This is a genomic window from Paenibacillus oenotherae (assembly GCF_019443105.1).
In the GTDB taxonomy this organism is placed as follows: domain Bacteria; phylum Bacillota; class Bacilli; order Paenibacillales; family Paenibacillaceae; genus Paenibacillus_Z; species Paenibacillus_Z oenotherae.
This window is the reverse complement of sequence record NZ_JAHZIJ010000002.1, coordinates 346,027-403,697: the sequence shown is the minus strand read 5'-3', so window position 1 is coordinate 403,697 and position 57,671 is coordinate 346,027. Positions and strand designations below refer to the sequence as shown.

49 protein-coding genes (1 of these 49 running past the window's edge) are annotated in these 57,671 nt (G+C 52.0%); 37 read left to right on the top strand and 12 right to left on the bottom strand.

Annotated elements, in window-relative coordinates; all coding sequences use genetic code 11:
- The 8 genes from K0T92_RS06010 to K0T92_RS05975 form a co-directional block, all read left to right on the top strand.
- Positions 1–430 carry the final stretch of a methyl-accepting chemotaxis protein gene (locus K0T92_RS06010; RefSeq protein WP_219871514.1) on the top strand. It extends 1,169 nt beyond the left edge of the window, so 430 of the gene's 1,599 nt are visible here — the last part of the coding sequence; its start codon lies off the left edge, out of view; it ends in the stop codon at positions 428–430.
- Positions 431–487: 57 nt separating this feature from the next.
- Entirely contained in the window at positions 488–931 is a 444-nt protein-coding gene (locus K0T92_RS06005; protein ID WP_343223634.1) for a chemotaxis protein CheW, read from the top strand.
- Between the two features lie 8 nt (positions 932–939).
- The gene (locus K0T92_RS06000; protein ID WP_219871513.1) at positions 940–2,958 is read left to right on the top strand and encodes a chemotaxis protein CheA; all 2,019 of its coding nucleotides are present in this window, start codon (positions 940–942) and stop codon (positions 2,956–2,958) included.
- Positions 2,955–3,746 carry a CheR family methyltransferase gene (locus K0T92_RS05995; RefSeq protein WP_246627903.1) on the top strand — a complete coding sequence of 264 codons (792 nt, stop codon included), beginning with the start codon at positions 2,955–2,957 and terminating at the stop codon, positions 3,744–3,746. Before K0T92_RS06000 ends, K0T92_RS05995 begins: the two co-directional genes overlap by 4 nt.
- A gap of 13 nt (positions 3,747–3,759) precedes the next feature.
- Positions 3,760–4,824 carry a protein-glutamate methylesterase/protein-glutamine glutaminase gene (locus K0T92_RS05990; protein WP_219871512.1) on the top strand — a complete coding sequence of 355 codons (1,065 nt, stop codon included), beginning with the start codon at positions 3,760–3,762 and terminating at the stop codon, positions 4,822–4,824.
- A gap of 130 nt (positions 4,825–4,954) precedes the next feature.
- A complete protein-coding gene (locus K0T92_RS05985; RefSeq protein WP_219871511.1) occupies positions 4,955–5,695 on the top strand; it encodes a Bax inhibitor-1/YccA family protein in 741 nt (246 codons plus the stop codon).
- A gap of 740 nt (positions 5,696–6,435) precedes the next feature.
- On the top strand, positions 6,436–6,582 hold the full coding sequence (locus K0T92_RS05980) for a hypothetical protein (RefSeq protein ID WP_219871510.1): 147 nt from the start codon (positions 6,436–6,438) through the stop codon (positions 6,580–6,582).
- Between the two features lie 430 nt (positions 6,583–7,012).
- Entirely contained in the window at positions 7,013–8,119 is a 1,107-nt protein-coding gene (locus K0T92_RS05975; protein ID WP_219871509.1) for a hypothetical protein, read from the top strand.
- Between the two features lie 22 nt (positions 8,120–8,141).
- Here K0T92_RS05975 and K0T92_RS05970 read toward each other — a convergent pair whose 3' ends face one another.
- The 4 genes from K0T92_RS05970 to K0T92_RS05955 form a co-directional block, all read right to left on the bottom strand.
- Positions 8,142–9,269, bottom strand: coding sequence for a Ger(x)C family spore germination protein (locus K0T92_RS05970; protein ID WP_219871508.1), 1,128 nt, complete (start codon positions 9,267–9,269; stop codon positions 8,142–8,144).
- Positions 9,270–9,274: 5 nt separating this feature from the next.
- The gene (locus K0T92_RS05965; RefSeq protein ID WP_219871507.1) at positions 9,275–10,369 is read right to left on the bottom strand and encodes a GerAB/ArcD/ProY family transporter; all 1,095 of its coding nucleotides are present in this window, start codon (positions 10,367–10,369) and stop codon (positions 9,275–9,277) included.
- Complete coding sequence (locus tag K0T92_RS05960) at positions 10,366–11,883, bottom strand: spore germination protein (protein ID WP_246627902.1); 1,518 nt, start codon at positions 11,881–11,883, stop codon at positions 10,366–10,368. The genes K0T92_RS05965 and K0T92_RS05960 overlap by 4 nt, the downstream gene beginning before the upstream one ends.
- A 121-nt stretch (positions 11,884–12,004) precedes the next feature.
- Positions 12,005–12,616: a LysE/ArgO family amino acid transporter gene (locus K0T92_RS05955; protein ID WP_219871506.1), complete on the bottom strand. Its 612-nt coding sequence runs from the start codon at positions 12,614–12,616 to the stop codon at positions 12,005–12,007.
- A 157-nt stretch (positions 12,617–12,773) separates the two neighbouring features.
- Between K0T92_RS05955 and K0T92_RS05950 the strand changes: the two genes are divergently transcribed.
- Positions 12,774–14,135, top strand: a complete 1,362-nt coding sequence (locus K0T92_RS05950) for an outer membrane protein assembly factor BamB (RefSeq protein ID WP_219871505.1) — start codon at positions 12,774–12,776, stop codon at positions 14,133–14,135.
- A gap of 31 nt (positions 14,136–14,166) precedes the next feature.
- Here the strand turns inward: K0T92_RS05950 and K0T92_RS05945 are convergent, their stop codons facing one another.
- Positions 14,167–14,385, bottom strand: coding sequence for a hypothetical protein (locus tag K0T92_RS05945; RefSeq protein WP_219871504.1), 219 nt, complete (start codon positions 14,383–14,385; stop codon positions 14,167–14,169).
- 176 nt (positions 14,386–14,561) lie between these two features.
- On the opposite strand from K0T92_RS05945, the gene lplT reads away from it, so the two are divergent.
- From lplT to K0T92_RS05930, 3 genes are all read left to right on the top strand, one after another.
- Complete coding sequence (gene lplT / locus K0T92_RS05940; RefSeq protein WP_219871503.1) at positions 14,562–15,779, top strand: lysophospholipid transporter LplT; 1,218 nt, start codon at positions 14,562–14,564, stop codon at positions 15,777–15,779.
- A gap of 30 nt (positions 15,780–15,809) precedes the next feature.
- Positions 15,810–16,349, top strand: a complete 540-nt coding sequence (locus tag K0T92_RS05935) for a DUF2569 family protein (protein ID WP_219871502.1) — start codon at positions 15,810–15,812, stop codon at positions 16,347–16,349.
- A gap of 99 nt (positions 16,350–16,448) precedes the next feature.
- Positions 16,449–17,309, top strand: a complete 861-nt coding sequence (locus tag K0T92_RS05930; RefSeq protein WP_219871501.1) for a metallophosphoesterase — start codon at positions 16,449–16,451, stop codon at positions 17,307–17,309.
- Positions 17,310–17,313: 4 nt separating this feature from the next.
- Here K0T92_RS05930 and K0T92_RS05925 read toward each other — a convergent pair whose 3' ends face one another.
- The gene (locus K0T92_RS05925) at positions 17,314–18,237 is read right to left on the bottom strand and encodes an AEC family transporter (RefSeq protein ID WP_219871500.1); all 924 of its coding nucleotides are present in this window, start codon (positions 18,235–18,237) and stop codon (positions 17,314–17,316) included.
- A 634-nt stretch (positions 18,238–18,871) separates the two neighbouring features.
- Between K0T92_RS05925 and K0T92_RS05920 the strand changes: the two genes are divergently transcribed.
- The 18 genes from K0T92_RS05920 (at position 18,872) to K0T92_RS05835 (ending at position 39,982) form a co-directional block, all read left to right on the top strand.
- On the top strand, positions 18,872–19,654 hold the full coding sequence (locus tag K0T92_RS05920; protein ID WP_219871499.1) for a tyrosine-protein phosphatase: 783 nt from the start codon (positions 18,872–18,874) through the stop codon (positions 19,652–19,654).
- A 37-nt stretch (positions 19,655–19,691) separates the two neighbouring features.
- Positions 19,692–20,450: a YveK family protein gene (locus K0T92_RS05915; RefSeq protein WP_219871498.1), complete on the top strand. Its 759-nt coding sequence runs from the start codon at positions 19,692–19,694 to the stop codon at positions 20,448–20,450.
- Positions 20,437–21,117, top strand: a complete 681-nt coding sequence (locus tag K0T92_RS05910; RefSeq protein WP_219871497.1) for a CpsD/CapB family tyrosine-protein kinase — start codon at positions 20,437–20,439, stop codon at positions 21,115–21,117. Before K0T92_RS05915 ends, K0T92_RS05910 begins: the two co-directional genes overlap by 14 nt.
- A gap of 656 nt (positions 21,118–21,773) precedes the next feature.
- The gene (locus K0T92_RS05905) at positions 21,774–23,597 is read left to right on the top strand and encodes a polysaccharide biosynthesis protein (protein WP_219871496.1); all 1,824 of its coding nucleotides are present in this window, start codon (positions 21,774–21,776) and stop codon (positions 23,595–23,597) included.
- A 36-nt stretch (positions 23,598–23,633) separates the two neighbouring features.
- Positions 23,634–25,019, top strand: a complete 1,386-nt coding sequence (locus K0T92_RS05900; protein WP_219871495.1) for an oligosaccharide flippase family protein — start codon at positions 23,634–23,636, stop codon at positions 25,017–25,019.
- Between the two features lie 40 nt (positions 25,020–25,059).
- A complete protein-coding gene (locus tag K0T92_RS05895) occupies positions 25,060–26,385 on the top strand; it encodes a polysaccharide pyruvyl transferase family protein (protein ID WP_219871494.1) in 1,326 nt (441 codons plus the stop codon).
- Positions 26,382–27,509 (top strand): glycosyltransferase, encoded by a 1,128-nt coding sequence (locus K0T92_RS05890; RefSeq protein ID WP_219871493.1) that lies wholly within the window; start codon positions 26,382–26,384, stop codon positions 27,507–27,509. Before K0T92_RS05895 ends, K0T92_RS05890 begins: the two co-directional genes overlap by 4 nt.
- Entirely contained in the window at positions 27,499–28,743 is a 1,245-nt protein-coding gene (locus tag K0T92_RS05885) for a hypothetical protein (RefSeq protein WP_219871492.1), read from the top strand. The genes K0T92_RS05890 and K0T92_RS05885 overlap by 11 nt, the downstream gene beginning before the upstream one ends.
- Positions 28,730–29,353, top strand: coding sequence for an acyltransferase (locus K0T92_RS05880; protein WP_219871491.1), 624 nt, complete (start codon positions 28,730–28,732; stop codon positions 29,351–29,353). Before K0T92_RS05885 ends, K0T92_RS05880 begins: the two co-directional genes overlap by 14 nt.
- Before the next feature lie 2 nt (positions 29,354–29,355).
- A complete protein-coding gene (locus K0T92_RS05875) occupies positions 29,356–30,639 on the top strand; it encodes a glycosyltransferase (RefSeq protein ID WP_219871490.1) in 1,284 nt (427 codons plus the stop codon).
- Positions 30,636–31,682: an NAD-dependent epimerase gene (locus K0T92_RS05870; protein ID WP_219871489.1), complete on the top strand. Its 1,047-nt coding sequence runs from the start codon at positions 30,636–30,638 to the stop codon at positions 31,680–31,682. The genes K0T92_RS05875 and K0T92_RS05870 overlap by 4 nt, the downstream gene beginning before the upstream one ends.
- A 46-nt stretch (positions 31,683–31,728) precedes the next feature.
- On the top strand, positions 31,729–33,573 hold the full coding sequence (locus K0T92_RS25465; RefSeq protein ID WP_219871488.1) for a sugar transferase: 1,845 nt from the start codon (positions 31,729–31,731) through the stop codon (positions 33,571–33,573).
- Positions 33,570–34,334: an acetyltransferase gene (locus K0T92_RS05860; protein WP_246627901.1), complete on the top strand. Its 765-nt coding sequence runs from the start codon at positions 33,570–33,572 to the stop codon at positions 34,332–34,334. The genes K0T92_RS25465 and K0T92_RS05860 overlap by 4 nt, the downstream gene beginning before the upstream one ends.
- A 679-nt stretch (positions 34,335–35,013) precedes the next feature.
- Positions 35,014–36,186 (top strand): DegT/DnrJ/EryC1/StrS family aminotransferase, encoded by a 1,173-nt coding sequence (locus tag K0T92_RS05855; RefSeq protein WP_219871487.1) that lies wholly within the window; start codon positions 35,014–35,016, stop codon positions 36,184–36,186.
- A complete protein-coding gene (gene galU, locus K0T92_RS05850; protein WP_219871486.1) occupies positions 36,173–37,075 on the top strand; it encodes a UTP--glucose-1-phosphate uridylyltransferase GalU in 903 nt (300 codons plus the stop codon). The genes K0T92_RS05855 and galU overlap by 14 nt, the downstream gene beginning before the upstream one ends.
- Positions 37,076–38,419: a UDP-glucose 6-dehydrogenase TuaD gene (gene tuaD / locus K0T92_RS05845; protein ID WP_219871485.1), complete on the top strand. Its 1,344-nt coding sequence runs from the start codon at positions 37,076–37,078 to the stop codon at positions 38,417–38,419. It begins immediately after the preceding gene.
- Between the two features lie 37 nt (positions 38,420–38,456).
- Complete coding sequence (locus tag K0T92_RS05840; RefSeq protein ID WP_219871484.1) at positions 38,457–39,185, top strand: hypothetical protein; 729 nt, start codon at positions 38,457–38,459, stop codon at positions 39,183–39,185.
- 74 nt (positions 39,186–39,259) lie between these two features.
- Positions 39,260–39,982: a hypothetical protein gene (locus tag K0T92_RS05835; RefSeq protein ID WP_219871483.1), complete on the top strand. Its 723-nt coding sequence runs from the start codon at positions 39,260–39,262 to the stop codon at positions 39,980–39,982.
- 1,014 nt (positions 39,983–40,996) lie between these two features.
- Here K0T92_RS05835 and K0T92_RS05830 read toward each other — a convergent pair.
- From K0T92_RS05830 to K0T92_RS05810, 5 genes are read right to left on the bottom strand one after another with little or no spacing between them, the layout of a single operon-like run.
- The gene (locus K0T92_RS05830) at positions 40,997–42,097 is read right to left on the bottom strand and encodes a GerAB/ArcD/ProY family transporter (RefSeq protein ID WP_219871482.1); all 1,101 of its coding nucleotides are present in this window, start codon (positions 42,095–42,097) and stop codon (positions 40,997–40,999) included.
- A 24-nt stretch (positions 42,098–42,121) separates the two neighbouring features.
- Entirely contained in the window at positions 42,122–43,243 is a 1,122-nt protein-coding gene (locus K0T92_RS05825) for a GerAB/ArcD/ProY family transporter (RefSeq protein WP_343223633.1), read from the bottom strand.
- A gap of 14 nt (positions 43,244–43,257) precedes the next feature.
- Positions 43,258–43,497 (bottom strand): hypothetical protein, encoded by a 240-nt coding sequence (locus K0T92_RS05820; RefSeq protein ID WP_343223632.1) that lies wholly within the window; start codon positions 43,495–43,497, stop codon positions 43,258–43,260.
- Between the two features lie 6 nt (positions 43,498–43,503).
- A complete protein-coding gene (locus K0T92_RS05815) occupies positions 43,504–44,745 on the bottom strand; it encodes a Ger(x)C family spore germination protein (protein ID WP_343223631.1) in 1,242 nt (413 codons plus the stop codon).
- A complete protein-coding gene (locus tag K0T92_RS05810; protein WP_219871481.1) occupies positions 44,742–46,334 on the bottom strand; it encodes a spore germination protein in 1,593 nt (530 codons plus the stop codon). The genes K0T92_RS05815 and K0T92_RS05810 overlap by 4 nt, the downstream gene beginning before the upstream one ends.
- A gap of 256 nt (positions 46,335–46,590) precedes the next feature.
- On the opposite strand from K0T92_RS05810, the gene K0T92_RS05805 reads away from it, so the two are divergent.
- The 6 genes from K0T92_RS05805 (at position 46,591) to K0T92_RS05780 (ending at position 55,713) form a co-directional block, all read left to right on the top strand.
- Positions 46,591–47,481: a helix-turn-helix domain-containing protein gene (locus tag K0T92_RS05805; RefSeq protein WP_219871480.1), complete on the top strand. Its 891-nt coding sequence runs from the start codon at positions 46,591–46,593 to the stop codon at positions 47,479–47,481.
- Positions 47,482–47,831: 350 nt separating this feature from the next.
- Complete coding sequence (glgB, locus tag K0T92_RS05800; RefSeq protein WP_219871479.1) at positions 47,832–49,754, top strand: 1,4-alpha-glucan branching protein GlgB; 1,923 nt, start codon at positions 47,832–47,834, stop codon at positions 49,752–49,754.
- 172 nt (positions 49,755–49,926) lie between these two features.
- On the top strand, positions 49,927–51,087 hold the full coding sequence (locus tag K0T92_RS05795) for a glucose-1-phosphate adenylyltransferase (protein ID WP_219871478.1): 1,161 nt from the start codon (positions 49,927–49,929) through the stop codon (positions 51,085–51,087).
- Between the two features lie 2 nt (positions 51,088–51,089).
- Positions 51,090–52,202: a glucose-1-phosphate adenylyltransferase subunit GlgD gene (gene glgD / locus K0T92_RS05790; RefSeq protein WP_219871477.1), complete on the top strand. Its 1,113-nt coding sequence runs from the start codon at positions 51,090–51,092 to the stop codon at positions 52,200–52,202.
- 86 nt (positions 52,203–52,288) lie between these two features.
- On the top strand, positions 52,289–53,749 hold the full coding sequence (glgA, locus tag K0T92_RS05785; protein WP_219871476.1) for a glycogen synthase GlgA: 1,461 nt from the start codon (positions 52,289–52,291) through the stop codon (positions 53,747–53,749).
- Entirely contained in the window at positions 53,734–55,713 is a 1,980-nt protein-coding gene (locus K0T92_RS05780) for a glycoside hydrolase family 15 protein (protein ID WP_219871475.1), read from the top strand. The genes glgA and K0T92_RS05780 overlap by 16 nt, the downstream gene beginning before the upstream one ends.
- 90 nt (positions 55,714–55,803) lie before the next feature.
- Here K0T92_RS05780 and K0T92_RS05775 read toward each other — a convergent pair whose 3' ends face one another.
- Positions 55,804–56,250, bottom strand: coding sequence for a DUF6526 family protein (locus tag K0T92_RS05775; RefSeq protein WP_219871474.1), 447 nt, complete (start codon positions 56,248–56,250; stop codon positions 55,804–55,806).
- 199 nt (positions 56,251–56,449) lie between these two features.
- Here K0T92_RS05775 and K0T92_RS05770 point away from each other — a divergent pair, with 199 nt between their 5' ends.
- A complete protein-coding gene (locus tag K0T92_RS05770) occupies positions 56,450–56,965 on the top strand; it encodes a DUF6886 family protein (protein ID WP_219871473.1) in 516 nt (171 codons plus the stop codon).
- The last annotated feature ends 706 nt before the right edge of the window (positions 56,966–57,671 follow it).

Genomic DNA, 57,671 nt, shown 5'->3' with positions numbered 1-57,671 from the left:
AATCGAGGCGGCACGCGCCGGAGATCAGGGCCGCGGGTTCGCGGTAGTTGCGGACGAAGTGAGAAAGTTGGCTGAGCGAAGCAGTGAGGCAACGAAGCAAATTACGAATATCATTAAAGGCATGCAGGACAATACGGGACAAAGTGTGAAGGCGGTTGCAGAAGGTGTGAGCGCCTCGCAGCGAACGGGCGAAGCCTTTGAGCATATCATCTCAATGGTTAACGAAACCGCCTACAAGGTTACGGAAATTGCTGCTGCGAGCGAAGAGCAAGCCGCCCAATCCTCTGAGGTGATGAGCTCGATAGAAAGCATATCTGCAGCTACGGAAGAGGCTGCGGCGAGCAGCGAGGAAACGGCATCAACCGCCCAATCCCTGGCCCAGCTCGCAGAGGAATTGAACAACTCCGTATCCATATTCAAAATTCGCTAGCAGGATGCGTGGAAGCTGGCGGGCCGCCACTTGCGGCGGCTACGAAGAGAGGCAGGGGTGGAGATCGTGCAGGCAGCCGGACAGGAGCAGTACATTGAGTTTGCGATTGAAAGGGAGCAATACGCCATTCGGATTCAGGATATTCACGAAATTATTAAAATACAGGACATAACAGAAATTCCTAACGTGACACCCTATGTGAAGGGGGTCATCAATCTCAGGGGCAAGATTGTGCCGGTTATTAGTCTGCGGAGACTATGCCAGCTGCCGGACAAAGACTATACCCGGACGACCCGAATTATCGTCGTTCACCATCAGGAGGATACAGTAGGCATCATTGTGGATCGGGTGAACAAGGTTGCAACCTATCCGGATATTCAGCCGCCTCCGGAGCGTGCCTTGGGCATCGACGGCAACTACTTCGCAGGAATCGGCATTACCGACAGCGGTCTTGTCGGCATATTAAAGCTGGATGAAGTCTTGCTTCGCGAACAGGAGTGAATCGACCGATGCTGTCAGAGTATAGAGAGGTGTTTCTGGAAGAGCTGGAAGAGCAGCTGCAGCTGATGGATGATGTTATTCTGCAGTTGGAGCAGGAGGATGAGACGGAGCGGGTTGTGCAAAGCTTGTTCCGTGCCGCCCACACCTTGAAGGGCTCCTCCGCAGCGATGGGCTATGAGGAAATGAAGCAATTAACCCATGAGATGGAGCATCTGCTTGATCAGGTGAGACGCAATGCGCTGGCTGTATCCAGTGCGCTGATCGATCTTCTTTTCAAATCGCTGGACTGTCTGAAGGAGCTGAAAAAAGATATCGTTCGCAGCGATGATTCAGTCACAGATATATCCGGATGCGTGGCAGAGCTGCAATCCTTCGCCGCTTCTTCCCAGGCAGCCGGAGCTGCTTCTCCTGCTTGCGAAGAACAGGAGGCTTTCTGTAGTCCGGAGCTTGGATCAGATACAATGATGAAAATACAGGAAGCGCATGACAGCGGTGCTGGCGTTTATTGGATTCATTTGACGCTGTCCAGCGAATGTGTCATTAGAGGGGCGCGGCTCTATGTGATTCACTCCAGCCTGTGCGGTCATGGTGAGGTTCTGCTGTCAGAGCCGGATATGGAGAGCCTGGCGGAGCGGGAGGATGTGCCGCTTGCAGTTGCCTTTCTATACACTGGCCACCAAAGCCGGGAGGAGCTGCGGGAGATGGTCGCTTCCTTGACGGAAGTAGCGGCTGTTGCCGTGGAGCCTCTTAGGAACGATCCCGATACGATTAGCCGTGGGGCTGTCGTTCAGGAGAAGGTGGTCAATGAGGATCAACCGCCGGTGAAACCTGCCAAATCACAGACCATTCGCGTCAGCGTGGAGCGTCTGGATCATCTCATGAATCTGGTGGGCGAGCTCGTTATCGACCATACCCGAATTCATCAAGTGGAACGGACGCAGAGAAGCCGATTGTCCGATGACTCGGTGAATGAGCTGGGACAGATCTCCGATCACCTTTCCCGGATTATAAGCGATTTGCAAGAAAGTGTGATGAAAGCAAGAATGCTGCCGATCGAGCAACTCTTTAACCGCTTTCCCCGCATGATCCGGGATTTGACACGAGATCTGGGCAAGGAGCTTGAGCTTGTTATCGAGGGCAAGGACACGGAGCTTGACCGGACCTTGATTGAAGAAATTGCCGACCCGCTCATACATCTGATTCGGAATGCGGTAGACCATGGCATCGAAAAACCTGAGCAGAGAATGCAGGCTGGCAAATCCCGCAAGGGTACGCTGCAAATAAGGGCAGCGCATGAAGATAATGGAGTCGTTATCTATGTGGAGGACGACGGTGCGGGCATCGATCCCGCCAGAATGAGACAGTCGGCCTTGGCGAAGGGGCTCTTGACCTCCGAGGAAGCGGGGCTGATAAGTGATCGGGATGCAATCGAGCTGATCTTCCGGCCTGGCTTCTCAACAGCCAGCGTCGTGAGCGATGTATCGGGGCGCGGCGTAGGGATGGACATCGTCAGAAGCCACATCGAGAAGCTGAACGGACTGATCGATATTGACACTGTCTTGGGGCAGGGAACACGGTTCAAGATCAAGCTTCCGCTGACGCTTGCGATTATTATCGGCCTGCTGGTGAAGCTGCATGAACAGACCTATATTATCCCCATGAGCAATATTACGGAGATCGTCAGAATCCCCTATCATGACATACAGACCGTCCGGGGGCAATCCGTCATCCTGCTGCGCAGCCAGGTGATTCCGATCATTTGGCTCCATGACCATTTCAACATCCCCAGATCGGAGCAATCGAAGAGCCACATCCAGCTCGTCATCGTAGGTTCCGCAGAGAAAAGGCTGGCTTTGGCTGTGGATGCGCTTATGGGGAATCAGGAGATTGTGATCAAGACGCTGGGCAGCTATGTAGGGAAAGTCGATTGCATCGCAGGATCCACAATATTGGGAGACGGCAAAGTCGCCTTAATACTAGAGGTGTCCGGCATTATCAATCATGTTGGCCGGAGGTCGGCACTATGAGCATCCCCATGACATTGGATCAGGACTTCAACCAGTTCACGCTGCTGTTTAAGAAGAGAACAGGTATTAATCTGGCGTTGTACAAAGAAAACCAAATGAAGCGCAGATTAAGCAGCCTGAAGGAAAGAAAGGGCTTTCGCACCTTTATCGATTTCTATCATGCGTTGGATAAGAATGAGCGGCTGCTGCATGAATTGCTGGAGCATATGACGATTAATGTATCGGAATTTTATCGCAATGCACAGCGCTGGGAAGTGTTGGAGAAACACGTAATCCCTGATATTTTGACAAGAAACAGGCGGCCCAAATGCTGGAGCGCAGCCTGCTCTACAGGTGAGGAGCCCTACAGTCTGGCGCTCTTGCTCACTGCCTATCTGGATCCGAAGGAAATCAGCATACTCGCCACCGATATTGACAACAGTGTCATTGAGAAGGCGAAGTCCGGCATCTATGGGGCTGAAGCTGTGAGGGATGTGCCCAAGCCGTATTTGAACCGGTACTTTGCCTCTGTCAGCGGCCGCTATGCGATCTCGGAGGAGATCAAGCGGTGTGTCCGGTTCAAGCCGCATAATCTGCTTGCTGATTCTTACGAGAAAGGCCTCGATCTGATTATTTGCCGGAACGTTCTAATCTACTTTACGGATGAAGCGAAGGAGTCGTTATTCGAGAAGTTCAGCCAATCGTTGAGAAAGGGCGGGTATCTGTTCATAGGCGGCAGCGAACAAATCTTTCAACCGCAACGATACGAGCTTGAGCCGGTAGATACGTTCTTTTACAGAAAACAATAGAGGAAGAGATAATGTGATCAAGATAAAGGTGCTTGTAGTGGATGATTCGATGTTTATGCGCAAGCTGATCACACGTCTGATTGAGGATGAGGCAGGGCTGCAGGTCATTGGCACGGCGTGCAATGGGCTGGAGGCTGTGAGTATGGTCAAGGCGCTTAAGCCGGATGTTGTCACGCTGGATATCGAGATGCCGGAGATGGACGGGCTGGAGGCGCTCTGCAAAATTATGGAGCAGCGTCCCACTCCGGTTCTGATGCTGAGCTCGCTGACGCAGGAAGGGGCGCATGCGACGATTACGGCCTTGCAAAGTGGAGCCGTCGATTTCATCTCCAAGCCATCGGGCTCGATCTCAACGGATCTGTACAAGGTGAAGGCAGAGCTGGTGTCCAAGATCAAGCTGGCTGCGCTAATTCCCGTCAGAGCCCTGCAGTCAGGCGTCAATGCTGCTCCCCCGTTGCAAGTAAACCGCATGAAGGCTGGCGCTGCGAAGGAATTCACTCAGATTGTGGCCCTGGGCACTTCAACAGGCGGCCCGAAGGCGCTGGAGACTGTCATTACTGCTCTGCCGGCCAATTTTCCTTATCCCGTGCTGGTCGTACAGCATATGCCGCCCAAGTTTACGAAATCATTAGCGACCCGATTGAATGGCCTCTCCGGTGTCCGGGTAGTGGAGGCGGCCGACAATGAGCTGGTTGTTGGAGGTACTGTCTATATCGCCCCAGGCGATTATCATATGACGGCCGTGCAGAAGAACCGGGAATACAGAATTCAGCTTCATCAGACGCCTCCTATAAACGGTCATCGTCCCTCTGTGGACGTCCTGTTCGACTCCATTTCCCAACTGAAGAATCTCAAGCGGCACTTTATTCTGATGACCGGAATGGGGAGTGATGGCGCCCAGGGCATGCAATCCGCCAAGCGGGATGGAGCACGCTCTACAATTGCAGAAGCGAAGGAAACATGCATCGTGTACGGGATGCCAAGATCAGCGATCGAGCTGAATTGTGTCGATTATACGGTTCCACTGCACCAGATAGCGTCCAAAATATTGGAAGTTACGGCATTTCAGGGATGGTGACGAGTAGGAATAGAGAGTAGGGTGAAGTGAGGGCTGGGTTTCAGAATTGGCTGAAAATTAGGGGTTTTATGGAAGGATATCCCGGCATATGATACAATCGAGAGAAAATATTATTTTGGGGTGAGTATTTGTGATAGGTCGCAGCGGCAATCCAACTTTAAGAGACAGCACATTCGGGAATAGTGATCATCATCCTTACGGGGAAGCCATGACGGTTGAAGGAACCGTGAACAAAGCATTCATCATGCTTGCATTGCTCATGGGAGGCGCATTCGCTGCCTGGTCAATGTACACCAACGGACAGAATGTGATTCCTTACGCCATCGGCGGCGCGATTATCGGCTTGATCCTGGCCTTGGTGATCAGCTTCGTGCCTAAAGCTGCACCTTATCTGGCGCCAGTTTACGCAATTTGCGAAGGGCTTTTTCTTGGAGCGCTCTCAGCGAATTACGAAACGCTGTACCAGGGCATTACACTGCAGGCGGCACTAATCACCATTAGTATATTTATCGCGCTGCTTGTGGCATACAAGGCGAGAATTATCAAGGCGACGGAGAACTTCAAGCTGGGGGTCTTCGCCGCTACAGGCGGCGTTGCGCTTGTCTACCTGCTGAGCTTTGTGCTTGGCATGTTCGGCATTACAGTTCCTTATCTTCACGATAACAGCTTGCTCGGCATCGGTATTTCTATCGTAATTGTCATCATTGCAGCACTGAATCTCGTTCTGGACTTCGACTTCATCGAATCCGGCGCACAGCACGGCGCTCCCAAATATATGGAATGGTACGGCGCATTCGGCCTAATGGTGACGCTGGTATGGTTGTATATCGAGATCCTGCGGCTCCTGTCCAAACTGCGCAGCCGCGACTAACCGTTATTGGCGCAGAATGACATATGAGGTGCTGGCTATCCCTTCTGGGGGTAGCCTTTTTTTGTATACAGAAATTTATGGGAAAGTGTGGGCTGACTCGCCCAACCCCAACTCTAACCCCACCCCCCACGCCCACTAAAATAACTTCGATATAAAAACAATTATAACGGGAATAGGGGCAGTTAACCTTCGAACGCAGCATAATCCAGCGCACTTGAAGACAGTGACAGTGTACAACGCCATGTTACCCAAAGCCTGCGAAAGAGCAGGCTTTGTCGATGGAATCGGGTCTTTTGAAGAGAATTCCTGCGATTGAGCAGTTATTACAGACGATTTTTCTAAATTACGAGAACCGCACTATAAAAAGATGCCGATTTGCAGGCATGTTAACGATTCGAGGAAAAATGCGAGAAATTGATGCAGATTCGCAGGAATATTAGTAAATGGAAAGTTACTTGAGTAACTAGATACTACCCGCACCCGCACCCGCACCCGCACCCGCACCCGCACCCGCACCCGCACCTTCAACTGTAACCGCAACAAGTCATAGAGTAGTCAATAAGTGGAGTCGGAGGAAGCAAGGAATCCGCGAATCGCGAATCTATAGATTTTCAGGGATCAACAATGAGTCATCGGGATGCCATGGGGGCGCTTGGAAATCCTTGTTTGTTAAATTCAAGCCAATAAGGGCAACCTAAACTTGCTTTTACCTACAGCAACTGGATATAAGGAGGTAGCGAATGTCACGCAATAAGAAAAACGCCATTGAGGCGGAATCAGTAGCTATGCAGGAGCAGTCAAGACAAGCGGAAAACAGTGTGGCGGCTTCTACGGACGAGAATCGCAATCAGAAGGGCCATATCCCGAACAGTCCGTCCACGGGCTAATGAGTTGTGGAACAAGTGGAGGTGGCCGATCTGCATAAATGCGGCGGCCTTGCTCCCTCTGGCGGTGAGAAGATGCTTACGCACTTCGCGCCGCCAGGCTTCTTCGCGTTCAATAAAAGTTTATCTCGAGAGATATGACGCTAGACTCAAAGCTCAATAGATGTCAGAAGAAAGCGAAAATATCTATAGAGAAACAATCATGACAAAAAGTGGTATACTACATATGCGATCAAGTATTCCGATTGGAATGTGACGGATTGTCACATGTATACCCGGTTGGAATGTTCTGATTGTCACATATACATCCGAAAGGAGGGAATTCAGGTTCATAGAATTGACCCTGTCAGTTACCTGCAAGGCGACGGGGATTTGCACATCAGCACCAGCACCCGCACCAGTATAGAGAGAAGAATCAGGAGAGGAGAAACGGATGCTTAGAATCAAACATTTTCAACCGGGCATGAATGTGAAGGAATACATTCCTTGTTTGTTTCCTCATTATAGTCGGCTGTACGAGCTATCTGGACTTCAATTGGATGTGAGGGCAATTCCCGCCTTGAGCCTGCTGAGCTTGCCGACCTATTCGCGATCGGAAGATCTGCTGTCAACAGTGGTGAATATTTGGGATGGCCGAAGACTGGGCTACAAGGGCAGTCTAACCCAGCTTGGCATCGGCCAGGAGAAGAAGGAAGCGGCATCCTTCGAGCAAGGCATGGAACTGCTGAAGCACAATATTACCACCGGAATGCTGATGCTTGTATGCGGCTCGATGTACCAGCTGCCGTATTCCAATGAATACAAAAATTTGAATGTGTATCCGCATCCCTATCTTGGCCTGACTGAGCATTGGCTCAGCTTATATGGCGTATCCGGGCAAGAGGTGCTTGTCTACGATCCAATCCCCAATCATTATCAGGGCTCGCTTGCGCTGCATCATTTCAAGGAGTTTTGGGAAGGGGACCGGTTTGTCCCGGAGCTTAGTGACTATCCCGGTATTCATCATTTATCCGTGTACGGTTATTACGAGCTTGAGCTATACCGCAAGGTGACCGACGAAGAGATGAAGAGCCTTATGTTCAAAGCTTTCCAGACGGTGACCTATGAGTATGTGTCGGGCCGGGTTATCGAGGATCATGGAATCTCCTACTATTTTGGCCGCTCGGCGGTGGCGCAGCTTCTGGAGGATCTGGCATCTCTTTCGAAGGGTGAAGCGCAGCCCGCTGCCATTATAGAGTATGAGAAGCATATCGTCAGCTCCAAGTACAGCCGTTATTTCTTCCGGGATTTATTAGAGGCTATGAGCCCGTTCGGCGCGCCCTTTACCCATTACTTGAATACATTCCTGGACATAATCAAAGATTGGGACATGGTCAGCAATTTGTATGTCCTCTATTTGAAGCGCAGCCGCAGCAGCTTTGATTTTCTTGAGAAAATCGTAACCCTGCTTCAAGAGCTGTCCCGGAAAGAATCGGCGTTCTTCGAGAAGCTGTATATGAATCATCAGGGTGAGAGGTTAATGGATAAAATAATCATCTAGCGGAATGAAGCTGCTTCAGGAATTATTTGACCGGACCGATCGCATTAATATCGAATTCTACGGATACATGAAACACAGCATCGGAAAGCGCCTCCGCCCAGCGGTCCTGAACCTTCTTATACTCGCGGTATTGATAGGCTCGGGCATACAGGCCGAAGCCGACGGGATCAATGTTGTGCCTCTGGAATTTCTTGAGCAGCTTCTCGATCTGCGATTTCAGCAACCCGGCAATAATGGGCTCCAATTGCTTATTATCACGCAATACATTGTAAGGGAACATGACCTCGGTTAAGTCAGCCGCTATTTTGAGCTTAATATCGAACTGAAAGCGGGATTGCTGATAAGAAGTTTTGATCTTTGTTGCGATCTTCTGAGCCGTAAAGCTGAGCGTATCTGTATCGAATGGGCCTGTCTTACTCTTGCCGGGAATAGAATAGGTCAGGCTGACGCCGGATTTCGCTTTCTTCTGAAGAGTGTTAAGCAGAATGGATTCCTGATAGCCGAGGGAAGCAGCATATCTCCCCTTCCTAGTAAGCAGCGTTGTTCCGGTTACAAGAATTCTTTTGTGATCCTTGACTTTTACTTGGGAGATGCTTGGTGTAATTCCTTTCTCAAAGTATTGCCGGTGCAGCTCCTGCGCCGTGGTACTTACTGTTTCAGCGTTGTCGCTGGAAGTCGTTATCATCCCCCGCAGCAGGACTGGCAGCAGCGGCTGGTCTTCGGGATTGAGGAACATGATTTCCGATAAGGCGCCGTCTACTGCAACAACACGGTCTGTTACAGTATTTCTAGCATCACGAAATATAACATCGAGCATCTGTATCCACCCCTCATGCTGCAGCAGTCGCTTGCCGACCAGAATAACCTGGAAATTCCTCCCTTGTGTAGAGCCGGGAGATTGGGCATTCTGCACCGCTTTGGACTGACGGAGTGTGCGTATCGTTGCATTTATCTCCAAGCTTTTCTTGCGGATGTTCTTGCTGAATATAGGAGTAGAGGTATAGAGCTCGAGTTGATTATCCTCGTTGAGGTCCATTCCGAAGGCCAGAGGAGTGGACGCATTCTCGAGGTTCAATTGATCGTAGCAGCTCGATGTCGTTACACAGATCAGCGTAACGGCGGACAGAGTGAGCAGCAATCTGAATTTCATCAACATTAACTCCTTCGCATCCGGTTATGTACTGCAATGAAGGCCAGCAGGAGCACTGGGAATATATATTCTATACCGAGGCCGAAGGCGGTCAATATCTGCTCGATCACCCAGTTCTGGCGGTAGGTCGGCGTATAGAAGTAGGTGGCGATGGCTGTAGCAATGCAGAGAACCCGCAGGTGGCCGCGGCTATCTGTTCTGCCGAACAACCAGCTTGAGCAAAAGGTGGTCAGATACATCGCGGGAATCCATACCAGTGAGAATACGGTTAAATAGAAGGCGATGAAAGGAACCTCGATCCGTTCGATGAACCGGAATTCTATGGATTTCAATATACTGATGACGGGATTATTGTATTCCGTGATCTCATCCGGGCTGTAATAGACAAAGCAGATGAGTGTAATGAACAAATAGGAGGCCATCGTCAGTGTATTGGAGGCCACAACAGCAGCCCCGGCCTTCTCCTTATGCTTCAAAAAAGGATAAAGGACGAAAGTAGCCACCATCCCGAGCGAAGGGTAAATAATCTCTTTGACGCCCGTCAATACCGGCTGCCAGCCCTCCTTCAGAGGAGGAAGCAGATGAAGAAAGTGGGAATGCTTCAGCGGTATTAGATAGATGATTGGAATCCACAAGCAAATGTAGACAATCAGCTCGCAGTACCGGCCAACGATACGCGGGCCGTGACGTGCGATCATATATGTAGGTACAAGGAGCAGAATCATGATGATATAGGAAGGTGTATTGGGTAATAGCCATATTTTGGTGATCATGACCGTTTTGGTAAGCCCGTCGAACAGAAGGAAGCAGAAGTAGAGCGCGAGAAGGAATGCAACGGCTTTGCCTGCCCACATGCCCATAACTCCAGCTGCCCAATCAGGCAGACTGCCATTGGGACTATTCTTCATAATTTGGACAATGATCAGGCTTGCTGCCGTACTGATCAGCCATCCGATAATGATGCTGATCCAGCCATCGGTTCCGGCCGTTTCGGCCAGCTTTCTCGGCAGCGACAGAACAGCGACGCCAACTTGAATGCCGGAGAGGAGAAAGATGTACTGAAGCGAGGTAATTTCATGACCGGAGTAGACCTTCTTCATTCCTTTTTCTCCTCCTCCTCCTCCTGAAAGCGGCTCTTGCCTTGTCTCCTGTTCTGCAGCGGTGAAGTGCTGATCGGCCGCTTGTTCATAAGCCACAGAGGCGCCCGTATGAATGTGTCTTTAAGATCGGCGAACCGCATAGGTGCTAAAGGTATGCCATAAGGCATACCGAGCGATCTGAGTGCAATAATCTGCTCAATCATCACGATAAGCCCGATAATAATCCCCACAAACCCGAATAGGGACGCAAGAATCATCAGGATGAAGCGAATAAGACGGACGGCCGCGACCATGTCATAATTGGGCAGAATAAAGGATGAGATGCCGGTGAAAGCCACAACGACGACCATAACATTGCTAATGAGGCCAGCTTGAACGACCGCCTGGCCGATGACGATACCTCCAACTATACCGACTGTTTGACCAACAGGGGCGGGGAGCCGTACTCCGGCTTCGCGCAGAATTTCCAGTGTAATCTCCATAAGGACTGCTTCGACAAAGGGCGGAAGCGGCACTCTGCCCCTGGATTCCCCAAGCGTAATCAGCAATTTCATCGGAATAATTTCAAAATGATAGGAAACAACGGCAATATACAATGCGGGAAGAAAAGCAGCGATGAAAAAAGCGGCAATGCGAAGCATGCGCAGAAAGGTGGCAATGGACCAGCGGGTGCTGTAATCGTCAATGCTTTGGAAGAATGCCATGAAGTTAACGGGACCGACAAGCACGCTTGGAGAGCGGTCCACGACTACAGCGCATCTGCCCTGCAGAATCTGGGAGGCGGCGGCATCCGGGCGCTCAGTAGAAATTAATTGCGGGAAGAGGGAGTATGGATTATCCTCGATAAACTCTACGAGCTCCCCTGTATTAATGATGACATCCACGTTAATTCCTTTAATTCTGTCCTCCAGCCGCTTTAGAAACTCCTTGTTAGTGACATCCTCCAAATAGAGAATCGATACAGAGGCTGGTCCGCGCTTGCCCACCGCCAACTGCTTGATCTTGAGCTCTCGGTTAGGGATGTAGCGGCGGATCAATGCAATATTCTGCGAGCCAGTCTCCAGAAATCCCTGATGCGCTCCCTTCAGAGAAGGCTCAAGCTGGGGATCCTCAATAGCGCGCTGCGGCCATCCCTTCGTGTCGAGCGCGTAGCACTCGCTTCTCCCCTCAACGAACAGAACACTGTCCCCGTTAAGTAACGCTTCAATTATATGGCTCCACGTTGTGTAGGGCACGATGTGTCCGACCGTCACATACAGCTCGCTGCCGGGCTCGCCGCCTCCGCCTATGAATTGAAGCGGGTAGAGCACATCTTTATTGATGGAATTTTTGTCTGTCAGCCCGTCAAGGTAGGCAAGAACAGCCGCCTCGCCAGTCTGCATAATGGATAGCTTGCGGATAACCAGGTCCGGCGCATCGGTGAACAAGCGCTGCAGATGCTCGATAATATCGGGTATATGCGTTTCCAGATCGGGCTTGTGTTCACTCGATTGGTCATTATGCGGCAGTTTCATGATCCGGTGCCATCCTTCCCCATTGATGTGCATATGGTTTCCGATGGCAATCATGTCTATTCATAACAATTGGCAATGATCTGTTAGCAGGCACATATATGGCATTATGGAGCTGAACCAATTAAGAGAGCAAATTGCGCAGCAGCAGAAGCGATGAGCCCCATAACAGCAGGGCGGAAAGTTGATTCAGATAGTTGAACCAGCCTCTTGTGCGGTTAGAGTGCACGACAATACGTCCAAGCAGCAGCAAGCCATGAAACCAGAGCCACGAAACAAGGATGCAAGCAGATAAGAATAGCAATTGCTCACGCCCTTCATAATGCAGCGAGCTAGCTCCGATGACGCTTAATGTATCGATGATGGCATGCGGATTCAGCAGCGATACGGACAGAGTGAATAGTATCTGTTTCTTCACGGTGGCATCTCCTGCGCTGTTCCCTGCGCCTGAGAAGGCTTCGGATTGCCATGCCCGGTAGCCCATATACCAGAGGAAGAGGATACCTGCTACGTTCATGACAATCGCCAGCTCCGGAACGGCAGCAATGACGGCATTCAAGCCAGTAACGGAGAGCAGGATGAGGAAGGTATCACTGAGCGAGGCCGTAATCGAGGTGGGCAGTCCCTTCAATAATGAAGGCTGGAGCATCCCCTGAGTGAGTACATATAAATTCTGGACGCCTAGCGGCAGAATAAGGCCTAGAGCCATCAATAAACCGTATGCGAATGCTTCCATTGATCGAGTCGCCCTTCCATAACTTATCATTGGAAGTAATCTAGCAGATTGCGATAGATTTATCCAGCATTATCTCGACAAGCAACATTAGTCCTCCTCCTGACGTTAGAAGGGTAGCAGTACAGTATACCTCATAAGTGATTGGGAGAGTGAACCGATGATGCGCAATGTCGAGAACAAAAACAAGAACAAGAATAGATATATGCTTCGTGCAGGCATGGCAATTGTACTTGCTGCCGGAGTCGGTTTATCAACAATGCCAGCAGGTGTCAGTGCAGAGCAGCCGGCGCTGTCCCTGCATAACTGGGGACAGAATCAGTTATCAGCGCCGATTGTAAAGCCGGCATGGACCATCGACGTAGACAGCCGGAATGACAGGGACACGCTCATTCAGAATCAGGCGAAGGCTGAGGATGGCAAAGTGTTTGCTTTCGCTGGCGGGAAGCTGATTGCAGTCGATGCTGCCAGCGGCAAGAAGCTGTGGAGCTACGGGAATAAGCTCATCCCTATCGTAATCTATCACGGCGGCTCTGTAATAGGGCAAACGAAGGAAGGCAGAGTATTCTCGCTTAATGCCAAGAATGGCAAGCAGCAGTGGATATCCTCTGCCGCCTATGGCACAGCAGATTCTATCGTAGCGATGGGTCATAAGGCGTATGTATTGCTGGGCAATAAGATGACAGCCTTGGCGCTGGGATCAGGGAAATATCTGTGGACAGCGGAGGAACCGAATTCCAGTGGAGGCGGCAGTGCTCCTATCGTAGCAGATGGTGTTGTCATTCGCTCCTTCCTCGTGCAAGGAGCTCTGACATCTGTCCAAATCGACGGTTTTGATGATACAACCGGCAAGAAGCTGTGGAGCCACTTCCGGCAGGATATGCCGCTTCAAATTAAGGGCGGACTGCTTTACTCCGTTCAAGATCCATACCCGTTCGCGGATGACACGCCTGAGCGAAGTGTCAAGATCAGTGTTATCAATGTCAAGAGCGGAGCAGTGAAGGGGGAACGTGTCTACAGCTGGAAGCTTCCGGGTGGACCGCCCTATACCCAATCGGGTATTAACGGCGGCGCATTTCTGGATGGTGATGCGCTGTATATTCATCAAGGGCTGGTCATTGCCCAATATGACTTTGCGGACTATAAGGCAGGCGGGGCACCTGTGCAGAAGTGGAACAAGCCATATGGGGAGGTCGGCTCGCTGCAGCGGATTCATCAAGGACGCATGCTGTTCCAGGATTACAAGACAGGTGATCTGGTCGGCATGAAGCTGGTGACGGGACAGCAAGTGGGCTGGACGGGCGACAATCCTGCGAAGAGAATCGAGGTTTACGGCAATGGCATCTACAGGGCACAATCAGACGGCATGTTTCATGCCTTTGATGTGATGACAACCAAAGCAGTGTTCAGTGTCAAGACAGGGTCGCGCGACTATGGAGCAACACTGAAAACAGGCGGGAATCTGATCATACAGGCGGAAGGCAAGCTGATCGGAATTAAGCTGCCCGCTGCGCTGAAATAGACATGAATAGCCGTAGTTGCAGCTAAGAGCTTCACCCCAGCCGCAACAAAAAAGTGGAGTCCTCGTTGTATCCGACGCGGCTCCACTTTTTATTGTGCTTCTTATTGTTCTTGTTTATTGTCTCCTGCAGTGTTGGTGTTCTGCGTGTTACAGGCTTGACGCCCTGCCATCCATTTCGGTGGATTGCCGGATCGAGCTTGCCGCTGCTGACAGCTTTCAGCCTCTTCTTCTTTGCTTGACTTGCAGCCATAAGGCATGCCTCCTTGTGTTCATCTCACGTGCTTTCTTCATTATAACGGAGCTTGCGCTCTTTGGCACGGGAATCGACACATTTTATTCATTTTCAGCTGAAAAACTTCTACCAGTCTCTGCAAGGTTCGGTATATGATAAAAGGAATGGCTGGAAACAGAGAGAGGATGGGTCTATTGACTGGTTTGAGAAAAATGCTGTCGCCGTTGAATACAGTCGTGCTTACACAGTTTTTAAGCGCATTTGCAGATAATTTGAATTTCTTCCTCATCGTCGGAATGGTGAAACGGCAGGGGGTAGAGAATCCGGATGGAACGGTGGCCTACATCCAAATCGCGTTTCTGTGCGCCTATATCGTGCTTGCGCCTATTGTTGGCGCATTGGCTGACAAGAAAGCCAAGTCGCATATACTGCTGCTCGGCAATCTGTTGAAAGCTACCGGCATCGGGCTGCTGCTGCTAGGATTGCCTCCTGCGCTCTGCTACTTGTTCGTTGGAATCGGCGCAGTTGTCTATTCACCGGGGAAATACGGCATTCTGACAGAGCTGACTTCCTCGGAGAAAGAGCTGCTTAGCGCAAACGCCAAAGTCGAGGGCTCCACCATACTGGCTATTCTGCTCGGTACGGTAAGCGGCGGCTTCCTGGCGCAAAGCTCTGATCTTCCGGCTATATTAACCTGTCTCGGCATCTACCTGCTGTCGCTGCTCATGACTCTGATCATCCCGGCACGGGCAGGCAATGCTTCGCTGCGTTATGGCAGGGAATCCCTTCAATTCCTTCGGGATACCGCTGTATTGTTCCGCAATCCGCGAAGCCGGTTCTCGCTGATTGGAACAGGCGCCTTCTGGCTGACGGCTGCCGTCCTGCGTATTGCCCTGATCGCATGGCTGCCGCTTAATCTGGGAATAACAGATACCGATGAGCAGTCAATGATCATTGGAGTAACTGCACTCGGCGTTGTTGCCAGCGCATTCGTCACCCCGCGATGGGTGCCAGCTGGCAAGCTGCATCGCGGCTTCTATTATGGATTACTGATGGTGACAACGGTTATGATTGCGACATTTACGTACGAGCTATGGATAACCGTTACACTGCTCTTCTTCACGGGCTTGTTCGGCGGGATCTTCGTTATTCCGCTTAACACGATGCTTCAGGAGGAAGGGAAGAGCCTGATCGGATCCGGCAAGACGATAGCGATTCAGAATTTTACAGAGAACGCATTGACGGTTACCGGATTATTCGTATACTTAACACTGAGCGAGATGAATGTATCGGTTAACGGCTCTGTAGTTGGAATCGGCATTGTGCTGCTGCTGTTCATCGCTTTTCTGGCGACTCAGCTTGGCAAGGTCCGTTCTTCTGACAGCGTCCAGACAACGGGATCAGAGCAATGATTGACTAGAAGGGGAGAGTAGGTACAACAGATGGATATTGCCAAACAATCGGATCAATCGAAGCAGAAGGTTGCCGGAACTAATCTGGACGAAACGTTTTATTATGACAACATACATTTGAAGGGACTGGGCGGCTGGCTCATTATCGTTCATATTGCCCTATGGCTGTTCCTTTTTAACGCGGGAATTAACCTGCTGCTCGTGACATTGCCCAAAATTATTCAGCTATCCAAGTATAGTGATCCCGCTTCGCCACTCTATGATTCCACGTGGGCAGTTACGATACCGTTCCAATTCATCGGGAATTTCCTGATCATCCTGTCACTCTTGGTGCTGCTTGTGAAATTCGTGAGAAGACGGAGCAATTTCCCCCGTTTGTTCATTATTTTTAATATCGGGGTTACGCTATTCTACTTTGTGGATCTGGTGCTTCTGCTGCTTATGACCACATTAAGCGACGCGAGCTTGCTTACTTACGTCAGCGCATTATTGAGACAAGCGCTGCTATGCGTGCTCTGGATCGCTTACTTTGCCCGATCCAAACGTGTCAAGGTAACCTTTATAAGGTAGGAAGAGCGGAAGCTCTTCTTTTTTTTTCGGCTTTGCGGATTAGTGAAACGGAAGGGGGCCTGGAATCGTTATAGAAGCGAAGGATGGAGGTGCAAGATAATGAAAGCGGAGATTAATCAACGGATAACGCGGCGTGCCTTTCTGAAGCGGCTGATCGGCGGTGGAGTGGCTGCGGCGGCGGGTACGCCCATATATGCTTATTTTGTGGAACGGAACTGGCTGGATATAACGCGAATTACAATTCCGATCCTGAGCTCTCCGGAGCTGGCTGTTTTTCGAGGGACTTCAATCGTTCATTTCAGTGATATGCATATCGGCCATTATTGTGGAATGGAGGAGATTGCTGCTGTTGCCTCCCGCATCGAACAATTGAAGCCGGACATCATCTGCTTCACCGGCGATCTCGTCGATCAGCACACGGCTGGAATCGGAGATTACGTGGAGCTGATGAGTGGGCTGACGGCCCCGCTCGGCAAATATGCGATACTGGGCAATCATGATTACTATCATGACGCAGCGGATGTGCGGAATTTCTGGTCGTCTGCTGGCTTTGAGCTGCTGGACAACAGGCATGCTTATGTGGAAAAGGAAGGCCAGCGTCTCTATATCGCAGGGTTGGACGATCTGATATACGGGACGCCGGATATGGAGGGGGCGATGCAAGGCATTGCCCATGATCGCACTGTTATTCTGCTTGCTCATGAGCCGGATTACGCCGATAAAGCGGCCAAATGGCCGCAAATCAAGCTGCAGCTGTCCGGTCACAGCCATGGCGGTCAAATTCGTCTGCCCCTGATCGGCCATCTGATCGCTCCACCGCAAGGGAAGAAATATGTCAGCGGTTTATACAGGCTTACAGGGTCAGACCTGCATATTTATACGAATCGCGGGACTGGCACAACAATTTTGCCGTTCAGGCTGTTCTGCCGCCCGGAGATAACCGTCATCGAATTGGAATAAGCAATTATTGTACAATTGAAATAAGAAACGGCAATATGATAAAAGACCCAAGAGTCGTCCATAGAATGCACTTGGAGACTAGTTTGGGAGAAGCATTGAATTTCTCCGCGAGCACCACCGCATTGACGGCCACAGGCATAGAAGCAAGAATGAAGAGGACAGCGAATAGTGTGCCGTCAATGTTCAATATGTAGAGCACCAGGCCTGCGATAATCGGCGACAAGAGCATCCGAACGGATAGCCCTGTCCAGAAAGCGGTCTTAAGCCCCCGTTCCAATTCCGTCTCATTCACTTTGACCATCTGAACCCCTAATATTGTGAGTACAACCGGAGAATAGGCTCCGGCGATCATAGCAATTCCCGTATGGATGCCTGCTGGCAGCTGCAGCTCGAATATTCGAAGCACAAGCGCAAATACCGCCGCATAGATAGCGGGAAGCGTGAACACAGATTTGACGGCGTTCTTCATCGAGAATTCGGAGCGGGCTGCCAAAAAGACGCCGACCGTATTCACAATAATCATTTGACCGATCACATAGACCGAGGCGGCATCGAGGCCTGCCTTTCCGAATGCGAGCAGCACGAGAGGCAGGCCATAATTGACACTGTTCGTGAAGGTCGAAATGAGGGTAAGACCGGCTGCTTCGGAAGAGCGCAGCTTCAGCATTGTCCCGAGCACGCTTGCAACAGCCCACAGCAGCAGCAAATTAAGCAGCGAGAAGGCCAGCGTCTTGTACACATCCCCATATGAGATGTTGGCTGTATACAGCGTCTCCAGAAGTATGGCTGGCGATAACACATATAAGTACAGTATCGATAACGGTTTTGTATCCAGATTCTTGAAATATCCCAATAAAATCCCGACTATGACGGGTATCGAAAGTGGGACCAGCACTTGAAGCAGGGTGGAAAATACGGATTGTATCATAGCTGTGCTCCTCTCAATGTCCTTTCTTGCTTACTATAATCCCCATAAACTGAGCCGTCCAAGACGAATAACCAATATTTTATATAGGTAATATCTATGAAGATGGCGCGATGAATACTTTTTAGCAATAAAAGAGGGTTGAATTGGAAGCGATTAAGTAAGACACATGTCCCAGAAAAAGTAATTATCCGACTATTTACCCTCCCCCAATTGTAAAAGATTGGGCTGAATCGGGATGGGCAATACCTATGCAGGAACTGTCAGAATGCGCAAAGCCCCTGTCGTTCTAAGTGGAATAGCTATATGTTGTGTAAGTAAATTGTAAGACTTTTGACGGAAAATCGCTGCGTGCGTATGTGAGTAAATGACGCAAAATAATTAACAACATCACATAAATATGTAAATAAAATACAACTTTACTCTCGATATCGGTCTTTTTTGGTCGTTGAAAATAGGGACGATAGCTTATATAACACAAAACTAAAATAAACACGAACACCTATTCAAAATATTACCTTTATCCTTCATGCTAGGAAAAACGGTTGTCATTACATCCGTTCAGCCTCAAGCGAGCATTGATATTACAGTCTGAATCAGGAATAGAATATTGCCCGCGGAAAGTGAGGAGATGTCATTGATCGACATACATTGTCATTTGCTGCATGGTCTTGACGATGGGTCGATTTCGCTCAAGGACGCTGTCGGAATGGCTCGAAATGCGGTTCGTGATGGTGTCTCGACTATATTTGCCACGCCGCATTACAACAGAGGGCGATATGATACGGAATCGGCAGTTATCCGGCAGCATGCAGCGGAGCTTCAGGGTGAGCTGGAGCTTCAGGGGATTCCGCTTCGTGTGCTGACAGGACAAGAAATACGTGTCCACGGTCAGCTGTTGGAAGAGCTGGATGCGGGCAGTCTGCTGCCGCTTGGCACTTCCTCCTATGTGCTGCTGGAGTTTCCTTCCTCTCGTATGCCCAGTCGATTCGAGGAGACCGTTCATGAGCTGGGGATCGCAGGGTGGAGACCCATTATCGCTCATCCGGAGCGGAATGCGGAGATTGCCGCAGACCCGAACAAGCTGGCTTCGCTTGTAGAATGCGGCGCTCTCTGCCAGATTACATCCCATTCATTAACCGGGCGGTTCGGCAAGCGGGTGAAATCGGCAGCGCTGGAATTGTGCCGGCGCAATCTGGTTCATTTCATCGCTTCGGATGCACACAACGAGACTACTCGTCCCTATGAACTCAGTCTGGCTTATCGTGTCGCTGCCGAGCGGTTCGGCACAGACATTGTCGATTACTATAAGCGCAACGCAAGAGCAGTCGTGCACAATATTCCGGTCATTCGCAAGCCGCCGCTTCAGCGGAGAAGAGCGATGTCATTATTCAGCGGCTGGTCGCTGTTTCGATCATAGCGCTGTTTCGATCTAAAGGATGGAGGTACGAATCAAATTGAGCAAGGAACTGGATTTGAAACATTATTTGTCGCTTATACGCAAACGGATCTGGATTGTAATAGCTGTCATTATTCTTGGGACAACTGCTTCCGGTGTCATAAGCTATATGCTGCTGAAGCCTGTTTATCAAGCGAATACGAAGCTCATAGTCAATTCTGCGAACGACAAGCCAGGCATGCTGCAGCTTGATTTGAATGCCATCAACACGAACATAAGCCTCATCAACACCTACAAGGAAATTATAAGAACCCCTGCGATCATGGATATGGTGGTCAAGAAGCATCCGGAGTACAACGTGACGACGGATGAACTGATGCGCAACATCCGCTTCAGCTCCGTAAACGGTACGCAGGTTGTCACACTCTCGTATCCGCATACGAATTACAAAGAGGCGGCCCGCATCGTCAATGCAATCTCGGAAGAGTTCCAGAATCAAATTCCGAAGATTATGAAGGTGGATAACGTCTATCTGCTGCATATGGCCAATGAGAATAAGCTGCCGGCGCCCATCAAGCCGAACCCGAAGCTTAATATTGCGATCTGCTTTGTCATTTCGCTGCTGCTGGGAGTAGGGCTTGTGCTGATGCTTGATTATTTTGACGATACGGTCAAAACCGAGGCTGATGTAGAGCGCTACTTGGGGCTGCCGACGCTCGTTCTTGTGCCGTCGATTCGCGAGAGCGACCTGCGCGGCAAGCAGAAGCGGCGAATTATTCCGACGAAGGCAGGTGGAACGTCACATGCATCAAACTAATGTCAGATCGATCATTACGGATATTAATCCGCTATCCTCCATATCGGAGGCGTACCGGACGCTGCGCACGAATCTGCAATATGCCGAGGTTGACCGTTCACTTCAATTGCTGATGGTGACATCGGCTAATCCGAAGGAAGGCAAGACGACGACGATCAACAATCTGGCAGTTGCTTATGCCCAGACGGAGAAATCAGTGCTGCTCGTGGATGCCGATTTGCGCAAGCCGACTGCGCATCATACATTCCAGATCTCGAATCGCTGCGGGCTGACACATGTGCTGACCGGCAAGGCGGCAACAAGTGAAGCGGTGAAGGAAACGCATATCGCCAATCTGTCCATTATGCCCTCGGGCTCTATTCCACCCAATCCGTCAGAGCTGCTCGGCTCCCGGAAGATGGATCAGCTGCTGGAGGAGCTGCGCGGAAAGTATGACCACATCTTGATAGATACGCCTCCGGTGCTGGCTGTGAGTGATGCCCAAATTATGGCGTCCCGCTGTGATGGCGTCCTATTAGTCGTCAACGCCCGCAGCGTGAAACGCCAGCAGGTTGTGAAAGCCCGCGATATGCTGCAATTCGTGCAGGCGAGAATTGTCGGCGTGGCGCTTAACCAGACCGCCAACCGAGACCGGAGCAATTATTACGAGTATCAGCAGGAGGTCTAGCGGCTCAACTCTTTTGCCAGCGTTATGCCTGCAGTTCGCTTAGCCTGATCGGTGCTGCGTAGAACGCAGGTTGCCGGGTAGCGGAGGTTGCGGACTGAGGCTTCAACGATCGACGTTTTCAGCCGCGAAGAGGAGAAGAAAACCTGCGTAAGAGCAGGAATTTCGGTTGAAAAAGCGGTGGACGGCGGAAAGCCTGCAATTATGCAGGAATATGAGGCGGAATGGCACGATAGAAGGGATATTCGGGGAAATTGCTGCCCTTTGGCAGGCATTTGGTCTACAACAGGCGGAAACGAGATAAAAGGCTGCTCTTTCGCAGGAATGTTCGATATTTGTGTAATTGTGGGATGTAGAATGTTCGACATTTGTGTAATTGTGGGATGTAGAATGTTCGACATTTGTGGAATGTGTAACTAGTGTAATTGCGGGAATTGCAGAGTTGCGGAGTTGTGGAGTGTAGAGTTGAGGAATGTGATTGCGGAGTTGTGTAACTAGTGTAATTGCGGAGTTGTGAAATGAGAAGTGAATTGTGAATTGTGAATTGTGAATTGTGAATTTGTGAAACTGTGAAACTGTGAAACTGTGAAACTGTGAAACTGTGAAACTGTGGAATTACGGAAAGTCTAGTTAGCCAAATACGTTTAGGAGGTTAAAGGATGTTTGCAGCTTATCGAACACATCTGTTAATTATTCTTGATTTGTCGGCAGTGGTGCTGAGCTTGGCCGCTGCTTTCTGGATGCAGTATGCCAATCCGTGGATGGAGCCTCATCCAGGCCTGTGGCTGGTATACACTCTGATGGCGGGTGCGGTCGGTCTCGTCTGCATGATGAGAATGAAGCTTCATCGCCGCATCTGGCAGTACGCGGGTGTCAGTGAGATGCTGTCGATCCTCGCTGCCGCATTGTGGACAGGCATCGTGCCGTTCGTGCTGACCAATGCCATCTATGGCTGGGATGTGCCTAAGCTGCTGCTCCTTCACCATCTGACAGGGATGATCTTCATGATGGCAGGTCCACGGCTGCTGTGGAGAGCCTTCTGTGATAAATTCGGAACCCGCAAGCGCAGCGACCGGCATCGGGCACTCATCATCGGAGCCGGCAGCTGCGGCACGCTCATTGCCAAGGAGCTGCTGCAGAATGATACCGCGCAGTTCGTGCCGGTAGGCTTCATCGATGACGATCCTTACAAGAAACAGCTGACGATATATGATCTGCCAGTCTATGGCGGACGTCATGACATTGCCCGCATAACAGAATCCGAGGGGATTGATGAGATTATTATCGCGATGCCCTCGGTCTCCAAGGCGCAAATTTCAGCCATTATCAATATTTGCAAGCCGACGAAGGCCCGGCTCAAAATTGTTCCGGATCTGCAGGAGCTGATTCAAGGGAGGAGCGCGGTTAACCGTGTTCGCGATGTTTCCGTAGAAGACCTGCTGGGACGTGATCCCATTCGGACAGATTTGGACAACATAGCCAACTATGTGGAAGCCAAGACCGTGCTTATTACCGGAGCAGGAGGATCGATCGGTTCAGAGCTATGCCGTCAGATTGCTCCCTTCGGGCCCGCCAAGCTGCTGCTGCTGGGACATGGGGAGAACAGCATCTATACAATCGAGATGGAACTGCGCTCGACTTATCCGGAGCTGCATATTGAGACCGTCATTGCAGATGTGCAGGACCGCAAACGGATGGAGGATGTGTTTGCTAAATTTCGTCCGCAGGTTGTATTCCATGCTGCTGCGCACAAGCATGTGCCGCTGATGGAGAGGAATCCGTCCGAGGCGATCAAGAACAATGTGTTCGGCACGAAGAATGTCGCTGAATGCGCGGATCAATTCGCGGCGGAGAGATTCGTTCTGATCTCGACGGACAAGGCGGTTAATCCAACCAGCATCATGGGCACAACGAAGCGGATTGCCGAGATGTTCATACAGAGTCTGGACAAGCACAGCAGAACCAAATTCGTCGCTGTCCGGTTCGGCAATGTGCTCGGCAGCAGAGGTAGCGTTATTCCGCGTTTCAAGGAACAGATTGTGAAGGGCGGTCCGGTTACGGTCACGCACCCGGATATGGTGAGATATTTTATGACGATTCCCGAAGCGGTGCAGCTTGTTATTCAAGCGGGAGCATTCGCCAGCGGCGGGGAAATCTTCATCCTCGATATGGGCAAGCCGGTCAAAATTTACGATCTGGCAGCCGATCTGATTCGTCTGTCCGGCTACGAGCCGCATGTTGATATCGATATTCAGTTCAGCGGAATCCGCGAGGGCGAGAAGCTGTTCGAGGAGCTGCTAACGAATGAGGAGGGGCTGTCATCGACGAAGCATGACCGGATTTTTATCGGCAAGCCTACTCAAATCAACCGCTCTGAGCTGGAATTTGAAATTCGGAAGCTGGAACAGGTGCTGGGGCAGCATCCGGAGGAAATACGCGCCGTACTCAAGCATCTTGTGCCGACTTACCGCAATGTATCGTAACTAAACTTCAACCTATGCAGGGGTGGTTATACAGGAATGGCCAACGCAGAAAGGCTGGCAAAACCGATTGCGGGCAAATCCGCCGCAATTACAAAGGTGCTTGCCCGCGGCGGCAGCATCAGCTTCTTGCTTAATTCAACCGGAATGGGGCTTGCGCTTATTATGCAGATCGTGCTTGCACGGCTGCTGGGCGCGGCTGCTTACGGTACCTATGCTTTTGTCACGACGGTGATTACCTTCCTGGTCTTTCCGGCGAAGCTCGGCTTCGATACCTCTATCGTCAGACTGGTGGCGGCTATGAAAGCGAAGGACGAGTGGGCGCTCATTAAAGGACTGCTGAAGCGGGCGAATCAGCTCGGGTTTGCCGTATCGCTGTCTGTGACTGTGATCGGCTTTGCAATTCTTGGCTTGCGCTATAACGAGATGACCGGATCACAGCTGGTGACCTATTCGGTCGGCTTCGCCACAATTCCGCTGCTTACGCTGGCTACACTAAGGCAGAGCGCCCTGCAAGCACTCAAGGATGTGCTGTTTGCACAGATGCCGGAGAAGATTGTAAGGCCCTTGCTCACAATCGGGCTGCTGCTGATCGCTGTTCTCCTGCTCGGCAGGGAAGCAGATTCGGGGCTTGCCATGATCTGCTTCGCAGTGGCGGTAGCGGTGTCCTATATGATCGGCGCATTCGTGCTCAAGAAGCGGATCGGGGATCAGATCGCAGGGGTAGAAACACAGTACGCAACCCGCTACTGGCTGAAGCTGTCTCTGTCGCTCATGGTTAATGGCGGCATGTATTTAATTCTGGGACAGCTGAGCGTGCTTCTCCTTGGAATGATGAACAGCGAGACAGAGTCGGGCTTGTTCTCGGCGGCGGTCAGGCTGGCGACACTGGTTTCCTTTGCCATAACGGCTATTAATATGACGGCCGCGCCGCTTTTGTCGGAATCATACGCCAGGAGGGACCATAACCAGCTTCAGCAAGTATGCACGACATCGGGGAGAGCGGGATTCTCGTTCGCTGCCGTCGTGTTCATCGGCTTTGCCGTTGCGGGGCGTCCGCTTCTCGGATTGTTCGGGGCAGAATTCACAGCCGCATATCCGGCGCTGCTGCTATTATCCGCCGGACAGCTGTTCGGCGCTTACTGCGGGCAGACGGGGACGATGGCGACGATGACGGGATATCACCGCGTGCTGACAAGGGTGCTCGTCATAGCCACAGTATTGAATGTGGCGCTAAGTGTGGCGCTCATTCCGCTGCTTGGCATGACGGGCGCGGCAGCAGCATCCTGCTGCGCCGCTGTAACCTGGAATGCGGTTATGGCAATAGCTATCAAGCGCAAATACGGCATTATTACACCCGTATGGTCGTTTGGGAGCCGCGCGAAGAAGGGAGTGCCGCCGCAATCAGGAGATTCAACGGAATAGATCACAATCGGATGGATAATGAAGGAGAGGAACGGACTCTATGACCACTGTACTGTTAGCCGGAGTGCCGAAATCCCCGAATCTGGGGGATGGATTGATCGCTCGAACCTTGACTCATTTGATCCAAATGCAGGGTCCTCATGAAGTCATTCATTTTGATCTTACGCATGGCCGATTTGCAGGCGAGAGCAGCGAGGATGAAGCTTGCGACCGCCATCCCGGGAGCTATCGGCTGAATGGCGATGGCCTGAAGAAGCGGGCAACGCCCGACAGTCTGCGGATGGCCAAGGCTTATTGGATTCATCGCCGCAACCATTCACGAATCAATGGCCAGCTTAGGGAGATGGTGGCGCAAAGCGATGTCGTCATGATCGGCGGCGGGCATCTGTTTATTGATACGTATCTGACGTTCCCGCTGGCTGTACGCCGGGTAGCGGCAGAAGCGGCCAGGCAGCACAAGCCGCTCCATATTATGCTCGTAGGGGCCCGGGGGCCCTGGAGCCCGCCCGCCAGGGCATGGTTTCGCAGCGTATGCCGCTATGCAGCGACAATCGCTGTGAGGGATGAGGAATCGCGAAATTATATGCTAAGCGTGGATGCCTCGCTGGCAGGGAAAATGGTTGCCCTAAGCGACCCTGCCCTCTTCACCCAGGAGGTGCTGGCATCAAGCGTCAAGTCATCGTCAACACGTAGTGGCGCTGCTTACACGATTCAGCGAGCTGCTGCTGGCGTTCATGCTTCATCCGCGGTTGGCGTGCTTGAAGCGCCCGTCCATGCGGCAGCATCCGCCATTGGCGTGCTTGATCCGCCTGCTGCAGCGCATAGCTCCAGGGTAATCGGACTCGGCATTATGGATCCCAATGAGATGAGGCGAAGCACTGGGCTGCGCTGGGATCGCGAGACCTGCGCCGAATGGTGGCGGTCAGCGGCGGCGGCATTGGCGGATCGAGGCTATTCGGTTCGCGTGTTCACCAATGGCGCGGAGACGGATAATGCTTTCGTCGAGCAGATGGTGAAGCCCCGCTGCGGAGGAATTCCCAATATGAGCTTCTACCCGTACCCGTCAACGGTGGATGGGCTGATTAACCAGATTGCGGATTGCGATGCTGTTGTTGCACAGCGGCTTCACGCCTGTCTTCCGGCAATCTCCATGCGCAAGCCAACATACGGGATTATATGGGACAAGAAGCTGTCCAGCATATTCCGGGACCTCGATCTGGACGGACATTTGGTCGATTTCAATATGCCCGCTGCGGATGCAGTTGCCGCCATGCGTCTGGATGACGGCCCTGCCGCTGAATCGCTTCATACGATGCTCCATAAGAAGGATCTTCTCTTCAAGCATATCAGGAGCATACTGCCATGAAAGATAAAATCAAAGTTCTGCATGTCGTTGGCAAAATGCATCCGGGCGGAATTGAAACGCTGCTGATGAATGTATTCCGGCATCTGGACCGCGACCGGTACGAGTTCCATTTTGCGGTGCAGAGCGATGAGCGGGCCTTCTATGATGATGAAATAGAGGAGCTTGGCGGCACCATCCTGCGCCAGCCGCATCCACAGCGGGGGTTGAAGAAATTCAAGCGCGCATTCGAAGCAAATGTGCGCAGACACGGCCCCTATGCTGCCGTACACAGCCATATCTTCGGCTTCAGCGGGTACGTGCTCAAGCTGGCGCATGGTCTCCGCATTCCGGTGCGGATCAGCCACAGCCATACGGTGCACCGCAATGGCAAGCAATCGCTGGTGCGGAGGCTGTACCAGCGCTACATGCAGCGGCTTATTCTGAAGCATACGACGCATATGCTCGGCTGCTCGCGGGCCGCCTGCGAGTCGCTGTTCGGCGCTCGCTGCTGGCAGGATTCACGGGTGCAGGTATTCCCGAATGCAATCGCGCTTACCCCCTATGAATCGCTGCCGTCCAACCGGGCGGAGCTGAGGCAGCGGCTTGGCATCGGCGATGAGTGCACCCAATTGTTCGCCCATATCGGACGGTTTCAGCCGATGAAGAACCACAGCTTTCTTATTGACCGGTTCGCGGAATATCTGCAGCTTCATTCTAATGCCAGGCTGCTGCTCATCGGGGATGGGCCGCATCGGCAAGTTATCGAGGATAAAGTAGACGGGATGAGGCTGAGGGACCATATTGTGTTTCTTGGTCTGCGCAAAGATATCCCGGAGCTGCTCGGCGCAGTAGACGGCTTCATACTGCCCTCACAATTCGAAGGGCTCGGAATCGTTCTGATCGAAGCGCAGGCTGCGGGTGTTCCTTGCCTCATCTCCGAAGGCGTGCCGGATGAAGCAGACTTGAAGCTGGGCCTTGTAAGCAGGCTAAGGCTCGATGATGCCGCAGGCAAGTGGGTGGAGGGTTTGCGCCAGCTTGCCGCTACTCCTCAGCCTGAGTGGCCGGCGAGGCTGTCGGCGCTGGAGAGCTCTGGGTTCAATATGTCGAGCAGTGTGAGGAGATTGGAGCGGTTGTATGGAAGCTAACCGCGCCCTGCAGCATCCGCTCGCCGCAGCGCTGTACATTGTGCTGCTGCTGCTTCTGAGCAGACTGCTGCTTCCGCTGGATCAGCAGCTGGGAACCGTCCTCTTTTTTGCCATGCTGCTCCCTTTCTTCTTCATGCTGCTTCGTTGGCCGAACACGCCGGCGGCTCTGTTTGCCGGGATTAGCATCATGCTGGGCGGCAAGCTGATCTATGCGATGACGAAGGATCCGGTGACGGGTCTGGATGAGACGAGATACTTTGAGCAGATTGGAGCCTTTCAGGGGATTTCGGATTTCTTCCCCTATGCTGCAGACCATATTGTGAACCAGTGGAATGACCTGTCGGCTTACCCGATGTTCGGCCTTATCTACATGCCGTTCTACAAGCTGCTGCAGCTGGAGGATACGTTCTCGATCGTCATGCTTAACTCGCTCCTGCTCATTCTGGTTGTGAATGGGATGTACCGGCTGAACGAAGGTTATTTTAGCTATAAAATGCCAGAGGAACAGCGGACGAGGTTCCATTCTTATGTCATATTCGGACTGCTGATCAGTCCGGCGTTCATGCTGATGTCCTCGGTGTTCGCCAAGGATATTGCTTGTGCGCTGCTTGGCTTGTACGGAGCAGGGCTGCTGTTAAGACGCAAATATGTGCTGTTCCTGCTTGTGCTTCTGTATTCGACGGGACTTAGAGATTATGCGATTGTGTATACCTTCGGCTTCTATTTCCTGTATACGAAGCGGATCCGCACGGCGGCTGTGGTTATGGTGGCTGCGATGGCGCTGCTCGTTATGCTGATCGGTCCGCTCGGTCTGATGAATTCATTCCTGCTGGTGGTGTTTCTCTTCCTCAGTCCGAATCCTGTTAATCCGGGCAATTGGAATCCGGAGCTGCTGTACCGGACGTTTGAGGCGCTGTGGATGACAGGCGGGCTGGTTCTATCGGTGCTTAATTTTATCCGCTTCAAGGAAACGAGGGCATTCTACATCATCGCGTTTGTCCTGTTGTATACCTATGCTTGTACGCTTGTGCTCGTTGGATATGTATCCATCTCCGGCCGAGAGCTGGAATATGGCCTGGGAACAGTAGGAGATAACATGGTGCGTAAGAAGCTGCCTGTTCTTCCCCTGCTCTACGTCGTAATGGCGTATTCGCTCGTATGGGCGCGCCAGTGGTTCCAGCCCCAATCACTACCATCGAAGCAAAGGAGTGGAATGCCATATGCGGGGTCGTGATCTGTTCCGCTCTGCCAAGCCGGTGCTCAGCGGCATTGTTCTCCTGATGCGAATCGTACCCAAGCCGATTCTGATCTGGATGTGGATACTTAGCGACATGCTGCCAGAGCTTGCGGGCGTAGCCTTCCGCTACTGTGTGCTCCGGCGGCTGGCGCATCGCTGCGGGGATAATGTCCTCGTGGGACGGAATGTGGAGATCAAGTATTGGGAGCGGCTGTCGATTGGCTCCAATGTAAGTATTCATAAGCAGTGCTACCTGGATGCTTATGGCGAGCTGTCCATCGATAATGATGTATCGATCGCCCATCAGTCCTCGCTCGTATCGTTCCAGCATACTTGGAGCGATGAATCGATGGCGATTCGCGATAACCCAGTCGTCTGCGACCGGATTCATATCGGCAGCGATGTCTGGATCGGCTGCGGTGTCCGGGTTCTGGCCGGGGTGAAGGTCGGCAGCCGCACAGTAATTGCGGCAGGAGCAGTAGTTACCCGTTCCGTGCCGCCTGGTGTCATTGCCGCTGGCGTACCGGCCAAGCCGGTCAAGACGATCGGCAAGGAGCGGGAACAGAGGCCGCTGGCGGCTGTGATCGATTATAAGAGGAGGGACTAAGGATGCATGTAGTTTGGGCGCATGACCATACCTTTTATTTCAATGAAACAGGGAAGTTTTATTCCGGCGGCAAGCTGCCTTATGCGGTATGGGAACGGTATCTGTCGGTATTTGACCGTGTGACCGTCGCCTGCCGCGGGCAGAAGACGGGCGCCTCTGCCGATATGGCGGGCAAGACGCTGTCCAGCGGGCCGAATGTCGATTTTCTCGTGCTGCCTTCACTCAGCAACCCCGTCAACAAGCTGACGAAGCGGGGATATGTAGAGCAAAGCTTGACTGAGGTTATCCGGGGGGCGGATGCAGTTATTGCGCGGATGCCAAGCGAGATCGGCAGTGAAGCGATCCGTGTTGCCCGCCAGCTTGGCAAGCCATATTCCATAGAGATGGTCGCCTGTGCGTGGGACGGGCTGTGGAATTACGGGAGCGCTCAAGGCAAGCTGTACGCACCGCTCGCTCTCTGGAAGACGCGGCGCCTGGTGCGACGCGCGCCGTATGGCATCTATGTGACCGAGCAGTTTCTGCAGCAGCGTTACCCGCTTGCGTCTTCGGGCGTTCAAGGCTCCTGCTCCAATGTGGAAATTCCCATCCCGGCCGAATCCGTGCTGGAGGAGCGGCTGCAGCGTATTACGTCCACGATGCTGGAGAATGGAAGCCTTACTCCCTTCCGGATCGGGCTTATCGGTTCGTTGAATGGACGGACCAAAGGAATCGAGACCGCTCTGCGGGCAATTGCCCGTATTGCCAAAGGGCTGACCCCCTTTGAGCTGCACATTCTTGGAGACGGTTCGCCGGAGAGATGGCAGGCGCTGGCAGCCAGGCTTGGCGTGAAGGAGCTAGTCACCTTCCACGGCGTGCTGCCGAGCGGCAGTGCTGTATTCCAATGGCTGGATGGGCTTGACCTCTACATTCAGCCGAGCTTTCAAGAGGGGCTGCCGCGAGCGACGATTGAGGCTATGAGCCGTGCTTGCCCGGTTATTGCCTCGACAGCGGGCGGCATTCCTGAGCTGATTGGAGCGGAATGGCTTCATAAGCCGGGCAATGATAAGCAGCTGGCGAATCTGCTTGCCAATGCAATCGGCAATAAAGCATGGATGGCGGAGCAAGCGGAGGCTAATTTTGCCCGGGCGAAGCAGTATACGAAGGCGAAGCTTGACCATAAGCGGATGACATTCTGGCAATCCTTCCGCGATTATGTTGCTTCAAAAGGAGCCAGTCCAGACGCAAGAGCAAAGGCTGGGCATAAGGGCTACGCATCGAATGATTCGAAGGGAGTAGGAGCTTTATGACCATATTAGTTACCGGAGCAGCCGGTTTTATCGGATATCACCTTAGTGAACGGTTGATGCGTGACGGCAATCGCGTCGTGGGCCTGGATAATTTCAACGATTATTATGATGTGCAGCTGAAGAGGGACCGCTTCGGGATGCTGCGCCGCAATTCCTCTTTTACAGGCGTTGAGGCGGATATTGCAAAGTTCGAGGATTTGAATGCGCTGTTCGAGCAGCATGGCATTACATCTGTCGTTCATCTTGCTGCCCAAGCAGGGGTGCGCTATAGCTTGACGAATCCGTTCGCTTATCTGGAATCGAATCTGACCGGGTTCGGCAATGTGCTGGAAAGCTGCCGCCGTCACGGGGTTCGCCATCTGCTGTATGCTTCTTCCAGCTCGATCTATGGCGCCAATGTGAAGATGCCGTTCAGCATCCATGACAATGTGGATCATCCCGTCAGTCTGTACGCGGCAACGAAAAAATCCAATGAGCTGATGGCGCATTCCTACAGCCATCTGTACGGATTGCCGACAACGGGACTGCGGTTCTTCACTGTCTATGGACCTTGGGGCAGGCCGGACATGGCTTACTTCAGCTTTACGCGGGATATTGCCAGCGGCGTGCCGATCAAAGTGTTCAACGAAGGACGGATGCAGCGGGATTTCACCTATATTGACGACATTGTAGAAGGCATTGTCCGGCTTCACGAACGTCCGCCAGCGCCAAGCCCGCTGTGGGACAGAGAAAATCCTGATCCCGGCTCCAGCTATGCCCCCTTTAAGGTGTACAACATCGGCAACAATAAGCCGGAGGCGCTCATGACCTTTATCCGAACGATTGAGAGCAAGCTTGGCGTGAAGGCGAAGATCGATTACCAGCCGATGCAGCCGGGTGATGTGGTGGCTACCTTTGCGGATATCGATGATTTGGCCCGTGATATCGGGTTCAAGCCTACGACGACGATTGATGAAGGATTGGGACGTTTCGTGGAATGGTACCGGAACTATTATAGCTCAAGGCTTACGGCCGAGGAGCTGCTGCGGGCTGATCTCGCTTGACGGACGGCGCCATGCACGCACAAGAAAGCGAAGGAGGAGGAGGACGATGAGGAAAGTAGCGCATGTATGCACGTCGGGCATCAGCCACAAAATACTCGGCGACAAGCTGACGCTGCTGCATGGTGCCGATTATGATGTGACCTTCATATCGGCCGGCGATGGCCTTGATGAAACGATCCGCGCCGATTACCCGTTCCATTGGCGGGATGTTCCGATGAGCCGCACGATTCAGCCGCTTCGTGACTTGCGTTCGATATGGCGCATGCGCAAGCTGTTCATTCGCGAGCGGTATGATGTGGTTCACACCCATACGGCCAAAGCAGGCTTGATCGGCAGAGTGGCAGCATGGCTGGCAGGCGTTCCAGTCATCATTCATACGAGCCATGGCTTGCCCTTCTATGAAGGACAATCGCGGGGAGCATATGCGGTGTATCGCCTCCTGGAGAAGGCCAGCGCGCTGTTCTGTCATGCGCTTGCTTCCCAGAACAGGGAGGATGCAGCTGTCATGCAGCGGCTGGCGCCTTGGAGAAAGGTCTATTACGAGGGCAATGGCGTTGATCTGGAAAAGCTTGATCATGCGGCATCGGATGCCCTGCTCCGCCTGAATAGGAACGACTTGAAGCGGGCATATGGGATTCGTGAGGAAGTGCCGATGCTGCTTATGGCTGCGCGGTTCGAGCCGGTTAAGGATCACGAGCTGTTCATTGACGCGATTGCGCTGGCCAAGCGCGAGGGCAAGCTCTGCTGGGTTACCGCACTTGCGGGCCAAGGGCCGCTTGAGGGAGCGATCCGCAAACGTATTGCGGATGAGGGACTGGATGGCGATATCATTCTCATCGGACAGCAGTCGCCGCTCGTTCCCTGGCTGCTCATTGCGGATGCCGTCACACTGACGAGCGAGAAGGAAGGCATTCCCCGGTCGCTCATGGAGGCAATGGCCTACGGCAAGCCCGTTGTGGCGACCGATGTCCTTGGCACGCGGGAGCTTGTCGTTAGTGCTGGCAGCCTGGCCCATTATAGCGCGGGTGGCAGTGGAGAGGTTAATGGGCAAGCGGCTACAGGAGAGCTGGTGCGCTACCGTGATGTGGCGGAGCTGTCCGATGCCCTTAGCCGGATGATGAGCGATAAAGCCCGCCGTGAAGCGCTGGGTGCTGCAGGAAGGAGCCGCATAGAGGCGCATTTTACAGAATCGCTTGTTGTGAAACGGATCAAGGAGATGTATGCGGAAGTGGAAGCACAGGCTGCCAAGGCGCGCCAATGGAGGCACAGGCTGCGCCATTTCAGCAAACGGGCCGTTGATCTGTGTATCAGTGTGCCGGCAGTGGTGGCGCTGCTGCCGCTATTAGCAGTCACGGCACTGGCCGTTCGCATGAAGCTGGGATCACCGGTATTATTTCGCCAGCAGCGGCCGGGGAGATACGGGAATCCCTTTATGCTGTTCAAGTTTCGCACAATGACAGACGGCAAGGATTCGTCGGGACGCGATCTTCCGGATGAGGTTCGCCTGACAGCTTTCGGCAAGCTGCTGCGCAGATTGAGTCTGGATGAGCTTCCGCAGCTGTTGAACGTCATTCGGGGCGATATGAGTCTCATCGGTCCAAGACCGTTATTAATGGAATATATGGGGCTGTATACACCGGAGCAGGCGCGCAGACATGATGTTCGTCCCGGCATAACAGGCTGGGCGCAGGTGAACGGACGCAATGCGCTGACCTGGGAGGACAAATTCAAGCTGGATGTCTGGTATGTCGATCATGGCTCCCTGCTGCTGGATTGCAAAATTGTGTTTATCACGATTGTTAAAGTGCTGAAGCGCGAAGGGATTCAGCAAGAGGGGCAAGCCACGGTACGCAAATTTGCCGGCAGCCGGAATGCGGAGCGTGCGATATGAGCGTACATAGCGATGTTGATATTATCGGCTACATTCGTCAGCGGATGGCAATGGATGAGAGCCAGCTATTATCCGCAGCGGCTGGTTCAAATGCCGATGGCAGATCCAGCTCCAGGCTGGCACCGCTTATCATTGTAGGGGATGGCGGGCATGGACGGGTAGTGGCGGACAATGTCAGAGCGCTGGAGTCCTTTCGGATTATTGCTGTGGCTGATGACAGATTCACCAATATTGCTTGCCGGGACGGTGTCTTCCATGTCCACCCCGGGATGGTGCGCGAATTAGTTGAAGCGGATCACAATACGAAGGTGTTGATCGCAATTGGCGACAACCGGATTCGTTCTTCCATGGTGCAGCGTCTGGGCCTTCCGCCCGAAAGATATGCATCGATTGTCCATCCGGCAGCTTGCGTCTCCAAGCATGCCTATATCGGGCCGGGCTCTGTTGTGATGGCCGGTGCAGTTGTGAATCATGGAGCCTGTATCGGGGCACATGTCATTATTAACTCCGGTGCGGTCGTCGAGCATGATGCCGAGGTAGGCTGGTTCGCGCACATTTCACCGAACAGCACGCTGGCTGGCAATGTCGCAGCAGGGGAAGGCGCACATATTGGAATCGGCGCCTCTGTCATTCCATCTGTCCGAATTGGCGCATGGTGCGTTGTCGGCGCAGGAGCAGCAGTCATACGCGATTTGCCTGCAGGCGCAACCGCTGTCGGCGTTCCGGCCAAAGTGATCAAGCAGCGGGATATCATTCCGTAAGGGAGAGCATCGTTGGCATCGGTGGCATGCAGATGAAATCAGCCTTTATATATTCAGAATAGTTATAATATTTCGAATATTAAACGAGCTAAAAGCTCTAATAGCGGCACCTCCGGTCATGGATCACCAATCACCAATCATACGAGGTTTGACCGCTGACGTGTGACCGAGCACCGTGTGCCGCAATGGCACCGCGCGGCGGGAGGCGCGCGCGGTGCGGAAAAGAAATGAGTTGACTCGACCTGGCATAACCTCGCTCGGCAGCCGAAGGCGGGCGACAGTTAGCACGAGGGTATGAGCGGGGATGAACCGAGATGAACCGAGATGAACCGAGATGAACCGAGATGAACCGAGATGAACGATGATCATTCCTGCAATACAGCATCTTTTTCTCTCGCTCCGTGCTGTTGAAAGCCGAATTGATGCTGGAGAGCAGGCTTTTCGCCGCAAGTGGCCCATTTCGACCGAATCCGCTCCGTATTCCTGCATAATTGCAGGCATTATACGATTTTGCGCTTCACTTAACCCGAATTCCTGTATTTTCGCAGGTTTTCCCCTGTCTGCTGAGGTGGAGCGGCAACTGCGCGGTGATTGGGATTACCAGTTCGCTCATTCGACGAAGGAGGGCGCTTAACCGGACGGGCAATATATCACAATAACGAACCGAGGAGAACCGTACATGACGAACGAGAAGCGAATATACTTGTCTCCCCCGCATATCGGGGAAAAGGAACTGCATTACGTGCATGAAGCATTCGCTACGAACTGGATTGCGCCGCTTGGCCCGAATGTAGATGAATTCGAGCGGGAGCTCGCAGATAAAGTGTCAGCAAGAGGCGCGCTCGCGCTAAGCTCAGGCACTGCCGCAATCCATCAAGCGCTGCGGCTGGCTGGAATCGGCAGAGGAGATACTGTGTTCGTATCGACCCTGACCTTCATCGCGAGTGTCAATCCGGTGCTTTATGAAGGGGCGGAGCCCGTATTCATTGACTGCGATTTCGAGACATGGAACATGTCGCCGCAAGCATTGGAGCGCGCATTGATTGCCGCAAGAAGGGAGAATCGGCTGCCCAAGGCGGTAATCGTCGTCAATCTGTATGGACAAAGCGCAGATATGGATCCCATTGTGGATCTCTGTGAACGGTTCGGTGTCCTGATCATTGAAGATGCTGCTGAATCGCTGGGCGCCACATATAAGGGCCGGGCCAGCGGTACGATAGGCGCTTATGGCATCTATTCCTTCAACGGGAACAAAATCATCACCACATCAGGCGGAGGAATGCTGGTCTCGGGCAACGTCGATGCTTTGGCCAAAGCTCGTTATTGGTCGACGCAGGCGCGTGATCCCGCTCTTCACTATGAGCATAGCGAGGTCGGCTACAATTATCGGCTCAGCAATGTTCTTGCCGGAATCGGCCGTGGCCAGCTGGAGCTGTTGGAGGAGCGGGTGAATGCAAGGCGTGCAGTGTTCAGCCGTTATGAGCAGGTGTTCCGGGATGTAGAAGGCTTCACCTTCATGCCGGAGGCGGCGTATGGGCGTTCGACCCGCTGGCTGACTGCATTGACCGTTAACCCTAGAATTGCCGGCGTAACCGCGACGGAGTTAATAAAGGCGCTCGCCGCAGAGAATATCGAGGCGCGTCCTGTATGGAAGCCGATGCATCTGCAGCCGCTGCTGCGCAAATACGATTATTTCCCGCATACCGAGCAGTTCAGCGTGTCCGATCAGCTGTTCCGGCAGGGGATCTGCCTGCCGTCTGGCTCCAGCATGAGCCAGCAAGAGCAGGAGCGGGTCATTGCATGTATTTCGTATGAGATGGAGACAAGGAGGGCGACTCATGAAAGTGCGTAAAGCGATTATTCCCGCAGCCGGTCTTGGAACCCGCTTCTTGCCGGCAACGAAGGCACAGCCGAAAGAAATGCTCCCTATCGTGGACAAGCCCACGATTCAATATATTATCGAAGAGGCGATCGCCTCGGGCATCGAGGATATTCTGATCGTCAGCGGCCGGGGCAAACGGGCGATTGAGGATCATTTTGACAAATCGTTCGAGCTGGAGGAGACGCTGAATCAGAAGGGCAAGATCAAGGAGCTGGAACAAATCCGCTCGATCTCCGAGATGGCCAACATACATTATATCCGCCAAAAAGAGCCCAAAGGACTGGGACATGCCATTTGGTGCGCCCGCAGCTTCGTCGGGAACGAGCCCTTCGCGGTTCTGCTCGGGGATGACATCGTACAATCGGAGCAGCCATGCCTGAGCCAGCTTATGCGCGTATATTCCCGCTTCTCTTCCTCAGTGGTCGGCGTACAGCGTGTCGCGGACGAGGATGTCTCCAAGTACGGAATCATCGCGCCGCGAGGCTCCTCCATCGAGCCGTCGGTATTTTTCCTGGATACGCTTGTGGAGAAGCCTTCCCGCAAGGCCGCACCTTCCAATTATGCTATTATGGGCCGTTATATATTGACGCCGGAAATATTCGATATTCTGGAGAATCAACAGCCTGGCGCAGGCGGTGAAATTCAACTGACGGATGCGATCAAGAAGCTGAATGATCAGAAGACGGTGCTGGCGTATCATTTTGACGGTGTAAGGTACGATGTCGGGGATAAGTTCGGATTCATTAAAGCGACGTTAGACTTCGCGCTCCAGCGTGAAGATCTGAAGCTGGACATGCTCGGATATATTCAGAACGTGTACGAACAGCATTTCTCACTCTTAAATAAGGTGGCGAAGTAGATGCGCAAAATTACGGTTATCGGTACGGGTTATGTCGGTCTGGTGTCGGGGGCTTGCTTCTCGGAGATTGGCAACCGGGTTATCTGCTGCGATGTGGATGAGGGCAAGATCAAGCGGCTGCGCCGTGGTGAAATTCCGATCTATGAACCAGGGCTGGAGGAGCTTGTGAAGCGCAATACGGAGGCGGAGAGGCTCTATTTCACAACAGATGTCGGCGAGGCGATTGAAGCATCGGATATTATTTATATCGCGGTTGGCACACCGATGTCAGAGACGGGCGAGGCGGATATGCGCTATGTCATGTCGGCGGCCAAGAAGATCGGGGAGCATCTGAACGGGTATAAAATTATTGTGAATAAAAGCACGGTGCCGGTCGGAACCGGGGAGCTTGTGCGGGAGGTTGTCAGTGCGAACAAGAAGGTTCCTTGGACCACCTTCGATATCGTCTCCAATCCGGAGTTTCTGCGTGAAGGCTCTGCCATAGCTGATTGCATGAGCATGGACCGCGCTATTATCGGCTCGGACAACAGGGAGGCTGCCAAGGTCATTGCCGAGCTGCATGCACCGTTCAAGACGCATATTTTCTTCACTGACCTGGAGAGTGCCGAGATGATCAAGTATGCGGCCAACACCTTTCTCGCGACGAAAATATCTTTCATCAATGCAATTGCGAACATTTGTGAGCGTGTCGGAGCGAATGTGGTCGACGTCTCAGCCGGTATGGGGCTTGATTCGCGGATTGGCAGCAAGTTTCTGCAGGCGGGCATCGGCTACGGGGGCTCCTGCTTTCCGAAGGATACGTATGCATTAGCGCATATATCGGACAAAGCGGGCTATGACTTTGAGCTGCTCAAGTCGGTCATCCGCACGAATCAGAAGCAGCGGTATGTCGTGATGGATAAGCTGCGCGATGCGGTCGGAGGCTTGTCCGGCAAGCAGATCGCCGTGCTGGGACTGGCGTTCAAGCCGGAAACGGACGATATGCGCTATGCGCCTTCGCTGACGATCATTCCGGAGCTGCTCAAGCAGGGCGCGACTGTTCGCGCTTATGATCCGGTTGCTGCCGAGTCCGCGAAGCGGGAGCTGCCTTCCGGCGTGCAGTACTGTGAACGTTTGGAGCAGGCGGTGAACGGTGCTGATGTGTGCGTGATCCTGACCGAGTGGAAGGATATCATGTCCATGGATCTCGCGCTTGTCCGCAGTCTCATGAAGCATCCTGTCATTATTGACGGCAGGAACTGCTTCGATCTTGAAGTGCTGGAGCGTTTCGGCTTCCAATATCATTCTGTCGGACGTCCCCCTGTCAATAGAGTCGATAGAGACCGTCAATCTGTCAATTTCTAAGCGCTGAACCCATAACCGATGCGGGAGGTTATGCAGGATGAACGATGAATCCACGAAAAAGCTTATTAAAGCACCAAGGTGGCGGCGGTGGCTGCTGGCCTTTGGTGTCATGCTGCTCCTGCTGCTTGGTGCGGCGTGGTATGCCTATGACCGGATGACCGATCATCTGCTGCAAGTGCTTATGGAGGATTCCATGCTGCCAATCGAAGCTTCCGAGCCCTTGGCAACGGATGCGCAGCGTGAAGGGGAGCAGAACAAACCGCTTTCTGATCAGGCTGTGCGGAAGTTATCCAACAAGGGATCCGGCGGTGCAAATGATACGAGTGCCCCTGTTGACCGGAATAAGGGGGCAGATCAGTCCAGCGCAGATGATGCGGCTGCGGCTGCGAAGCCGTCCTCCTCAAGCAAGGCGGCAGCCAGGACAAAACCATCGTCTAATGGCGGCCAGCAGTCTGCGGCGGGGAAGACAAGCGCTGCGGATAAGCAAGCCTTGTCCGCTGAAGAAGCGAGGGAAGCCGGGGATAAAGTGACGATGATGGAGAAGATTGAGATCGGCTCAGTTCTCATGAAGCATTGGAGCGTCGAGGAGTTGAAAGCATTCCAGTCTGCGCTAGGAGGGGGGTTGACAATAGAGGAGAAGCGAGAGCTGAAGCGCAAGGCGATGGAACAGTTGTCGGAGGAAGAGTATGACAGGCTGATCAAGATTGCCAAGAAATACGGGATGAGCCGGGGAAAAAGCTATCAGCAATCGCTTGATGAAAAGTAGGAGGAACTGTCCATTTATGCGATGGGCAAAGTGTGGCAGTGCGAAGGCGTTATTTTAGAGAGGAGCATACACATATGAAGCTGCGAAAGATTGCGATCATGCTCACGATTACTTTGCTAGGTACTGTATTCGCGCCAACAGCAGTACAGGTTACTTACGCAGAAGGGAATTCACAGGGGATTTTCACACACTTGTTCGACGCGCTGAAGAAAAACATTGCCAAAGGCAAACCGAGCGACAAGCCGGGCAAACCGAGCGACAAGCCGGGCAAGCCGAACGACAAGCCGGACAAGCCAGGCGAGAAGCCGGATAAGCCAGGCGAGAAGCCGGATAAGCCGGGCGAGAAGCCGGATAAGCCGGGCGAGAAGCCGGACAAGCCGGGTGAGAAGCCGGATAAGCCGGGCGAGAAGCCGGATAAACCAGGCGAGAAGCCGGATAAACCGGACAAGCCGGATAAACCAGACAAGCCTGACAAGCCTGACGAGAAGGAAATTGCACTTATCGTAAAAGATACAGCCAAGAAGCTTGAGGCACTGAAGTCCGGCTGCGAGAGTTCGTTAATGGTGATTGCATACAAGTTTGCAACAGCAGAAACGGCGCATGAGAAAACAGTACTCTATAAGCAAGGCAAAGAGACATTCGCGGGCTGCGTGTCTTCCTTCAATGCCATCATGACAGAGGCTGGAGCAAAGCTGAAGGCTATTGGGGCTGATGTGTCGGCGCTAGAGCCTTTGCAGCAGGCTTTTAACCGCGTTATCGCAGAGGGCGAGGCTATCCTCGATCGTATTGTGAATTAAGCTAGAAATAGCCGACGTTATTCAGCGCATTAATGTGCATTGGAAACAGAATGTCGGACCAATTTTTTTCATAAAAAGCAACAAACATTGAGAAGGATCCGGCGGGCTTCCCGTCAATTTGGCTTCAAACGTGTGCGAGTGACTGACTGCAACAGATCCGGTTAGTAGAGTGAGGGGAATCCTCGAAAGAGCACGAGTTAGAAGAGTAAAAGGGAAGCCTGCGAAAGAGCAGGAATTTCGGCTATAAGAAGCTAGTAAGGGCAGAATGCCTGCGATTAAGCAGGAATATGCGGTGGATTGGGCTGCTATCGGGAAAACAGGGTGAAATACCTGCGCTTTGGCAGGCATTCGCTCTTCAGCAGGCTGAAATCAGAAAAAGCATGCCTATTCGCAGGAATGTTCGCCGCAGTCGATGGAATGACTTCAGAGTTTCCCTCCACGCGATGAGGTTGTACGGGCTGGCCCCACTTACTGCACCCGCGCAGTTCTCGACGTGCGTGAGGCCAGTACATGGGATCAGTACGTGAAAGACCAGCACGTAAAGGCGGCACATGGGGTCAGTACGTGAAAGACCGGTACGCAAAGGCGGCACATGGGGTCAGTACGTGAAAGACCGGTACGCAAAGGCGGCACATGGGGTCAGTAAGTGAAAGACCAGCACGTAAAGGCGGCACATGGGGTCAGTACGTGAAAGTCAGGACGCAAAGGCAGCACATGGGGTCAGTGCGTGAAAGTCAGCACGCAGAGGGTGGCACATAGAGGCAGCTCGTGAATCCGACACGCGAAGGCAATCCGTGTGGCCTATCCGCCCCAAGCCCCAAGGGGCTGTCCCAAAAGGGGAAACCCAAGTGAGTCAAACCCGAGCGAGTCAAACCCATAAAATGCACAAAGGAACCTTCAACACCACCATAAAAGTGGAGTTGAAGGTTCTTTTATTAACCCCTTTACAAAGCTAGAGCTGAAAATTTCCAAATATGATTTTCGGGACAGTCCCTGTTATTGTATATATGAGCTTCAATTTTTGTTCATATTGCGGAATCCTCTCAGACAGAGCAGCAGGAGAGGCAAGAATAAACCGAATATAATGGTAAACGGCACCCATGTTCGCGCATCCGACTCTTGTTCATAAGGAATATTGGGATAGATAAATTGAGATAACACAACGAGCAGCATGCCAAGGGGCATAAGAAGCGGCCGATAATCCTTCAGATTGAAAATTTGAGCGAGCGCCACCGATAATACATACACATAAATCGTCACGCGGAAATAAAGGGAAATAAACCAGATCGTCGCTATGATTGCTTCGATGCGCTGAAGAAAATTGCCGATGCTGATTTTTCTGGCCAGTGAATAGGTCGGATACATGCTTCTGGCGGTAAATCCAGGGCCGAACACCATGATGGTCATAATTATGATAATGATCATAACGACGCAGCCTATAATACTCCCGATAAGGAGAGCCCGGCCAGCTTCATTGTCCTCATTGTTGACATGGGGAATGATCATCAGCAATATGATGTTGGGCAGGAAGACAGTACCCAGAAAGGATAGCACAGCCGGCCCGAGCGGAGCTATCCCATTCTCCAGCACAGGTTGAAGGTTCAGCGGCTTGATATCGAATGATACCAATACAATGAAAGCGAAGAACAGCAGCGCCCCCCAAGGAATGATCAGTTCTGACGAACGAGCCAGCACTTCTATTCCCAAGTAACCTCCCATTATTACGACGGCGGTGATGAGAATATTCAAGGAAACCATTGGTGTTTCCGGCATCATCTGTGTCGTCAGAAAGTTGCCTAGTATACTTAATACAGCACAAGGACCGAGAAGGAAGTAGGAAACGACAAACAGGAGCGCGATGAGCCGTCCCAGCCATTTGCCCATCAGAACATCCATCATTTCGACAAGCGATTTGTTGGGATGCTGCTTCGCCAGCAGGATATACATCCCAATCAGCACAATACCTATGGCCAGGCCGATCAGCGCTGCGATCCAGGCATCCTGCTGGGCTAAGGCAACGATGCCAGACGGGACGGTTAGTATCGCGCTGCCGAATGTAAAGAAGGTCGTCAGAATCATGAATTGGCGGGAGGAAATTTTGGATTTGTTCAACATGGCTACCACCTCTGATTCACTTAATCAAATCTTTTCATTGATTTTATTTTTTTGCCTCAAATTCCTTAATCCGCTCAAGCAAAGCATGATGAGGGGGATAATGAATCCGGTCAGGGCAGTGTAAGGTGTCCATACTCTGACGTTCCATTGCTGCTGAGCAGGAATGTTGGGGTGAATGAACTGGGACAGCGCAACGAGCAGCATGCCAAGCGGCAGGATGAGCGCACGGTAATCCTTCAACTTGAAGATCTGGGCGATTGCGGCGGAGAATGCAAAGAGATAGATTGCCATCCGGAAGTAGAGGGAAATAAACCAGGTGGAAGCTACGATCGCTTCGAGACGCTGCAGGAAGTCGCCAATGCTGATTTTTCTGGCTAATTCATAGGTCGGATACATGCTTCTGGCGGTATATTCGGGGCCGAATACCAGAATGATCAGCAATACAATAATGATCATCAGAATACAGCCCATAACAGTCCCGATCAGGAGGGCCCTGCCTGCTTCGTTGGACTCATTGTTGACATGGGGGAAGATCATTAACAGGATGAAATTGGGCAAGAAGACAGCCGATAAGAAGGAAAGTACTGCAGGTCCCAGAGACATAAAACCCTCCTCCAGTACAGGTTGCAGGTTTGTGGGTTTGATATCAAATGATACAAATAGGATGAGCGCAGTGAGAAGCAAAGCAATCCATGGAATGAAAAGCTCGGAAGAACGCGCCAATACCTCGATTCCCAGATATACTCCCATCATCACGATAATTGCGAACAGCAGATTCAGTGATAACATCGGCGTCTCCGGCATCATCTGTATGGTCAGAAAATTGCCCAGTATGTTTAATGAGGAAGTCGGTCCGGCCAGAAAAAAAGAAGCGACAAACAACAGCGCGATGGCACCGCCCAGCCATTTGCCCAGCAAGATCGCCATCATTTCGACAAGCGATTTATTGGGATGCTGTTTCGCCAGCAGGATATACATCCAAATCAGCCCAATACCTATGGCCAGACCGATCAGCGCTGCGATCCAGGCATCCTGCCGGGCTAAGGCAGTGATGCCGGACGGGACGACCAGTATCGCGCTGCCGATTGTAAAGAAGGTCGTCAGAATCATGAATTGGCGGGAGGAAATATTGGATTTATTCTGCACGGCTGCACCTCTAACTACTTAATCAATCCAATACGGATCAAGAAATCACTGAACGGTTGCAGTGCCATCGCGATCCATTCCAGGGGGGTCGGCACATTCCGCATAACAATCTTGGCGATACTAATACCGACTCCAAGCAGGAGCAGAATCCAGAAGGCCCATAGCTCCCTCGTCAGCTTCTTTTTGCGCAGCGGCGGGACTTGAAGCATGACCATGATCCCGGCAACCGCAAGCACAGCAGCAATGGCTAGCACGGATTTTTATTCCTCCATATCTTTCAAGAAAGAGTTGTTCACTGTTCCAAGCCGTCTAATTTTGAAATCGACCGTAATATGAACCGGAAGCTCGGGAAAATAGCGTTCTTCCCAGTCCTCCTTAATTGTCTTCCAGAAGGCGGGGTGCGTTCGGCGGATAGCCTCTCCGAATCCGAAAGTATCAACCTTGAAGTCCTCCTGCGTTTTTTTGATCGCCGACAGCATGAATCCCTTAATACTCTCCTCATCCCTTTTCTCGATCTCAAATATCGAACTTTCCTTATTCAGATCCAGATCACTGCAGCTTACTTCTGCAACATTTCCTTCAATATAGACGCTGATCTTGATAAGCGGCTGTCCCTTTTGAATGAGTCCCTTCATGTCCGTTTTTGTTCGAATGATCTCCGTGACCACGTTGCCGCCCCCATTCTCACACGGGACATGGCCGACGGAGCTCTGAACAAGCCCGCGAATATAGTTGTAGCCTTTGCTTTGCGTATCGTTCAACCAGCCGATCAGCTTGTCTGCCTTGAATACGGCAAGACCTGAGTATTGCAGTTTGCTGTAGGTTTCAATGTTTTCAATATTACGCTTTGTTTTGCCTACTTTTTTGTCGCCGGTGATCTTAAGACCGGTCAGGACAGGCTGTTTCCCCTTGAGGGTCATATCCTGTATCAATTCATCCAGGGTTACGGTTAAGCTGGGCGACCAATTTTTCTCCGAGGATTCCAGCGAGAAGTAGAGCTTATTGGCAGGAATATCCTCCAGGGGAGTCATAATCTTGAGTACATCCTCCGCTGTGCTGTCTCTCGTGACAACGATATAGAAATCGGTTCTGAACTCATGATCTCTCGACAGAAAATCAAGTACGGGACCGATGCCTTCTTTAGCCAGTATTTCGTCGATCACAAACATTCTGAGATGGGAAAAGTAAATTTTACGCGGTGCAACCCGGGACATTTTTCTGGCGGCCTCGAACACCGTCTCCGCTTCCGCTGTGAATAAGGTGGCGGCAGCACGGTTGGCTCCTCCATTCTTGGAAGCTACTTCCCCCGGATCTACAACCTGTATGGAGAGCCGGTAATGATCACCTTTCTTGTCAATCCCAGCGCCTACAGCAATCGCCAACTGGTTCAATTCTTTTCTGCTCCAGCAGCCGGCAAGCGGCATTATCATTGCAAGGATCAGTACGATGGCGCTTGCCCGTCTTATCATCATTCCCATTCCTTTCTCGGTGCTGCGGATCATTGCCGGGACTTCTTAGGCTGAGACTGCTTGCCGCGCTTCGTGTTCTGCTGGTTGAGGAGCCGTGGACGTGTAGTCAGCATCCAATGCGGCAGCCTGAACAACGTATCCTTCATATCGGTAGGGATTAGCGGCCCCAGAGGAGTCATATAGGGAATACCGAATGTACGCAGACTGCACAGATGCAGAATAAGAGCAATAATACCGACCACGATTCCGAACAAGCCGAAGGAGGCTGCAAGGAACATGAGCGGAAACCGCAGCATGCGGAAGGCGATTGATACGTTGTAGGCGGGCATTACAAAGCTGGAAATTGCCGTTATCGAAACGACAATAACCATGACGGATGATATGATGCCGGCCTCTACAGCTGCTTGTCCAATGACAAGTGTGCCTACAATGGAGACGGCTGAGCCGATCGATTTGGGCATGCGAATTCCGGCTTCACGCAAGATCTCGAACGTCACTTCCATCATGATGGCTTCGATGAAGGCGGGGAAGGGAACCCGTTCCCGCTGGGCTGCCAGGCCAATTAGCAGCTCTGTAGGCAGCATCTCCTGATGGAAGGTTGTGATCGAGACATACAAGGACGGTCCCAGAAGGGAGATAAAGATTCCGATATATCGAAGAATACGGATAAAGGAGCTGATGTCCGAGCGCTGGTAGTAATCCTCTGCGGAGTGCAGGAAGGAGACGAACGGCGCCGGGGCGACAAGCACGAAGGGGGTTCCATCCACCAGAATCGCGATTTTCCCCTCCAGCAGCTCTGCCGCAATGACATCGGGCCGCTCTGTGCTGTACAGGGTAGGGAAGGGCGTGAAGGTCGAGTCCTGAATGAACTCCTCGATATAGCCGCTCTCCAGAATGCCGTCCGTCTTAATACGGTCCAGCCGTGTGTGAACCTCTTTGACGATGCCGTCATTCGCGATGTTTTTGATGTACATGATTCCGATTTCTGTCCGCGTGACATTGCCGATCTGCTTCGTCTCCAGCCATAGATTGGGATCTTTTATTTTGCGTCTGATCATTGCTGTGTTCGTTCGAATGGTCTCGGTGAAGCCTTCACGCGGTCCCCGTACGACATTCTCCGTTGTAGGCTCCATAATTCCACGGTCGCTCCAGCCTTTGGCTCCAGCTGCGATTCCTTGCGCATGACCATCTATGAGGATGACCGCATCACCAGACAGCAGCGCATGGTACAAGGCATCGAAGGTGGTTATGTCCTGAATCTCCGCATTCTTGAGCACCTCTTGCCGGAGTTTGCTTGCAATGCTGGCGCCAACTGATGATTCCTGTCCGCAATTGTTGGCGGGCGCAGTATCCAGCATGAGCGATTCCATATGGCCGATGATCACCTGCCTGTCCACCAAACCATCGGTATACAGCAGGGCGATGGCTTGGTTTCCGTCAGGCCCGGTCCTTACTTCCCGGATGACGATATCGGCACTGTATCCAAGTGTTTGCTTGATCTGCTGCAGATTATGGCTCAAGCTTGCGTCCAGCCCATGCTCGGGGCCAGCGGCCTCCTGACGCCGGTTATTCAATGACTGGGCCAGCTTTGTTTTATCGATTGGATTTGTCCGATATCGCATTGTTGATGTTCCCCTTATGAAGTAGTCATTATGTGATGCAGTATTGCCTAAGGGACTTCTTGGTAAACAAAGTATTCTTCACAAGCGATAGATGATTTCCGCAGCCTTCAGAACGATTGGAATAGTGGAGCAAACATTCTTCATTGCAACAGATTTGCATAAATTTTATGTTTCTTGTGGCGGGTTTGTTTGATAGAATAGACGGGCGGCATAGACAATTTTGCTTAATTGCACACAACACAGAGGGGGCTTGCTTATGTCGTTCAATCCGCTGCTTACTTTTATTTCGCCGCCACTGCCATACTTTATTGAAAGCAACCGCACAACCTATGAGCCAGGCGATGAGCATCCCAGTCGCAGAAATCTCGGTGTGTTCGATTTGCTGTTCGTACATAGTGGAGCCTTGCATATAGGGGAAGGGGATCACAGGTGGACGGTAGGGCCGGGAGGGCTGCTCATCCTTCGTCCGGACAGCTGGCATTATTCCGTGAAGCCTTGCTCGGAAGAGACGGTGCTGGATTGGGTTCATTTCCAAACGGCTGGACCGTGGGAGGAGCTTGAGGACAGCAGCAGCAGCGGCAAGCTTAGCGGTGATTATTACTCCCATGCGATCCGCTTGCCCAAGTTCATGCTGCTGCCTGCGCCGGAGGAGGCAATTGCCCTGCTCGATAAGCTGCAGGAAGCGGCGAGCGGGACGTCGAATGCTGCATTTTGGCAGCGGCAGCAATGGTTTCTCGGACTGCTGCAGCTGCTCGATGAGAGCTGGCGAAGCGATTCGGCGAAGGCGCCGATTGCTGTAGCCGAAGAAGCGGCTGCATTCTTGAAGCAGCATTACAGACAGACTGTGACGAATGCGATGCTTGGCGACTCGCTGGGACTCCATCCGAACTATATTGCCCGGTGTATGAGCGAGGTGCTGCATTGCACGCCGCAGCAGTATCTGCATGCCTATCGGATGGATCAGGCGAAGCTGCTGCTGATGAAGACGAACTGGCCGATTGCCCGTATCGCGGAAGAGACCGGCTTCAAGCAAACGCCGCATTTCTCCCGCTCCTTCTCCGAATTCGCAGGGGCCACGCCGCTTGAGTATCGGAAGAAATTTATCGGTTCCGGAGCGCCTAAGCGAAAGGACCAGAATAGAGGATAGGAGCGAGCAGCTCCTGCTTCGAGCAAGAGGACGATCCCGCTGTTATGAGGCAGCGAGGTCGTTTTTTATTTTGTGAAACAGGCTTTCAAGAGGCTGTTGGAAGGGTATTCAATTCATAGACTATGTGTTGATAGAGCAGCTGCTTTTATGTTATAGGCATCACTTTTACTATATTTCAATATATATGTGTTGTTGGTGCTTGGGGCGGGGTTCAACTAATAGGAGTAAATAGAATTGAAATATTCTGAAAATAGAGTGCCAACTTCAACATGGCGGTGTATAATTAAAGAAATCGCGCATTAATGTTAGGAAACATGACATGTATCATATTTTGGAGGTGTAAGCCACTCATGGTAAACGCTGCATCAATTGGATTGTCAACGCGCGATTTGTATCTGTTTAATAAAGGCGATTTGTTTCACAGCTACCGGACGTTCGGAGCCCATCCGATTCGTTTGGGTGATGAGCATGGCGTCCGCTTTGCTGTCTGGGCTCCCAATGCCCGGCAGGTAAGAGTTGCAGGCTCCTTCAATGATTGGAATGGTGAAGGGCATGCCATGGAACTGGTAGGCGAGACGGGGGTATGGAGTTTGTTTGTACCCGAGATTGGCGCAGGTGATCTTTACAAGTACGAGATTGAAACATTGGAAGGGAACTGGCTGCTGAAGTCAGACCCGTTTGCTTTTGGCGCCGAGCGGAGGCCGGACACTGCGTCCCTTATCACCGATCTGACCAAATACAAGTGGCGGGACGAGGAGTGGCAAAGACGGAAGCAGGACGGAAGTCCCTATCATGAGTCGATGCTCATCTATGAGGTGCATCTGGGTTCCTGGAAGAATAAAGGAAAGGAGCAGTTTCTCACTTACGAAGAATTGGCTGGCGAGCTGGTTGAATATGTTGCTGGTATGGGCTATACCCATATTGAGCTTCTTCCGATTCTGGAACATCCGCTCGATCAGTCATGGGGCTATCAGGTAACGGGCTATTATGCGCCGACCAGCCGATATGGGTCGCCGGAACAATTAATGATTCTGGTTGACAAGTGCCACGAGAGGGGGATCGGTGTAATTTTGGATTGGGTTCCCTGTCATTTCTGCAAGGACGATCATGGTCTCAGACGATTTGATGGAACACCAATATATGAAGGGACAGATTGGAAGAGAGCGGAGAAGCCGATCTGGGGGACGCTTTCCTTCGACTTCGGGCGAACGGAGGTCCAGAGCTTCCTGATCTCCAACGCCATCTTCTGGATGGATGTCTATCATATTGACGGGCTGCGAGTGGATGCAGTTGCAAGTATGATCGACCTAAATTTTGACAAGCCGCCGGAGCTCCATACATTCAATAAGCATGGGGGCACGGAGAACACCGATGCGATCCGATTCCTGAAAAGGCTCAACGAAACGGTATTCCACTATTACCCGGACGCGCTGATGATTGCCGAGGATTCCTCCGCATGGCCTGCCGTAACCTCGCCTACTTATATGGGGGGGCTGGGATTCAACTTCAAATGGAATATGGGCTGGATGAACGACATGCTTCGCTATATCGAGCTTGAACCCAATGAGCGGATGCATCACCATAATCTCGTCACCTTTTCGCTTGTTTATGCGTTCTCGGAGAATTATATTCTGCCGCTCTCGCATGACGAGGTCGTGCACGGGAAGCGCTCGCTGCTGAACAAGATGCCGGGAACCTATGAGCAGAAATTCGCTCAGCTCCGGCTGTTCTATGGCTTCTGGATGACCCATCCAGGTAAGAAGCTGCTGTTCATGGGCGGAGAGCTAGGGCAGTTCGATGAGTGGAAGGATGCAGAGATGCTCGATTGGAAGCTGCTTCAATATCCTTTGCACCATTCCATGCAGCAATATGTGAAAAGGCTGAATACGGTATATGCCGAACAGTCCCCGTTATGGGAGCGGGATTGCGATCCCGGCGGCTTCGAATGGATTGATGTGCATAATGCGGCTCAGAGCGTGATCGTCTTCATGCGCCGGAGCCATGATTGCAATCGGTTCACCATTACGATTTGTAATTTCTCGTATCTTCATCATGGTCAATACAGGATAGGCGTTCCTGAACGGGGCAACTATCGGACTGTGCTGCACAGTGAAGATGCGGTTTACGGCGGCTGCTTGCAGGAAGTGCAGCAGGAGGCGGGCAGCAGCGATATACCTTGGCACGGCAGAGAATACAGTATTGAGGTTGATCTTCCTCCATTCTCCTTCCAACTGTTATCCTTTGGAGATGGGGAAGTCAATATACCCTACTAGCTGAGGCTGCCATGGCATGATAGGTTCATGTCACAGGCATGCCGAGGGATGGACAAGAATAGCTGGGCATCAGGTTGAGCGCAATACAGGCTTTAGTCTTGCAAATTTGACTGGCAACGATGGGGCCGTTCACTTTGGGCTGCCGGAAGTTGCAGTAGAGGAGATGGTGTCCATGGGCGGAAAAAGAATGGTAGCTATGCTGCTTGCTGGAGGAGAAGGTAAACGGCTCGGCGTATTGACAAAGGATCTGGCCAAGCCTGCCGTACACTTTGGCGGGAAGTATCGGATTATTGATTTCACTTTAAGCAATTGCGCCCATTCGGGCATCGATACCGTTGGTGTGCTTACCCAGTATCAACCGCTTGTTCTGAACGGGTATCTTGGCATCGGAAGTCCGTGGGGACTGGATCGCCGTGACGGCGGCATGGCTATTCTTCCTCCATATATGAAGCAAAAGGGCGGCATGTGGTACAAGGGAACTGCTAATGCCATCTATCAGAATATGGGCTTTATCGACCGGTTTGATCCGGAATATGTGCTGGTTATATCAGGCGACCACATCTACAAGATGGATTATGAGCTTATGCTGCAGAAGCATGAGGAGCGCGGTGCGGATGTGACGATCGCTTGTATTGAGGTGGACTGGAAGGAAGCCAGCCGCTTCGGCATTATGCATGTTGATGAAGAAGGACAGATTACTGACTTTGAAGAGAAGCCTAAGGTGCCGACAAGCAATCTGGCATCGATGGGCATTTATATATTCTCATGGTCCGTGCTGCAGAAGTATCTCATTCGCGATGAGGCCAACCGATTGTCCGGCAATGACTTCGGCAAGGATGTCATTCCGGCGATGCTGCAGGACAATGTGAAGCTTAATTCCTATACCTTCAACGGCTACTGGAAGGATGTAGGCACCCTTGAGAGCTTGTGGGAAGCGAATATGGATTTGCTTGACGATGTGCCGGCTCTGGATCTGAACGACAGCGACTGGCGGATTTATTCGGTGAACCCGAATCGTCCGGCCCAGTATATCGCGCGCGGAGCTGAGGTCAGCAACTCGCTTATTACAGAGGGCTGTATTATAGAAGGCAGCGTGCATCGCTCCGTGATGTTCCATGGCGTTCATGCCGGTGAGGGCAGCCTCATCCATGAGTCGGTAATTATGCCGAATGTGAAGATCGGCAAGGGCGTGCGCATCTATCGGACGATTATCGGCGAAGGAACGATTATTGCCGACGGCGTAACGATTGGCAATCCGGGCAGTGATTCTGTCAGCGTGATCGGCAATGATGAATATATCGCAACAAGCCAATCGCTTCAGGAGGTGGAGTAGCCATGAACTCAAACATACTGGGTGTTATTAATCTGATCCATGAATCCGATGAGATGGAATCACTGACTGCGGGACGCTGCCTGGCAACTGTGCCTTTCGGCGCGCGGTATCGTTTGATTGATTTTACATTGTCGAGCATGGTCAATTCAGGCATTACGAAGGTAGCGGTATTCGCCCATACGAAGTATCGTTCGCTGATGGACCACCTCGGCTCAGGCAAGCACTGGGATCTGCATCACCGTCAGAGCGGACTGTTCATGCTGCCGCCAATCACGGATGATGTGAATGAGGTTCGCCGCGGGGATCTGTTCCACTTTTATCAGCATCGGGATTATTTCACCCGCAGCTCGTTGGAATATGTCGTGATTACGCGCAGCCATATGGTATGCAATATCGATTTCTCCTCCATTATTGCGCAGCATAAGGAAAACGGGGCTGACATTACGGTCGTCTGCAAAAGGCAGTCCGACCTGCTGGACGGCAAAGCCCGCAAGGTGCAGGTCAATGCTGCCGGGCGGATTACAGCGATGCAGGATCATTATGGCCGCATGACAGGCGATCTGGTATCCATGGAGATGTATGTGATGCGCAAGGAGCTGCTGCTGGAGCTGGTGGAGACGTCGCTGGCCCAGGGGCAGGATCATCTTGTCCGCCATGCGATCATGTCGCGTCTGGAAGAGCTCTATGTCGGGAGCTATATGTACGAGGGTTACCTTGGGGTTGTCAATACGGTATCCAGCTACTATCAGAACAGCATGCAGCTGCTTAACCCTGATGTGTGGCGCAGTCTGTTCAATGAGCCGGGGCCGATCTATACGAAGGTCAAGGATGAGCCGCCTGCGCGGTATACGACAGGGGCCAGAACGAGCAATTCGCTTATCGCTAATGGCTGTGTTATTGAAGGAACGGTGGAGAACAGTATTCTGTTCCGTGGCGTTCATGTCCGCAAAGGCGCCGTTGTCCGCAACAGCATCGTCATGCAGAACGGCGATATTGGCGAGAACAGCAATGTGAATTGCGTCATTCTGGATAAGGATGTCAGCATTGCGCAGGGCCGTGAGCTTCGCGGGGCAGAAATGTCGCCATTCCTGGCCATGAAGCGCAAGGTCATCTAAGCGGGAGGAATAAGGATTCGCAGACAGAAATACAGACAGAGAGCAGCGTACCCGCGCAACTGGTCGCTGCATGAGGAGGGGAACCTATGAAGCTGTTATTTGCCACTTCGGAGGCAGTTCCGCTCGTTAAGACGGGCGGACTGGCCGACGTTGCGGGGTCTTTGCCCAAGGCGCTATCGGAGCTGGGCGCGGAAGTGAGAATTATCCTTCCCAAGTATGGAGCGATTCCGGAATCATATGTGGGGCAGTTTGAGACGATTGCGACATTCACGGTGCGGGTTGGCTGGCGGAGTCAATATTGCGGATTGCTGAGGGCTGAGATCGACGGCATTGTATACTACCTGATCGACAATGAGTTTTATTTCATGCGGGGCGGTCTGTACGGTTATGGAGATGATGCGGAGCGGTTCGTATTCTTCAGCGCCGCTGTTGTAGAGTCTCTGTTCCATATGGATTACCAGCCGGATATTGCCCACTGCCATGACTGGCAGACCGGTTTGATCCCGTTCCTGCTGCGGACGCGGTATGCGCATGATCCTGTCTGCCACAATATTGCAACGGTCTATACGATACATAACTTGAAGTATCAAGGTGTGTTCGGCAAGGAGCTTCTCAAGGATTTGCTGAATTCCGGCGATGAGCTGTTCGGCTCGGAAGGGATCGAATTCTATGGGGCCGGCAGCTGCATGAAGGGCGGACTCGTCTATTCGGACAAGCTGACTACGGTCAGCCCGTCGTATGCGAATGAGATTCAAACGGAGTATTACGGCGAGAAGCTCGATGGGCTGCTGCGCTCGCGCGCTCATGATCTGATCGGGATCGTGAACGGAATCGATACCGATTCCTTTGATCCCATGAGTGATGCGGCGCTGGAAGTGCCCTATCGGGATTCCCTTCCGCGCAAACGGAAGAACAAGCTTGCGCTGCAGCGTGAGATGGGGCTTGCAGAGTCGGAGACTACACCGCTGATCGGCATCGTGTCCCGCATGGTGGATCAGAAGGGCTTTGATCTTGTTGAAGCGGTGCTGGATTCTATTGTGGCTGCCGATGTGCAGCTGGCTATCGTAGGCTCTGGCGACTGGCAGTATGAGGAGATGTTCAGGCGCGCTGCGGAGCGCCAGCCTGACAAAGTGTCCGCATGGTTCGGGTTCAACGATGCGTTGGCCCGCCGTGTATATGCGGGAAGTGATATGTATCTGATGCCTTCGCAGTTTGAACCATGCGGATTAAGCCAATTAATTGCGCTTCGCTACCGCTCCGTTCCTATCGTGCGCGAGACTGGAGGGCTCAGGGATACCGTAACGCCATACAATGAATTTACGGGTACCGGCAACGGGTTCACCTTCACCAATTATAATGCGCATGATATGTTATTCACCATTGAGCGGGCGATTGCGTTCTATAATAACGAAGACGTATGGAAGCAAATTGTTGCGAATGGCGCCAAGGATGATTGCAGCTGGAAACGCTCTGCCAAATCCTATATGTCGCTGTACGCCGAACTTCTGTCCAGCCGAAAGGAGAATAACCCATGGCCCGTCATCTAGTTATCGGCAACGGTAAACTGCTGGTCAATCTGGACCGCAACTGCTACATCCGAGATATTTATTATCCTTTTGTCGGTCAGCTCAATCATGTCGGTGGACAATATTGCCGTTTCGGTATTTGGGTAGACGGTCAATTCTCCTGGTTGGAGAATCCAGAGTGGAAATTTGATCTGGGCTATGTCGAGGACTCTCTCGTAACTAACGTGGTGGCCAGGAACGAGCGTCTCGGGGTCGAACTTCATATGAATGACGGCATTCATCAGCGGGAGTGCATCTATATTAAACGGGTCGTCGTACGCAACCTGACATCAGAGGCAAGAGAATTCCGGTTGTTCTTCAATCAGGATCTGATGATAGACGGCTCCGAGGTAGGCGATACAGCGGCCTATTATCCTGAGAATCATACCGTATTCCACTATAAGCGTTCCTCCTACTTCATGTTCAATGGCTTCTCTGATGAAGGCGGCATGATGCAGTATTCTACAGGGATCAAACGTTTCCATCATGCCGAGGGAACATGGCGTGACGCGGAAGACGGCATTCTGATGGGGAATACGATTGCGCAGGGCTCCGTTGACAGCACGATAAGCTTCCGCACCGTTGTTCCGCCAAGCGGCGAGAAGACGGTCTACTACTGGATGTCGATCGGCAAAGACCTGGAAGAGGTTAAGGCGCTGAACAAATATGTCCAGGACAGCAACCCGGAGAAGCTGCTTAGCCGTATTGTCATCTACTGGAAGCATTGGCTGCACCGTGCGGAAGACAACTTGGGCGATCTGCCGCCGGAGGTTGCGCGCACATTCCGTCAAAGCCTGCTTATCGTGCGGACACAGACAGATGAACGCGGAGCGATTATTGCCGCCAATGATACCGATATTCTGCAATATAACCGGGATCATTACAGCTACATGTGGCCGCGCGATGGGGCGTTGATCGCAGAGGCGATGTCACTGGCAGGATTTCAAAGCGTAATCTCGCCATTCTTCCAATTTTGCGAGCGGACGCTGTCGCCTGACGGCTATTTGTATCACAAGTACAATCCGGACGGAACGGTGGGATCCAGCTGGCATCCTTACATTGTGCAGGGCAACCAGCGTCTGCCTATTCAAGAGGATGAGACAGCGCTTGTGCTGTTCGCGCTATGGAAGGATTACACGCGCAACCAGGTGATTGAGCTCCCTCAATCGCTGTACAATAATTTGATCCGCAAGGGTGCGGCCTTCCTGAGCTCCTATATGGAGGACGGCCTGTCTCTGCCTAAGCCGAGCTACGACCTGTGGGAGGAGCGCTATGGTATCTGGACGTATACGGTTGCCTCCGTCTACGGCGGTCTTATGGCGGCAGCCTTCTTCACAGAGCTGTTCGGCGATTATGAGCGAAGCGATCATTTCCGCGATACAGCGGAGACGATCAAGCAGGGCATGCTGACACATCTGTGGGATGAGGGGTCCGGGCGATTCGCGCGGGGACTGATTCAGAAGGATGACGGCTGGGAGAAGGATATGACGCTTGAGAGCAGCCTGTTCGGCATTTGGGAGTTCGGTGTTCTTCCGGTTAACGACAGCCGCGTCATTCGGACAATGAATGCGATCAAGCAGGGGCTGACGGTACGCACAGGAGTGGGCGGTGTAGCCCGCTATACGAATGACTACTACTTCCAGCAGTCAGGAGATATTGAGAATGTGCCGGGCAATCCGTGGATCATCTGTACGCTCTGGATTGCGAATTTCGAGATTGAATCAGCGAAGAGCCTGGCGGATCTTGAAGGACCTCGCCGGACCTTGCAGTGGGTTGTGGAGCATGCGCTGTCCAGCGGCCTGCTGCCGGAGCAGTTGAACCCGCATGACGGCAGTCCGTTGTCCGTTGCGCCGCTGACCTGGTCGCATGCTACTTTCGTGCAGTGTGTGAGCAAATATTCGGCCAAGTATGCGGAGCTAATAACCGCTGCCGCGGCAAAATTGTAATTCGGGAAATAAAGAAAGCTGCTTCGGCAGCTCGTTGGCCTTGGGCCGATGAGCTTGCCGCAAGCAGCTTTTTTGCTTGGGGTGCGTGGATTAAACACGGTAATTGTCACTGCGCCAGGACGTTATCGCTCGCTTGATCGCATCTGTGGAGAGACCTTCTTCGGCAGCGCGCTGCGCAAGGGAGGGATATTCATTGTCCGAGGCAAAGCGCAATGCGACAATCTGCCTGATCGTTAATCGGGAGTCAATGGGCTTGCCTGTCAATATAAAATGCCGCAGCTGCTCCTCTGCGCGAATCGCACGATCCTGTACTTTGAGTGTATATTGGCGAAGCCTTGCGAATGTAATTGCGGCAATAAGGGCAAAGCATACAAACAGCAGCGGCTGCGTCAGCGAGCTGCCATCCGCCAAGGCGTCAACAACAAGGTAAAGAGAGAGAATGATCGCGGCAACTGTTAGCAGACTCAAAGCAAAATGATAGAGCGGGTCCAGCCGTTTGTGATTGGCGTAAGATTGATTCGGTTGCGGTTGTGGCATCTTGCTAAATTCCTCCTAGTAGATGGATAATATTACTACTATGCTATTCGCCATGGGCGATGGGAATACCTTTTTTGTTGGAAATGGGGCCGAAGGGGGAATCTGGCGTGATTCGAATAAGGGTACCTGTGGTGCGGAAGGGTGTTTTATTGAATGGGTGAAGAAGTTTGCCGCAATTGTGTGGAGGGAGTGTTTCGATATGTATGTATATCATTATAGTGAGGAATCCGCGATTCCCCGCTTTGAACCGAGACCTGCCCCCGCGTACCCAGAGCTGGGCCAGGTGGTGTGGGCGGTGAATGAGGAGCGTGCGCCGAATTATTATTTGCCGCGCGACTGTCCCAGAATCATCGCAAGAAGAGGGGCGCCTGTGTCGGCTGAGCTTGAGGAGAAGCTATTCGGTTACAGCACGGCGGATACAATTATGTTCGTGGAGGGACGATGGCTGGGCCGGATACGGAATGCGAAGCTGTTCTGTTATACACTGCCCGCGGATACCTTCGTGATGATCGATGGGACGGCCGGATACCATGTGTCGGAGCAGGGGGTTACTCCCCTAACAGTGGAACCGATGGGTGATCTGCTTGCACGGATTGTGGAGAAGGGGATTGAACTGCGTGTCGTCCCGAACCTGTTTCCATTGCGGGATGCCGTGCCTAAGGCGACGATGGATTATTCGATGATCCGGTTTAGGAATGCGATGGATGAGGGGTAGGTGCTGAAGACGAGGAAATATATGAAGTAATTGGAATTTTTCGCAATCCTTATTCCCGCATACTGACCTAAGAATCTCCAAATGGGTCTAGTGCTTGTTCGCCGGGAACCTTATTATATTGTGATTATTATTACGCTGAGACTCACTTTAATGCCCAAATTTATTGGAAGACATTAACTCCATTATCTGATATTCGAATTACAGATGTTATAGGTACCTATACCCATGACACAAATACTTTTGATACTTGGGAAGTTGAGAGGGTTTTTGTAGGTAGAGATAAGCCTTCAACTCCTGTGGGGCAATATGTTTCTGTTTACGATTCATCACAATACGATGAAAATAGAAGAAGAGAAGGCTATTCAAGCTATTGGGTTAAATATATTGCAAATGCTAATGTTACAGACAATAATAATGCAGTGATTGTGTATTATGAATTGAACTTATACTCTGTTGGAGGTAGTCCTACTCAAACCCAATATCCAAAAAGAGCTAAATTGAATATTGATTTTTAATCGAAAGGGGTAGTTGAATTATGAAAAAGTGTTTATATTTTGCTTTTATTGTTCTTTCCCTAAGTATATTTTTTGTTATTATTTCTAGTGCTGATACTAATGAAGTGAACTACTTCTCAAAGCATTTTATTATTAATGAAAAGACTGTTACAGATTCTGGTAAATTGAAGATGTAACGTATGAAGTCTGGT

What these genes read in the sequence shown, in the direction of transcription:
- K0T92_RS06000 (WP_219871513.1), top strand. Translation starts at nt 940, where the DNA reads ATGCTGTCAGAGTATAGAGAGGTGTTTCTGGAAGAGCTGGAAGAGCAG.
- K0T92_RS05995 (WP_246627903.1), top strand. Translation starts at nt 2,955, where the DNA reads ATGAGCATCCCCATGACATTGGATCAGGACTTCAACCAGTTCACGCTG.
- K0T92_RS05980 (WP_219871510.1), top strand. Translation starts at nt 6,436, where the DNA reads ATGTCACGCAATAAGAAAAACGCCATTGAGGCGGAATCAGTAGCTATG.
- K0T92_RS05975 (WP_219871509.1), top strand. Translation starts at nt 7,013, where the DNA reads ATGCTTAGAATCAAACATTTTCAACCGGGCATGAATGTGAAGGAATAC.
- K0T92_RS05970 (WP_219871508.1), bottom strand. Translation starts at nt 9,269, where the DNA reads ATGAAATTCAGATTGCTGCTCACTCTGTCCGCCGTTACGCTGATCTGT.
- K0T92_RS05965 (WP_219871507.1), bottom strand. Translation starts at nt 10,369, where the DNA reads ATGAAGAAGGTCTACTCCGGTCATGAAATTACCTCGCTTCAGTACATC.
- K0T92_RS05960 (WP_246627902.1), bottom strand. Translation starts at nt 11,883, where the DNA reads ATGAAACTGCCGCATAATGACCAATCGAGTGAACACAAGCCCGATCTG.
- K0T92_RS05955 (WP_219871506.1), bottom strand. Translation starts at nt 12,616, where the DNA reads ATGGAAGCATTCGCATACGGTTTATTGATGGCTCTAGGCCTTATTCTG.
- K0T92_RS05950 (WP_219871505.1), top strand. Translation starts at nt 12,774, where the DNA reads ATGATGCGCAATGTCGAGAACAAAAACAAGAACAAGAATAGATATATG.
- K0T92_RS05945 (WP_219871504.1), bottom strand. Translation starts at nt 14,385, where the DNA reads ATGGCTGCAAGTCAAGCAAAGAAGAAGAGGCTGAAAGCTGTCAGCAGC.
- K0T92_RS05935 (WP_219871502.1), top strand. Translation starts at nt 15,810, where the DNA reads ATGGATATTGCCAAACAATCGGATCAATCGAAGCAGAAGGTTGCCGGA.
- K0T92_RS05930 (WP_219871501.1), top strand. Translation starts at nt 16,449, where the DNA reads ATGAAAGCGGAGATTAATCAACGGATAACGCGGCGTGCCTTTCTGAAG.
- K0T92_RS05925 (WP_219871500.1), bottom strand. Translation starts at nt 18,237, where the DNA reads ATGATACAATCCGTATTTTCCACCCTGCTTCAAGTGCTGGTCCCACTT.
- K0T92_RS05910 (WP_219871497.1), top strand. Translation starts at nt 20,437, where the DNA reads ATGCATCAAACTAATGTCAGATCGATCATTACGGATATTAATCCGCTA.
- K0T92_RS05905 (WP_219871496.1), top strand. Translation starts at nt 21,774, where the DNA reads ATGTTTGCAGCTTATCGAACACATCTGTTAATTATTCTTGATTTGTCG.
- K0T92_RS05900 (WP_219871495.1), top strand. Translation starts at nt 23,634, where the DNA reads ATGGCCAACGCAGAAAGGCTGGCAAAACCGATTGCGGGCAAATCCGCC.
- K0T92_RS05895 (WP_219871494.1), top strand. Translation starts at nt 25,060, where the DNA reads ATGACCACTGTACTGTTAGCCGGAGTGCCGAAATCCCCGAATCTGGGG.
- K0T92_RS05890 (WP_219871493.1), top strand. Translation starts at nt 26,382, where the DNA reads ATGAAAGATAAAATCAAAGTTCTGCATGTCGTTGGCAAAATGCATCCG.
- K0T92_RS05885 (WP_219871492.1), top strand. Translation starts at nt 27,499, where the DNA reads ATGGAAGCTAACCGCGCCCTGCAGCATCCGCTCGCCGCAGCGCTGTAC.
- K0T92_RS05880 (WP_219871491.1), top strand. Translation starts at nt 28,730, where the DNA reads ATGCGGGGTCGTGATCTGTTCCGCTCTGCCAAGCCGGTGCTCAGCGGC.
- K0T92_RS05875 (WP_219871490.1), top strand. Translation starts at nt 29,356, where the DNA reads ATGCATGTAGTTTGGGCGCATGACCATACCTTTTATTTCAATGAAACA.
- K0T92_RS05870 (WP_219871489.1), top strand. Translation starts at nt 30,636, where the DNA reads ATGACCATATTAGTTACCGGAGCAGCCGGTTTTATCGGATATCACCTT.
- K0T92_RS25465 (WP_219871488.1), top strand. Translation starts at nt 31,729, where the DNA reads ATGAGGAAAGTAGCGCATGTATGCACGTCGGGCATCAGCCACAAAATA.
- K0T92_RS05860 (WP_246627901.1), top strand. Translation starts at nt 33,570, where the DNA reads ATGAGCGTACATAGCGATGTTGATATTATCGGCTACATTCGTCAGCGG.
- K0T92_RS05855 (WP_219871487.1), top strand. Translation starts at nt 35,014, where the DNA reads ATGACGAACGAGAAGCGAATATACTTGTCTCCCCCGCATATCGGGGAA.
- galU (WP_219871486.1), top strand. Translation starts at nt 36,173, where the DNA reads ATGAAAGTGCGTAAAGCGATTATTCCCGCAGCCGGTCTTGGAACCCGC.
- tuaD (WP_219871485.1), top strand. Translation starts at nt 37,076, where the DNA reads ATGCGCAAAATTACGGTTATCGGTACGGGTTATGTCGGTCTGGTGTCG.
- K0T92_RS05840 (WP_219871484.1), top strand. Translation starts at nt 38,457, where the DNA reads ATGAACGATGAATCCACGAAAAAGCTTATTAAAGCACCAAGGTGGCGG.
- K0T92_RS05835 (WP_219871483.1), top strand. Translation starts at nt 39,260, where the DNA reads ATGAAGCTGCGAAAGATTGCGATCATGCTCACGATTACTTTGCTAGGT.
- K0T92_RS05830 (WP_219871482.1), bottom strand. Translation starts at nt 42,097, where the DNA reads ATGTTGAACAAATCCAAAATTTCCTCCCGCCAATTCATGATTCTGACG.
- K0T92_RS05815 (WP_343223631.1), bottom strand. Translation starts at nt 44,745, where the DNA reads ATGATCCGCAGCACCGAGAAAGGAATGGGAATGATGATAAGACGGGCA.
- K0T92_RS05810 (WP_219871481.1), bottom strand. Translation starts at nt 46,334, where the DNA reads ATGCGATATCGGACAAATCCAATCGATAAAACAAAGCTGGCCCAGTCA.
- K0T92_RS05805 (WP_219871480.1), top strand. Translation starts at nt 46,591, where the DNA reads ATGTCGTTCAATCCGCTGCTTACTTTTATTTCGCCGCCACTGCCATAC.
- glgB (WP_219871479.1), top strand. Translation starts at nt 47,832, where the DNA reads ATGGTAAACGCTGCATCAATTGGATTGTCAACGCGCGATTTGTATCTG.
- K0T92_RS05795 (WP_219871478.1), top strand. Translation starts at nt 49,927, where the DNA reads ATGGGCGGAAAAAGAATGGTAGCTATGCTGCTTGCTGGAGGAGAAGGT.
- glgD (WP_219871477.1), top strand. Translation starts at nt 51,090, where the DNA reads ATGAACTCAAACATACTGGGTGTTATTAATCTGATCCATGAATCCGAT.
- glgA (WP_219871476.1), top strand. Translation starts at nt 52,289, where the DNA reads ATGAAGCTGTTATTTGCCACTTCGGAGGCAGTTCCGCTCGTTAAGACG.
- K0T92_RS05780 (WP_219871475.1), top strand. Translation starts at nt 53,734, where the DNA reads ATGGCCCGTCATCTAGTTATCGGCAACGGTAAACTGCTGGTCAATCTG.
- K0T92_RS05775 (WP_219871474.1), bottom strand. Translation starts at nt 56,250, where the DNA reads ATGCCACAACCGCAACCGAATCAATCTTACGCCAATCACAAACGGCTG.
- K0T92_RS05770 (WP_219871473.1), top strand. Translation starts at nt 56,450, where the DNA reads ATGTATGTATATCATTATAGTGAGGAATCCGCGATTCCCCGCTTTGAA.